Here is a 56311-nt window from a genome sequence, read left to right on the forward strand (position 1 = left end):
CTGCATGGCGAGAATGCAGACCGCTCCCACCAAAGGACCCAGGACGGTACCCATGCCGCCGACCAGCACCATCAGAACCACTTCGGTGGCCATGTGCCAATTCACGTCTGTGAGTGAAGCGAGTTGGAAGACGAGCACTTTGGTTCCGCCAGCCAACCCGGTCAGCGCGGCCGAGAGCACAAACGCCAGCAACTTGTATCGATTGACCTTGTAGCCCAGCGAGACGGCTCTCGGCTCGTTGTCGCGTATGGCTTCGAGCACCTGGCCGAAAGGTGAATGAATCGTCCGGTGATAGATGGCGAACGCCGCCAGGAACATCGCGAGCACCACTACATAGAGAACGTTGTCGTTGGCGGTGTCGAGCAGGCCAAGGACCACTGGCCGAGGAACCTTCTGCAGACCGTCTTCACCGCCAGTGAACGGCGCCTGAAGGCAGAAGAAGTAGACCATCTGCGCCAGGGCCAACGTGATCATCGCGAAGTAGATTCCTTGCCTTCGGATCGCGATGGCGCCGGCGATAAATCCCAGCACCGTGCTCGCCAAGACGGCACAGAGCAGCGCAACCTCGAACGGCCAACCCCATTCCTTGAGGGTATACGCCGTGACATAGGCAGACATGCCAAAAAACATGGAGTGCCCGAGTGACAACAGCCCAACATAGCCGACGAGCAAGTTGACCGCACACGCGAATATCGCGAAGCACATCACCTTCATCAGGAAGATGGGGTAGATCAGCGCGGGCGCAATCACTGCAGCCGCCAACAGGAAGACGATCGGGCGAAGTGTCAAAGAAGCGTCTTGTCTCATAGTGTTCTCACTTGATCTTTCCGAAGAGCCCCGCCGGCTTGACAAGCAGCACGATGACCATGACGAGGAAGATCACGGTGGCGGACGCCTGTGGATAGAAGAGTTTGGTCAGTCCCTCGACGGCACCCAGCGAGAATCCCGTCAGGATGGAGCCCATGATCGACCCCATGCCACCGATGACGACGACCGCGAAGACGAGGATGACCAGGTTGGAGCCCATCAGCGGGCTGACTTGATAAATCGGAGCCGCCATGACCCCAGCCAGTGCCGCGAGTCCCGCGCCAAAGGCATAGGTAAGCGTGAGCAAGACAGGAACGTTGATTCCGAATGCCCGCACAACCTCAGGGTTCTCGGTCGCGGCACGAAGGTAGCTTCCCAATCGGGTCTTCTCGATGAGAAGCCATGTAGCCAGGCAGACCGCTAACGACACGACCACCACCCAGGCGCGGTAGTACGGCAGGAACATAAATCCCAGGTCCATTCCTCCCGGCATCGTGTTCGGGTAAGGCAGTCCCGATGAACCAAAGCTCTTCCTGAACACGCCCTCAACGATCAGCATCAGTCCGAAGGTCAACAGCATCCCGTAGAGGTGGTCCAGGCGATACAGGTGCCGCAGCAGCAGCCGCTCAACGAGCACAGCTGCCAGTCCGACGGCAAGCGGCGCCACCAGCAGCGCAACCCAGTATCCGACGCCGGCCCACGTCAACAACATCCAGGCCACGAACGCTCCGACCATGAACTGAGCGCCGTGCAGGAAGTTGATCACATTGAGCAGGCCGAAGATGATTGCCAGGCCAAGGCTCAGCATGGCGTAGAACGCCCCGTTCATCAGACCCAGCAAGAGCTGACTCATGAACGCATTTGTGGGGATGCCGAAAATTGATTCGATGCTCATGTGGCGCCTCACACGCTCAGGTAGGCGCTCAACTGAGCGCTCTTGTTGTCGACCTCTGCGCTGGAGAACGTGTCGACTACTTCGCCATGCTCCACGACGTAGTGACGATCGGCCACGCTGGTCGCGAACCTCACGTTCTGCTCAACCAGTAGGATGGAGATGCCACGCGCCTTGAGCTTCTGGATCGTCAAGCCGATCTGCTCGATGATCACCGGGGCCAATCCCTCGCTCGGCTCGTCGAGCAGCAGCAGCTGCGCGCCGGTGCGCAGGATGCGGCCGAGGGCAAGCATCTGCTGCTCTCCGCCGGACAGCTTCGTTCCAGGACTCTTCATGCGCTGAGCCAAATTCGGGAACAGCGTCAGGATTTCTTGGACGCTCATGCCTCCAGGACGCACCACGGGTGGAAGCATGAGGTTTTCCTGCACAGTCAAGCCGGAGAAGATGGCCCGCTCCTCGGGGCACCACGCTATGCCGGCGCGGGCGACTGCCTCGGGAAGCCGCCCCGATAGTTCCCGACCCTCGAACACTACGGAACCGCTTTTCCTTGCGACCAAGCCCATGATGGCGCGAAGCGTCGTCGTCTTGCCTGCACCGTTTCGACCAAGGAGGGTGACGACCTCGCCTCGATGAACGGTGAAATTCATCCCATGCAGAATCCGGCTCTCGCCATACTGCGCGTGCAAGTCGCCGACACGAAGATGGGCCTCAGCCATGAGCGCCTCCCATATAGGCGGACACAACCTCGGGATTCTTTGAAACGGCCTCGTAGGTTCCTTCCGCGAGCACCTCCCCGCGACACAGAACGGTAATCGTGTTCGCGAGCCGCGCGACCACGCCCAGGTTGTGCTCGACCATCAAGACGGTCCGCCCCTTCGAGACCCTTTGAATGAGCGCCGCGACGGTCTCGATGTCCTCGCGTCCCATCCCCGCCATCGGCTCGTCGAGCAAAAGCACCTGAGGCTCCAGCGCCAGAGTCGTCGCAATCTCCAGTGCGCGCTTGCGGCCGTAGGACAGCGTTCCTGCCACTTGGTTGACCTGCCCCCTCCCGGCCGTACCAGCGTAGTGGCAGTGAAGTCCGTCAACTTGGAGAATGACGGACATGAGAAAGAGCAGATACACCGAGGAGCAGATCATCGGTTTCATCAAGCAAGCCGAGTCTGGCTTGCCGATCAAAGATCTGTGCCGCAAGGGCGGCTTCAGTGATGCGACCTTCTACAAATGGCGCGCCAAATACGGCGGGATGGACGTGCCCGATGCCAGGCGCCTGCGTGAGCTCGAGGCCGAGAACAACAAACTCAAGAAGCTGCTGGCCGAAGCGCACCTGGACATCCACGCGCTGAACACGGCCTTCGGGGTAAAGCGATAGCCCCGCAAGCCAAGCGCGCGGCCGTCGCCATCATGATCGGGCAATGCGATCTGAGCGAACGACGCGCCTGCAGGCTTGTGGGGCTCTCCCGCGACAGCTACCGCAACCCACCCGAGGTCGATGCCATGACGCAAGAGCTCAGCAACAAGATCGTCGAGATCGCGCATGCACGTCGGCGCTTCGGCTATCGGCGCATCCACGACATGCTGCGCCCGCACTTCCCGGGCGTGAACCACAAGCGCGTCTACCGCCTGTACAGCGCCGCCAACCTGGCGGTGCGCAAGCGCAAGAAGGTCAAACGCCCCGCCAACGAACGCGTGCCGCTGCAACTGGCCACGACGGTCAATGAGGTGTGGAGCATGGACTTCGTCAGCGACAGCCTGAGCACGGGACGGCGCATCAAGTGCTTGACCGTGGCCGATGACTTCAGCCACGAATGCGTGAGCATCTCGGTGGACTGGGGAATCTCGGGGCAATACGTTACGCGACTGCTGGATCAAGCGGCCGTGTTCAGAGGCTACCCGCTGGCTGTGCGCACCGACAACGGCCCGGAGTTCACCAGTCGCGCCTTCATGGGCTGGGCGCAGACCCATGGCATCCGTCACATCCTGATCGAGCCGGGACGGCCCATGCAGAACGGCTACATCGAGAGCTTCAACGGCAAGTTCAGGGACGAGTGCCTGAACGAACAGTGGTTCGAGACGCTGCAGCAGGCCCGATCGGCCATCACGCTCTGGCGCCAGGACTACAACGAGGTCAGGCCGCACAGCAGTTGCCAGCGAATGCCTCCGTCGAAGTTCGCCGAGCTGCATCGCCAGCGCGCTGGCGATGCAGCTCGATCCACCTCAACAACCACCGAGATTAATTAATCTTGCAACCCCGGACTTCCTCGTTATGAATGGCACGGCAGAAGGGGGCAGGTCATGGTCGCGCTGATAAAGCAAACCCACCGAATCGAGCAGCCGGTCCACGTCCGCATCCAGGGCTTTGAGGCTGGAGAGCGGCTTCCAGAAGTGATACGTCGTTCCCAGCCGGCGCTGCAGCGCCACACGAACGTTTTCGCCGAGCGACAGCTTCGGAAAGATGGCGGAGATCTGAAAAGATCTCACCAGACCCTGGCTGGCAACGTCTTCGGGCGCAGCCGAAGTGATGTCCTGCCCGTTGTAGAAGATGCGGCCGGAGGTGGGTCGGACGAATCGAGTGATCAGATTGAAGCACGTCGTCTTGCCCGCGCCATTGGGGCCGATCAGGGCGTGGATGGTCTCGCGCCGCACCCGAAGGTCAACATTGTTCACGGCGGTGAAGCCGCCGAACTCCTTGGTTAAGCCCTCGACGACGAGCGCGTAGCTGCCCCCAACGTCGGTCTCCGTCATGCCGCCTGAAATGCCTGGAACTGTCATCGCTTCAAATTTGCGTTAGGAACACAATGATGTGCATGTTATGCACATTTGTCTATAGGGAAAGTTATTGGTCATTTTTTGCCTATGATGCATGTTTCGTGCCTGCCGAGGAACGTCTCCAAGGCACGGGGAATGGCGGACGAGAACCACCTTGGTGCATGCCGCACCTTTCAGTGATGCACTCAGATAGCAACGAAACTCATGGAAGAAAACAAAGCCGACCTCGACGAGACCATCAGGACAGTGGCCAGGCGTTTGGGTGAGCGGTTGCGTGATGCACGACGCTCCAGAGCCATCACCCTTGAAGTCCTCAGCGCCAAGACCGACCTATCGGCGGGCTTTCTGTCTCGCCTGGAGCGCGGAGAGACAAGCGCTTCGATCTCCAACCTCATCGTGATCTCGGAGAGCCTGGGGATCGCATTGCGTGACTTCTTCGAAGATGCGCAAGAATGTCCCCGACCCGACTATGTGTTGACGCGGGCAAAGGACAGGAGTTGCGAAGCTCCGCTGAGTGCCGGCGGCTACACCTACCGCCTCACCAGCGGCGATCTGGAGGGCGAGCAGGTCAGCGCGTTCGAACTCGTCTACCCTGCCGGCGAGACGATGCATCCAGAGGTACTGACACACCGAGGCGAGGAAGTCCTCTATCTTCTTGAAGGCACCATGGAGTTCCGCATCGGTTCCGACGCGATGGTCTTGGAGCCCGGCGACTGCGTGCACTTTGCTTGTGATCAACCGCATACCGGCGAGAACATCGGGCACGGAGAGGCACGCCTGTTGATGATTGTCTCGCCCGTCGACTCCATCGACATACCGGCCCGAATGTCTGGCCGCGACCCCGGCTCGGCCAGAAGCCTTACCCAGTTCACAGGCGGGAAGTAGCGCCACCGGCGCCTGCCTGTGAGCTCCACGTCCTGGGTTCTTTGCCGCACCGTGCCGCGATGGTAGATTTGCACCACACACAAAATCAGCGCTGCGATGGACAAGAACAAATCAGAACTCGAGGAAAGGACCCGGGCCGTTGCAATCCGGCTCGGTGCGAGGATCAGGGAAGCCCGCCGCGCCAAGCAGATCACCCTCGAGCGTCTGAGCAAAGACACAGACCTCTCCCCGGGTTTCCTGTCGCGCCTGGAACGCGGCGAATCGAGTGCCTCGATCTCCAACCTGATCGTGATTGCGGGCCGCCTCGGCATCCCACTGGGCGATTTTTTCGAGGATCCTGGTGCAAAAGCCGCTCCGCGCTACATCCTGAACAGAGCCAAGGACCGCGGTGGCGAACCGCCACTCACTGCTCGGGGATACTCGTACCACCTCATGAGTGGAGAGCTCATCGATCAGCAGATGAGCGCTTTTGAACTGGTCTACCCGGTGGGCGAGTCGATGAACCCGGAGGTCCTGACGCACGCAGGCGAGGAAGTGCTGTACCTGTTGGACGGGCAGTTTGAATTCCGAATCGGCGACAAAACACTGGTGCTCGAGCCAGGCGACTGTGTCCACTTCTCTTGCGAACAGCCACACAGCGGCAAGAACGTGGGCCATTCACCCGCGCGGCTCCTCATGATAGTGACGCCGGTCAACTCCTTCGGGTGAATGAAGGTGCAAGCGCGCTCCCCTCGTGCTGCCGGTGGTTAGCTGCGTGGCCCCAGGAAAAGCCGGTAGGAAGGAGCGGACGTGAGCTCCTCATGCGGATAGCCCACTCTCTCCAGAACACGGTGGAAATCGTCCTCGTCTGGGCTGGGCGCCTGCAGGCCAACCAACACCCGGCCATAGTCGGCGCCTTGGTTGCGGTAGTGGAACATCGTGATGTTCCAGTTGGGCGGCAATGACGAGAGAAATTGCATCAACGCACCCGGACGCTCCGGAAAGACGAACTGCAGCACACGCTCGCCTGCAGCGAGCGGCGAGCGCCCGCCCACCATGTGCCGCATGTGCTCCTTGGCCAGTTCATCGTGCGTCAGATCTTGGGCGGAGAAGCGAGCGTGCGTCAGGACTTCCGCAACGCGTTGCGTTTCCCCTGCGGAGTGGATCGTCAGCCCGACCAGCACCGAGGCATTCTCGGCGTCGCATACACGGTACTTGAGTTCCGTGATGCTGCGGGCGGGGCCGGACAGGTTGTCGATGGTCTTGCACAGGCGCAACAAGCTTCCAGGTGATTCGGGAAGCGTGACCGCGAGCAGGCCCTCCCGCTCTTCACCGATCTCCGCCCGTTCCGCAACGAACCGGAGCCTGTCGAAGTTCATATTGGCGCCGCTGAGAATGGCTACATACGTCTCTCCGCGCGTCTTTCGCTGCTTGACGTACTGCTTCACGGCGGCCACTGCAAGCGCTCCAGACGGTTCCACGATGCTGCGAGTGTCGGTGAATACATCCTTGATCGCCGCGCACATGGAATCCGTATCCACCGTCACATAGCCGTCCACGAGGCTGCTGGCGATGCGGAACGTCTCCGCGCCCACCTGCTTCACGGCCGTTCCATCCGAGAACAAGCCCACGTCGCCCAGTGTGATGCGTTCGCGAGCTAGAGCCGACCGCGCCATGGCATCCGAGTCGATGGTCTGCACTCCGATCACCTGAACCTCCGGGCGGACCGCCTTGACGTACGCAGCGACGCCAGCGATCAACCCGCCGCCGCCGACAGGCACGAACACGGCTTGCAGCGGCCCTTGATGCTGCCTCAGGATCTCCATGCCTACCGTGCCTTGCCCGGCGATCACATCGGGGTCGTCGAACGGATGCACAAACGTCAACCCGTCTGCCTCCTGTAGTTCCAGGGCATGAGCGTAGGCCTCGGAGTAGCTCTCCCCGTGCAGCACCACGGTGCCCCCCAGTCCCTTGACCGCCTCGATCTTGACTCGTGGCGCGGTAACAGGCATGACGATGACTGCAGTCGCGCCCAAGCGCCGCGCCGCAAGTGCGACACCCTGAGCATGGTTACCCGCAGAAGCACAGATCACCCCGCGACGCAGCTCCTCGGGCGACAACTGTGCGATCTTGTTGTAAGCGCCGCGGAGCTTGAAGCTGAACACGGCCTGCTGGTCTTCGCGCTTCAAGAGAACCTGATTGCCGAGCCGACCCGACAACTCTCTGGCGGGCTGCAACGGGGTCTCCACGGCCACGTCGTACACACGGGCCCTGAGTATCCTCTTCAGGTATTCGTCGAGATCAAGCATAAGGTGACGGCGTTCTCACGGACGAAGTTGCGGCGGCGAAGCATGTCGCAGGAGGCGGGAACTCCGTCGGAGGACCTGCCACGGCTAGTCCGCGTAGAGGCGCCCGAGCGAGCTCTGGAACTTCTTGATGCCGGCAAGCTTCTGCATGTGCCATGCCAACGCATGATTGCTTGAAGTGGCGGGCTTGCCCGTGAGGCGCTCGATGATCGGAATGGCACTGAAGCTCGGTAACGTGGTGCATGAAATGAAGACACCATCGACGTCCGGCGTCAATCCACCGCCCGCATGGACGGCGGCTTCGACCACGCTGTTCGTGGAGATGGCGCCCACCTTCAGGTCATCGGGCTCTTCGAACGAGACCACGGAGTCCACGTCCAGCCCGCGGGCGCGCAGTCCGTCGACGATCTTCCGGTTCACCGTGCTCTCGTAGGGGGTGACGAGCTTGATCTTCTTCATGCCCAGCGACCTGCATGCCGCAATGCAAGCAGTAACCGGTTCGGTCACCTGCACGCCTGGATGTGCTTGGCGGATGATGCTTGCCACCCGCTCCTCTCCCAGGAGCATCGTGGCAGACGTGCAGCCGTATCCCACCACGTGCGGCTTGAACTCGGCAGGGATCAAGGCCGCCGTCGGCTGCAGCAGGTCCGACATGGCTTCCAAGGTCGCGGCGGAGATCTCGAAGTCGTTGAAGATGCGACTGTGGTACAGCGAGACGGGCTGCGAGGTTGGAAGGCTCGATCGCACCTCGCCCTCGATGGTGCGGTCCGTGCGTAGCACGATCAGCGCCAGGCGGCGTGCCTCCGTGTCATCTTGAGCAAGTTCGTAGCCAATTCGAGTCTGAAGCATGAGCGGTTCCCTTCGTGATCCGAGAAGCGTAAGCATCGAAGGTCTCCTGCTGCATGCCACTTCGCGCCGGTTCCTCAGACCAGTTAAGTAGCAGTCGACGCGCCTTGGCCCCAGACCACTTCGAGTCGGTCGATGGCCGCCTTCATCTGAGCCTCGTTGCTCGAAGCGAAGCCAAACTGGAACCCACACTGCGGTTCCACATGGACGAAGTACTGAGACAGGGGCGGACAGACGATATTCGCATTGCGAGCACGGCGTGAGAGGGCCACGTCGTCCATCGGGCGCTTCGCGACCGCCGCGAGGTTCAGTCCAGCCGGATCCGAGATGACCGACAGCATCAGTCCCATCTTCTGGGAGATCAGCTCGCACAGCAGCGAGTGGCGTGCTGCGTAGATCTCTCGCAACCGGCGGATGTGCGAGTAAAAAGCGCCCCGTTCGATGAACTGGAGCATGGCAGCCTGGATCACGCCCGGAGGACAGCCGTCCGACCAGGTTCTGATACTCAGGAAAACATCAACGAGTTCTTCCGGGACGACGAGGTAACCCAGCCTCAAGGACGGGAACATGATCTTGTTGAACGTTCCAGCGTAGATCACCCGGCTGTACTCGTCAGACCCCTGCAGGGAAGGCAAAGGCTTGCCGTCATACCGAAATTCGCTGCTGTAGTCGTCTTCGAAGATGAAGCAGGATGTCCGGTGCGCCCACTCCAGCAGTGCCCGGCGGCGCGCCAGGCTCATGGTTCTACCCATCGGATACTGGTGCGACGGGGTGGTGTAGAGCAGCTTGGCGCCGCCGTTGTCGTCCGGCACCATGACACCTTCTTCATCTAACGGGACCCCCCTCAGATTCAATCCTGCCGACAGCATGGCATTCCTGGCGCCAAGGAAGCCCGGATCCTCAATCAACACCCGGTCACCCGGCTGCATCAGCACGCGCAAGGTGAGATCGAACGCGTGCTGAGCACCAGAGACAATGATGATCTGGTCCGCCGTGCAACGTACCCCACGTGCACTCGCCAGGTAGCCGGCAAGTGCCTCCCGAAGCGGCCTGTAGCCGGCCGGGTCGCGAGTTTCCAGCATGGCCGCCGTCGCGTGCTTCCAGGACTTTGCACAGAAGTCGCTCCAGGAGTGATAGGGGAACTGATCAATTGCCGGCATCCCTGGTGCGAAAGGCGTAGCCACCGACAGGCTCTGCAAATCCATCAAACTGGTGCTGCGCGAGACATGCTTTGGCAAGGTGTCCAGCAAGGCAACCTGCTGCTGAATGGCCACGGCGCCCGGCACCTGGCTGCGTTTGAGCGAGCTTGGCGCGGGCGCGGCACTCCCGGTCAACAAGTCGGCTGATCGCTCGCGCACTCTCGAGCCAGAGCCGACGCGGGTCTCGACGAATCCCTCCGCGCTGAGCCTGGCGATGACACTGAGCGCAGTGGCCCTGCCGATGTCGAGCGTTCGGGCGAGCTCGCGCGTGGACGGCAGGAGGTCACCTGATCTCAGGCCGCCGGTGACGATCAGGTGTTCAATCCCGGTGGCAACCTGGTCCACCACGGTCACCGGGCTTTGCCGGTTGATCACCAGGAACTCAAGCAGGCGTGCCCTGGATACCCGCGCTCGCCGTCGCCGGGGCTTGGGCTGTGCACCGAAGTGGTTCGATTCATCCATTGGAAGTGGCCCGTCCATCGCGCTGTTCACCGTCAAGAATGCGCCAAGAAGCCTCGGCATGGAGCCGAGTATGGCCCGCTGAAGATGCATTCGGGCGGGCCACTTATATGACAGACGACGTTAAGTGGCTCGATGCGGACGGATTCCGTACGAGCCCAGCCGAAGCAAGGAGAAATGATGAGTGAAACCGCCTCCGTGAGGCCTGCCTTGACCGACCTGACGGCTTCCGAACTCGCAGATGGCCTGCGGCGCCGGTCGTTCTCTTGCCGCGAGCTGATGCAGGCCACGGTCGATCGCATTGGTGCGCTCAACCCCACCTTCAACACTATCGTCAACATGGCTCCGGTCGAGAAGCTATTGGCTGAAGCCGATGCTGCTGACGCCGACCTGGCCAGCGGCAAGGTGCGGGGCTGGCTGCATGGCATCCCCATGGCCGTTAAGGATTTCGCAGACGTCGTTGGCTTCCCCACCACGAAAGGTTGCGAGCTGCTGGCCGGCAATATGCCCACGAGCGACTCCATCCTGACTGCACGCATGAAGGCCGCAGGCTGCATCGTGATCGGCAAGACGACGACGCCTGAGTTCGGGCTGGGCTCGCATACGTTCAGCACTCTGTGGGGTGTGACCCGCAATGCATGGGATCCGGCAGTGAGCGCCGGCGGCAGCAGCGGAGGGGCGGCCGTTTCCCTGGCGCAGCGCATGCTCCCGGTCGCGGACGGGTCAGACGGAATGGGTTCACTGCGGAACCCGGCAGGCTGGAACCACGTCTTCGGCATGCGCCCATCGCAAGGAAGAGTACCCCAGGCTGGAATGTCGGACGTGTGGATCGACCTGCTCTCGAACGAGGGTCCCATGGGCCGTAGCATCCGCGACGTGGGGCGGCTCTTGGCCACACAAAGCGGTTTCGATCCGCGCTCGCCGCTTTCCATGCAGATGCCTTTGGGCTGGAAGGAACACGAGGCCGTCGATCCGGGGATTCTCAGCGGCATGCGCATAGGCTGGCTGGGCGACCTTGGCGGCCACCTCGCGATGGAAACCGGGGTGCTGGACGCCTGTCGCGAAGCGCTTCGTCACCTCGAAGCGGCGGGCGCCGTGGTCGAGGAGGTGCCATTGGGGTTCGATCCCAAGCAGCTGTGGGAATGCTGGCTGACTTGGCGCCGCGCAGGCGCGGGGCCACGTGTCGGGGCGCTCATGCAACTGCCAGGTGCCAAGGAGAAGATCAAGCCGGAGGCTCAGTGGGAGTACGAGTGCTCGCGCGGCATGAGCTTTACCGATTTCCGTCAGGCAAGCCAGGTTCGCACGAATTACTACCAGCACATGCGCACCATGCTGAATCAGTGGGACCTGCTCGTGCTGCCTTCCGCGCAGTGTTGGCCGTTCAACGCGCAGGAGCGCTGGCCCAAACAGATCGCGGGACGCGAGATGGACACCTACCACCGCTGGATGGAGGTCGCAATCTATGCCACCCTTGGCGGCTTGCCTGCCTTGGTGGTACCCGCCGGCTTCCATCCGAACGGCCGTTGGCCCATGGGCATCCAGCTGATCGGCCCGTACGGCGGCGACGCCAAGGTACTGCGTGCAGGAGCGGCATACGAGCAGATCCGCGCCGATTTTATTGCGCGGCGACCTGCCGAAGTGAAATTCCCGAATGAAGCTTAAGCGGTCGCGCAGCTTGGTGGCGCAAGAAAAAGTGGCCTGCAGCGAAGCCGTAAAGTGGCCTGATGCTGGAATTCAGGTCCGTCAAGAATGGCGTGGTACGGGAGCATCTTTCGCCGCCGTTCAGGGCATCTAAGGCCCGCAATACGAAGGAAAACACATGAGTGACAAGTACAAAGCGACAGACCGCACGACGCTAACCCGTCGCCCTCACCGGGGGATCTACGACAAGGATGCTATTCGGGCAATTCTTGACGAAGGGTTCATGTGCAATGTGGCCTACGTCCACGAAGGGGCGCCCCGCGTGTTGCCGACTGGCTATGGCCGGATGGGCGACTACATCTACATTCACGGCTCCAACCAGAGCACGATGCTCAGCGCGGCGCTGAGTGGGGAGGTGTGCGTCCTCGTCACTCATGTGGATGGCCTGGTTTTGGCACGTTCGCTCTACAACCACTCTGTTAACTACCGTTCCGTGGTGGTGTTGGGGCGTCCAGAAGAAGTGACCGATCCGCAGGAGAAACTCGCCTCCTTCGAGGCCTACGCGCGCCACGTCCTGAAAGGCCGTTTTGCCGATGTGAGGCCTCCGAACTCCAAGGAGTTGAACAGCACGACGGTGATGCGCATTCCCATTGTCGAGGCAGTTGCAAAGATGCGGGCGGGTCCGCCAACGGATTTCGAGTTCGATCTGGACCGCGATTGCTGGGCCGGCGAACTGCTGATCAAGCAGGTCTTCGCGGGTGCCACCCGCGACCCCCAAGGTCGGCAGGACGTCCCGGTGCCGCGGTACATCGAGGAGTACGAGAAGCTGCCCAGCGTTGAACGGCAAGAGGTCGACAACACTCCGGACGCATGACGTTCCGATAGCACACTCCGCCCGGCCGAGCGGCAGCGCGCCACTGCCGCCGTGGGCTCGACTTGATACAAGGAGTCCACATGAGCGGCAAAGGAATGGTGAGCTGCCCGCAGCCTGAAGCGGCGGAGTCGGGCGTTGAAATTCTGCGGGCAGGCGGGAGCGCGGTCGACGCGGCAGTCGCCTGCGCCCTTGTGCAAACGGTGGTGGATCCGCTGATGTGCAGCATCGGCGGCTTCGGCACGGCCGCCGTACACCGCCCAGAAGCCGGCATTCACGAGTATGTGGACTTCCACGCTCCCGCGCCGCTTGGCGCTCGAGCAGAGATGTGGGAGCACTTGCTGGAGGGTGAGACGCGCGACGGTTTTGGCTTCAGCATCAAGGGCCGCTTGAACGACATCGGCTACCAAGCCATCGCCGTTCCAGGAACGCTCTGCGGACTAGAGCGCCTGCACACACGGCATGGCCGCCTTCCGTGGCGAGAAGTGGTCGCACCTGCCATTGCATGGGCCCGGGACGGGTTCATGGTACGGCCGGCGATGTATGCGTTCTGGATCGACGAGCCGCTCGCTGGTCGAGTAAGCAACAGAGAGCGGCTCCTGTACTCGGCCTCCGGTCGGGAACTTTTCTGCCGGCCGGACGGCACTCCCAAGACCATCGGCACACCGCTGCGAAACCCGGACTACGCGAACACGCTGGAGACGATCGCGCGTGATGGAGCAGTGTCCTTCTACCGCGGTGAACTCGCCCATCGTATGGTGGAGGACCTGGCTGCCCACGGCGGCCTGCTGTCTTTGCAAGATCTCGCGACCTACGCACCACGCGAGAACGCTCCACTGGTAGGAAGCTACAGGGACCGACGCATCACCACCAACCAGCCTCCTGGTGGCGGCGCGATGCTGCTCCAGATGCTCAACATCTTGGAGCAGTTCGACCTGAGGGCGCTCGGGCACAACACGCCGGAATACATCCGCATCGTATGTGAGGCGATGAAGCGCGCCACCATCGACAAGGACCGGCATCTCGGTGACCCGGCATTTCTAGAGGTGCCGCTGGATCGCCTGCTCTCCAAGGCTTACGCGGCGCAGGCTGCTGCCGCTATCAATGCCGGCGAGAAGGCCGACGTGCCCCGTCTTAACTTGGGCGCCCCTGTTCCAAAGGACACGACGCACCTTTCCGTGGTGGATGGAGACCGCAATTGTGTTGCCATCACGCATTCGCTCGCGATGCCGTCCGGTGTGATGACGCCCGGCCTTGGCTTCATGTACAACGGCTGCATGGGCGTGTTCGACCCGCGACCAGGCAGAACGGGCAGCATCGCACCCGGAAAGGCAAGGTTCACTTCGGCCTGTCCCACCATCGTGTTCCGCGGAGACGAGCCCGAAATTGTGCTTGGCGCGCCGGGCGGAACGCAGATCGCGATGGGCGTGCTGCAGGCAATCCTGAACGTTGCGGATCATGGGATGAGCATGCAAGAGGCCGTATCTGCTGCGCGCTTCTCGTCCACGAGCAACATCATCGATATTTCGAATCGCATTCCACGCTCCGTGTCCCGGCCGCTTGAGAGTCTGGGCTACGAAGTGGTTCGGAATCCGTTCGGGTACACGATTGCTTCTGTGCACGGGATCCGCATCAACGGCGAACGCCTCGAGGGCGGCGCCGACCCTGGCCGCGACGGCGTGGCTTACGAGGCTTGATCGTCAGGCGTCCCGATTCCACATTTATTTATCGGAGAGATACCCCATGACCGATTGGAAGAGCTATCAAGAAGGCAGTGCGGCCCTCGATGCGGAGACCGCACAGAATTGGCTGGATCAAGTGGTGGCGGCCGTCAGCACCTTGGATACTGATCTCATTCTGGATATCTTCACGGATGACGTTGTCGCCGACCTCGGCGCCGTTGTCCTGACCGGGAAAGAGCAACTGCGCCCCTTCGTCCGTGAGCGGTACTCGAGATACACCCACTACGACCTTCGCAAGACTGTTCGCGCAGTCGCGGGCGACCTCGTCATCTGTGACGCGCGATTGCGCTGGAAGTCGCCTGAACACTCAACGCTGCAGCACACTCGAGCCATCGAGATCCTTCAAGTCCGCGGTGGCCGAATTGCACGCTGGGACAATGCGAGTTCGTCGTGGTCTGCCACTGAGGGTTGAGGGTGTTCGCCTGGCACCTGATGACCCAGTTATGTGACCTTGCGCACGCGTGCCCTCCTCTGACTTGCGGCTTGAGAAAGCCCGGACCTGCGTGTCTGCCTGGCGCATCGGCGCGGCACCTTTTGCCCCTCGATAAGTAGTTCATCCGGAAACCCGCAACCGGTCTTTCCATTTACGACAAAGTGGCACGCGGGACAGAAATCGATCCAATTAGATTGGGAACTTCACTACCCAGGAACCCACCATGTCTTTCCGCAATCTCGCATTCGGCGCCCTGCTGGCGGCCATCCTCCTGCCGGCTTCCGCACAGACCGATAAGTTCCCGTCCCGACCGATCAGGCTGGTCGTGCCTTGGAGCGCAGGCGGCAACACGGACGCTATTGCACGGCTGATGGCCTTGAAGCTTTCGGAGCGAATAAACCAACAGGTGGTGGTAGACAACAAGCCCGGAGCGAACGGAATCGTAGGCACGACGGCCGTTGCCCGTGCGCAGCCTGACGGCTATACCCTCATGTTGGCACTGCCGGAGACAAACGTGCTGAACCCGATGGTGTACAAGAACATCAGCTATACCTCGAAGGATCTGGACCCGGTGGCATTCATGGGCATCATGCCTTTTGCGCTCGTTGCCAATCCGAGCTCGAAGGCTGCCAGTGTTCCGGATCTCGTTCGCGTGGCAAAGCAACAGCCCGGCTCGGTATCCGCAGCAAGCTGGGGGGTTGGAAGCACCGCGCACGCCGCCATCGCATTGATGGAGCAGGCCGCACACGTGGAACTCCTGCACGTTCCCTTTCCGGGTACCGCTCCTGCGCTGACCCAAGTGTTCAGCGGACAGATCGATCTCATGTTCCTGTCGGCACTGAGTGCCACTGAGCTCGCAAAATCAGGCAAGGTGAAGGTACTCGGAGTCACCGTGGACAAGCGGATGGACTCTTTCCCTGACGTCCCAACCCTTGCAGAACAGGGCCTCCCTGGAGTCGACGTTTCACTCTGGTACGGCATCGCGGCGCCCGCCAAGACACCCTCTGCCATCAAGGATTACCTTTCGAAGGAAATCCTAGAAGTCCTCAAGGACCCCGCAGTGCTGCAAGACCTGCGAGGCCGGGGCATGGTGGTCCACCCCCGGAATGCCGGCGAGTTCTCTCGCTTCATTGCGGCCGAAGAAGGACGTTGGTCCGGCCTGATCAAGGCGAAGAACATTCGCATCGACAACTGAGCCAGCCAGCATGATGATTGATTACCTACTGGTCGGCGGCCAGGTTGTCGCGAGCGAGGGGCAAGCGGAGCCCTTCGTGGGCACGGTGGCCATCGCAGGCGAACGGATCGTGTGGGTGCAGCAAGGCATCGTCGACGCACCTGCGCGTCAGAGGATCGACTGCTCTGGCTTGATCGTTGCACCTGGGTTCATCGATATTCATACCCACTCGGATGCTGCGTTTCTCAAGGATTCCGGTGGCCAGAGTCAGATCACGCAAGGAGTCACGACCGAGATCGCCGGCAATTGCGGTCATAGCTGTGCACCTTGCGCCGACCCTATTTTGCTGAGGAAGCACCTTCTCGCGGTGCAGGATTCGACAGAGATCACCTGGAGGACGTTCGCCGAATACCTCGACGTGCTCCAGGCCACGCGTCCCGTATTGAACGTCGCTTCATACGTTGGCCACGGTACGGTTCGCCTTGCCGTTAAAGGAACGGCTAGTTCCGCAGCCGGTGCGGACGAACTCTCAGCGATGGGGAAGTATCTGCGCCAAGCTCTTGACGACGGCGCAATTGGTATCTCCACAGGGCTGGAGTACGCGCCAGGCATGCACGCGACCGCCGTGGAACTCTTGGAGGCAGGTGCGATTGCGGCGGAGTTCGACGTGGTGTACGCCAGTCACGTCCGCAACCGCGACTGGTTGGTCGAAATGGGGGTCGGTGAAGCGCTCGGCATCGCTCGCACGACCCGGTCCAAACTCCAGCTGTCTCACATAGCTCCGAAATACGGCGCGCCGCAGGGCGCGGCGGATCGTCTGCTGGAGATGGTGCGCTGGGCGCGCAAGGATGGCGCCGATGTGGGCTTCGATGTCATTCCCGATGAATGGGGGCCCACGAAAGTCATTGCGTCTCTCCCGACTTGGGCACTTGAGCTGCCAAGCGACGAACTGCGGTCCCTACTGCGACCCGGACCTTCCCGCGCCCGCTTGCAGGAGAACGCATTTCCCAACTGGAAGTTGCTTGCCGACCACCGGTGGGACTTGCTGGTTCTCTACCATTGCGGAGCGAACCCGTCTTACATGGGGAAAACCATTCAGCAGATTGCCGTCGAGCGGCAATCCACGCCTTGGGATTGCATCTGCGACCTCCTCCTGGAAGAAGGCGCCGAGATGTCTCGCTTGATGTGGTGCGGACGGGTATCGAGCCAAGCAGACATTGACACATTGATCCGGCAGCCTGACTGCATGGTGATTTCCGATGGCGTGTCCGTCAGCGAAGTGGGCGCTTTGAAAGACCTGCGGTTCTCGCCGATCGCTTTCTCGTGGGCAGCGTCGTTCCTTCAGAAGTACGTGAGAGATCAGCGCGTCCTGGGTATTGTCGAGGCGGTAGGGCGCCTGACCTGGACTCCCGCACGGCGTTTCCAGCTGGAGCATCGGGGAGAACTCCGGGCTGGATACTACGCGGACCTAGCAGTCTTCGATCTCGATCGAATCCACTGTCACTCCACGTTGGAAAACCCGAACGTCAAGTCGACGGGTGTGACTCACGTTTTTGTCAACGGAACTGCCGTGATGCGCGACGCTTCGCTAACCGAGGCACGACCAGGCAAGGTCTTGCGGCGCGGGACGTAAGCAGCGCCCACACCATGGTCATCGCAAGAGCGTTGCGCTTCTTTCTGCGAATGGGGCATTTCGCCCCGCTGGCACGAGGCTGTCGAAAGGGGGCAGCCGCAGGCGGCTCGGACTATCGCTTCTATCTGCTGCACTGAGCCAACGCAGCTCAGGCCGCCAGCCGCTCAGCAGGCCTATGCGCATGCCGCTGAGAAACCCCGGATCGACCACCTCGTTTTCCTTTCAGCCCAAAGGCATCTGCATGGCAAGCGGCGAGCGCGGATCGCAGACGCACCACGTGACCTCACCCAAAGGGTTCGGTCCAACACCTCCGCCACTCGCAGCTCGGCATGCAGCACGACCATCTTCCTTGCCCAGGGAATTGCTATGTTGGCGGCAAGGGCGCGTGCTTGCCAAGAAATGACAGCACCTGCGTATTGAACTCCTCTGGTTTTTCAAAGTACGCGGAATGGCCCGCATCTTCCACAATCACCATTTCGGCATTGGGAAGCAGGTCAAGCATTTCTTCTGCCACACTTACAGGAACGATCGGATCCTCTCGCCCCACGACAACAAGGGTGTTCGTCATGACCTTCCGAAGTTCTGACAGGCGGAGAAGCTTCTCAGGTGCAAGGAGGGTAGCGAGGGCAATGCCCCACTCATTCTCATCAATGTCTCGCGCGCTAGGGTTGAAGTGATTGATCTGCGCATACAAGACCGCTTTCTCGGGGCAATGGGCCAAGAACCACCGTCCCAATGACCTTTGCTCGATGGACACGGCCTTCTGAGTGAGGCGGCGTTCTGCGAGGATTCGGTTGATCTGCGGATGATCGACAGCCAAGGTCGAGTCGCAAGCGCAGAGAGCCCAAACGCGCTGAGGATGCTCCAGGCACAGGCGGAGCCCAACCATGCCGCCCAATGATTGGCCGACGATCGCAAATTGATCGATGTCCAGTGGAGCAAGCACTGCCAGAACATCGCTCGTGAGTTGGTCCATCCCAAACTCATCAAGTGGGGCGACGGATCGCCCAAAGCATCGAAGATCGATCGTGATGCAGGTGAAAGCCTTGCTGAAGCTCGGAAGCTGCTGCCACCAGGTCGCTCCATTGGAACCAGCCCCATGAAGAAAGACCACCGCAGGACCGGAACCGCAGAGTTCGAAGTAGATTTTTCTTCCGTTTGAGTTCGCGTACGCCATATCTTGAAAAATCAGTTGGCGCGAAGGCCCAAGCTCCGAACCAACGTGCTCCAGCGGTTTAGGTCTTTCACTACCAAGTCACCATACTGCCTCGGGGTGGTTCTAAGAGGCGAGAGACCTTCAGTGTCGAGTTGTTGCAGCAGCGCCTTGTCGTTCAGCGCTTCGATCAATGCGGCGTTCAGCTTGTCGACTACCGCGATAGGAGTGCCCTTGGGTGCGGAGAGGCCAACCCACGAGCTCACGGTAAGGTCGGGATAGCCAAGCTCGGCGAAAGTGGGGACATCCTTCCAAGCAGGGCTTCGCTGAGCGCTCGATACGGCGATCACCCGGAGCTTTCCGGATTGAACACTAGCCTGGGCGGCATTTGGAGGAATGATCATCACTGTCACTACGCCGGCGAGCACGTCTTGTAAAGCGGGCGCACCTCCTTTGTATGGAACATGCGTCAACTGCACTTTGGCCGCCCGCTGCAACAGTTCCATCAGCAGATGACCGGTACTGCCTGCGCCTGAGCTGGCGTAGTCGACCTTCCCAGGTGCCTTCTTCGCCTTGGCGAGTAGATCCGGCAAACTTGCGATGCCAGAGTCGGAGCGGACGATGAGCCACTGTGCCCCTTCGCCAATAGCTCCAACTGGCTCAAAGTCCTTCGCAATATCGAACGGAACCTTGTCGTACATCTCTTGCGCAATCGTGTTCAACATGCCAGTCATGGTCAACGTGTAGCCATCAGGCGCTGCAGAAGCTCCGAATTGCGTTCCGACGATGTTTCCGGCACTCGGCCGGTTGTCTATGACCAGCGGTTGACCTAGCGATGCGGCCATCTTCTGAGCCAACGGGCGCATGATCCTGTCGTAGGGGCCGCCCAGTAGAGCGGGCACAACAACTTTGATTGGGTGGATTGGCCAAGCGGTGGTTTGCGCGGTCGCTACGATGCTGCTCAAGCAAGCGATAGCCACGAGTAGCCTCAACATTTTCTCGTCTCCTTTTTATGACCTGTCGTTTTGCGATCTCGAATCTTCCATGTCCTGGCTCCCCGATCCAAATTAAATTCTGGTCCTAGCTATCAGTGCTACTAATACCATGTCATCGAACGTCCATAGCTTGCTCAATCGCTTGCTCACGCGCGGGAAGTTCCGCCAATTGCAAATCGTTCTGAGAGTGGCGGAGCTCGGCAGCATCCAGCGAACAGCAAATTCGATCGGAATCACCCAGTCCGGAGTAACTCAAGCCCTGGCTCATCTGGAGCAAATGCTCGAAGTGAAGCTGTTCGAACGGCATGCAAGGGGGATGCGACCTACCGCAGCGTGCATTGACCTGCTGCCGGTCGCGCGCCAGCTGATGCTTGGAATCGCGCGGGGCGCTGAAATCGTTGCCGCTCGTCAACAGCGCAGCACGGGGTTCGTTCGACTGCTCGCTTCTTCTTCTGCCATTGACCTGCCCCCTTCTGCCGTGCCATTCATAACGAGGAAGTCCGGGGTTGCAAGATTAATTAATCTCGGTGGTTGTTGAGGTGGATCGAGCTGCATCGCCAGCGCGCTGGCGATGCAGCTCGGCGAACTTCGACGGAGGCATTCGCTGGCAACTGCTGTGCGGCCTGACCTCGTTGTAGTCCTGGCGCCAGAGCGTGATGGCCGATCGGGCCTGCTGCAGCGTCTCGAACCACTGTTCGTTCAGGCACTCGTCCCTGAACTTGCCGTTGAAGCTCTCGATGTAGCCGTTCTGCATGGGCCGTCCCGGCTCGATCAGGATGTGACGGATGCCATGGGTCTGCGCCCAGCCCATGAAGGCGCGACTGGTGAACTCCGGGCCGTTGTCGGTGCGCACAGCCAGCGGGTAGCCTCTGAACACGGCCGCTTGATCCAGCAGTCGCGTAACGTATTGCCCCGAGATTCCCCAGTCCACCGAGATGCTCACGCATTCGTGGCTGAAGTCATCGGCCACGGTCAAGCACTTGATGCGCCGTCCCGTGCTCAGGCTGTCGCTGACGAAGTCCATGCTCCACACCTCATTGACCGTCGTGGCCAGTTGCAGCGGCACGCGTTCGTTGGCGGGGCGTTTGACCTTCTTGCGCTTGCGCACCGCCAGGTTGGCGGCGCTGTACAGGCGGTAGACGCGCTTGTGGTTCACGCCCGGGAAGTGCGGGCGCAGCATGTCGTGGATGCGCCGATAGCCGAAGCGCCGACGTGCATGCGCGATCTCGACGATCTTGTTGCTGAGCTCTTGCGTCATGGCATCGACCTCGGGTGGGTTGCGGTAGCTGTCGCGGGAGAGCCCCACAAGCCTGCAGGCGCGTCGTTCGCTCAGATCGCATTGCCCGATCATGATGGCGACGGCCGCGCGCTTGGCTTGCGGGGCTATCGCTTTACCCCGAAGGCCGTGTTCAGCGCGTGGATGTCCAGGTGCGCTTCGGCCAGCAGCTTCTTGAGTTTGTTGTTCTCGGCCTCGAGCTCACGCAGGCGCCTGGCATCGGGCACGTCCATCCCGCCGTATTTGGCGCGCCATTTGTAGAAGGTCGCATCACTGAAGCCGCCCTTGCGGCACAGATCTTTGATCGGCAAGCCAGACTCGGCTTGCTTGATGAAACCGATGATCTGCTCCTCGGTGTATCTGCTCTTTCTCATGTCCGTCATTCTCCAAGTTGACGGACTTCACTGCCACTACGCTGGTACGGCCGGGAGGGGGCAGGTCACCATCCATGGACTGCTCGTCCGCGTTTTGCCTCGATTCGCCGAAGCAGAGCCTTCTATCCACGTGCAACTCGATGAGGCAGAAGGGGAGGATCAGTTGCTCGCTGTCGCCAGAAGCGAAGTCGACTTGGCAGTATGTAGGCGGCCGGCCGTGTCACCGGAAGGCTGGGTCTTCTACCCGTTGCTTCCAGATCGCTTTGTGGTGGTGGCCCGCTATGCTCATCCGCTTGCGCTCGTTACTTCAGTCAAGGTAGCAGACTTGTCCGACTGGGAGTGGTTGCTCTTGCCGACCGGAGTGGCAGCAAGGGAGCGCTTCGAACATTTAGCTGCGGAGTTCAAGGCGGAACCGATCGGTTTTCCGGTCACCACGCGCGCACTGCCAATGCTGTTCTGGCTATTGCAAGAGAGAGATCTCTTGGCGCTGCTTCCACTTTCACTAGTCGCACCGCTGCTTGCTAGTGGACAGCTTTGCCAGGTAAATGCGATCGTCGACCTAGGCATCGAGCCACTCGGGATTCTGGCACCACTGCAACTTGGTGAAGCTGCGCAAAAACTTTTCGACTTCTTGCATGATTCGACGTCGACTAGGTGAGAACCGCTCGCGCAGGGGCAGATGCTCGGCGCCTTCTGCCTCACCGAGCCGCAGGCCGGCAGCGATGCGTCGAGCCTGCGCACCACGGCGCGCAAGGACGGCGATGCCTACGTGATCGACGGCGTGAAGCAGTTCATCACCAGCGGCAAGAACGGGCAGGTCGCCATCGTCATCGCGGTGACCGACAAGGGCGCGGGCAAGCGCGGCATGAGCGCATTCATCGTGCCCACCGATGCGCCCGGCTACAGCGTGGCGCGGCTGGAAGACAAGCTGGGCCAGCACAGCAGCGACACTGCGCAGATCAATTTCGACGGCTGCCGCATCCCGGCGGAGAACCTCATCGGCGCCGAAGGCGAGGGCTACAAGATCGCACTGGGCGCGCTCGAGGGCGGACGCATCGGCATTGCGGCGCAAAGCGTGGGCATGGCGCGCAGCGCCTTCGACGTGGCGCTGGCCTATGCCAAGGAGCGCCAGGCCTTCGGCGGTGCGATCTTCGACCAGCAGGCCGTCGGGTTCCGCCTGGCCGAATGCGCCACGCAGCTGGAGGCCGCGCGCCAACTCATCTGGCATGCCGCGAGCCTGCGCGACGCCGGCCGGCCCTGCCTGAAGGAAGCCGCCATGGCCAAGCTGTTCCGTCGAGACGTCCCTTGCGGCACCTCACGAACACAATTTGCGCAAGCGACATTCGAAGAACTCTTTTGTCAAAAAAAACGTTCGACGATTCCGTACGCTCAGGAATCTCAGTCCTTTTGAAATCAACGACTTAGCACTGATTTCTCATGAACACATTTCTGCACGTGGACGCGCGAGTCGGCAGACAAAAAGCCCGCGGGGGCAATGCTTGGCTGACAGGTTGAGCAATAAGTTGCTGACAAACTAACCACAACTGCCGGACGGGCGCGAAAACTTGTGCAACATGTGCAGAACGCGCGCCGTCGGCTCGCCACGTCCCGTACAGCCCGCGCGAAACTGCCAAGGCGAAGCCGATTCGTGCGATTCAATTTTGTCTCCTTTTGCTTTTTCATGGCTGCAATCTTTTATTAAGGGAGTTTGATTTGCCGAGGAGCCGAAGCTCCACTTCTTCATTTCGGCGCCGCGCTACTTCGCGCGCCGCCGATTAATGAACGCAATGATCTCGCCCATGATCCCCTTGCGGAACGCGAGCACGCAGATCACGAAGATCAGGCCCGTGACCATGGTGACCGACTCGCCCAGCGTGTTGAACCAGTCGACGGTCGTGATGCGCGCCAGGAAGTTGCCGAGTTCGCCGATCTTGTTCTCGAGCAGCACGACCACCGCCGAACCCACGAGGGGACCCGACAGCGTGCCCAGGCCGCCCACCAGCGTCATCAGGATGACCTGGCCCGAGGCGGTCCAGTGCACGTCGGACAGCGTGGCAAAGCCCAGCACCAACGTCTTGAGCGAACCGGCCAGGCCCGACAGCGCGGCCGAGATCACGAAGGCCAGCAGCTTGAAGCGGCTTACGTCGTAGCCCAGCGACAGCGCGCGCGGCTCGTTTTCCTTGATGCCCTTGAGCACCTGTCCGAACGGCGAGTGGATGGTGCGAACGATCAGCAGGAAGGCCGCGACCACGATCACCAGCGCCACGTAGTACATGGTGAGGTCGTTCGACAGGTCGACGACGCCGAAGAGCTTGCCGCGCGGCACGCCCTGCAGGCCGTCTTCGCCGCCCGTGAACTTGGCCTGCAGCGCGACGAAGAACATCATCTGCGCGAGCGCCAGCGTGATCATCGCGAAGTAGATGCCCTGGCGGCGGATGGCCAAGATGCCGAAGGTCCAGCCGAGGACGGCGCCGCTGAGCGTGCCTGCGATCAGGCCGAGTTCGGGCGTGAGGCCCCAGACTTTGATCGCATGGCCCGCCACATACGCCGAGCCGCCCAGGAAGGCCGCATGGCCGAACGACAGCAGGCCAGTGAAGCCCAGGAGCAGGTTGAAAGCCGCTGCGAAGAGCGCGAAGCACATGAGCTTCATCACGAACACCGGGTAGGCGTCGAAGAACGGCGCAGCGATGAGCGCGAGCAGCAGCAGCGCGTAGACGACGATTGGGATTTTTTTCATGTTCATGCCGCTCGTCTTATTTCTCTTTGCCGAACAGGCCGGCGGGGCGGATGAGCAGCACGATGACCATGATCACGAACACAACCGTCGAAGAAGCCTCGGGATAGAAAACCTTGGTGAGCCCCTCGATCACGCCCAGGCCCAGGCCCGTGAGGATGGCGCCCATGATGGAGCCCATGCCGCCGATCACGACCACCGCGAACACCACGATGATGAGGTTCTGCCCCATCAGCGGCGACACCTGCATCACCGGCGCCGCCAGCACGCCGGCGAAGGCGGCGAGCGCGCAGCCGAAGGCGTAGGTCAGCGTGATCATCAGCGGCACGTTGACGCCGAAGGCTTCCACAAGCCGCGGGTTCTCGGTGCCGGCGCGCAGGTAGGCGCCCAGGCGCGTCTTCTCGATCACGTACCAGGTCGCAAAGCAGATCACCAGCGAGGCCACGACCACCCAGGCGCGGTAGTTGGGCAGCACCATGAAGCCCAGGTCGGTGGCGCTGGACAGCAGCTCGGGCGCATCGTAGGGCAGCCCCGACACGCCGTAGACCGAGCGGAACACGCCTTCGATCAGCAACGTGAGGCCCAGCGTGAGCAGCAGGCCGTAGAGGTGGTCGAGCTTGTAGATCCAGCGCAGCAGCAGCCGCTCGATCACCACGCCGACGAGGCCGATGAGGATGGGCGCCGCGATCAGCATCACCCAGTAGTTGATACCGAAATGCTCCATGGCCATCCAGGTCAAGACGGCTCCGAGCATGAACAGCGCGCCGTGCGCGAAGTTGATGACGTTGAGCAAACCGAAGATCACCGCCAGCCCGAGGCTCAGGATGGCGTAGAACGAGCCGTTGACCAGCCCCAGAAGGAGCTGGCTCAACAAGGCGGGAAGGGAAATGTTCATAAGCGTTTCAACGAACCCGGGCGCCGCAGGGGCGCCCGCGGGAGGTCACTTCCAGAGGGCGCACTTGCTCTCGGCCTTCGTGGTGAAGACATCTTCGCCCTTCAACTTCTGCACCACCTTGTAGTAGTCCCAAGGCTGCTTCGATTCGGCCGGCGACTTGACCTGCACCAGGTACATGTCGTGCACGAAGCGGCCATCGGCGCGGATGTTGCCCTTGGCATAGAAGTCGTCGATGGGCGTGGACTTGAGCGTCTCCATCACCTTGTCGGCATCAACCGTTTTCGCGGCCTGCACGGCTTTCAGGTAGGTCATGGTGGCCGAGTAGTCGGCGGCCTGGATATCGGTAGGCATGCGCTTGGTCTTATCGAAGAAGCGCTTGCTGAAGGCGCGCGTCTTGTCGTCGAGGTTCCAGTCCCAGCTGGTGGTGAGCAGGAGGCCCTCGGTGTTTTTCAGGCCCAGGCTGTGCACGTCGGTCACGAACACCAGCAGGCCCACCATCTTCATGTTCTTGGTGATGCCGAACTCTTTCGCGGCTTTGATGCTGTTGATGGTGTCGCCGCCGGCATTGGCCAGCGCCAGCACCTGTGCCTTGGAGTTCTGCGCCTGCAGCAGGAACGACGAGAAGTCGGAGGTGTTGAGCGGGTGCTTCACGCTGCCCAGCACGGTGCCGCCCTTTTCCTTCACGACCTTGGTCGCGTCGGCTTCGAGTGCCTGGCCGAAGGCGTAGTCGGCGGTCAGGAAGTACCAGCTCTTGTCGCCGCGGCCAATGACGGCGGAGCCGGTACCCTTGGCGAGCGCGACGGTATCGTAGGCGTAATGCACGGTGTAGGGCGAGCACTGTTCATTGGTGAGCGCCGAGCTGCCCGCGCCATTCACGACGAAGACGCGCTTCTTCTCCTGCGCCACCTTGGCCATGGCCAGGGCGGTGCCGGAGCTGGTGCCGCCGAACAGCATCGTCAGGCCCTGCGTGTCGATCCACTCGCGCGCCTTGGAGGCGGCGATGTCGGCCTTGTTCTGGTGGTCGGCCGACAAGAGCTCGATTGGCATGCCGTTGACCTTGCCGCCGAAGTCGTCAATGGCCATTTGGATCGCGAAGGCGCCGCTCTTGCCCTCCACGTCGGCGTAGAGGCTCGACATGTCGGTAATGAAGCCGATCTTTACTTTTTCTTGTGCATGCGCGGCGCCCGCGCCCATGGCGAGGACAACGACGGCGGTGGCGATGAAGCCGAGTTTCTTGTTCATGGTGCTGTGTCTCCTGAAAAATCTCTGGTGTTCGAATGGGGAATCAGACGCCGAGCAGCTCGGTGAGCACCGGCATCTTGGCTTCGAGCTCGGCGGCGCCGAATTTCTCGACAATGCGGCCGTGCTCCATCACGTAGAAGCGGTCGGCCAGCGGCGCGGCGAAGCGGAAGTTCTGCTCCACCATCACGATGGTGTAGCCCTTGGCGCGGAGCGTGGTGATCATGCGGGCCAGCGCCTGCACGATGACCGGCGCGAGGCCTTCGGATATCTCGTCGAGCAGCAAGAGCTTGGCGCCGGTGCGAAGAATGCGCGCCACCGCCAGCATCTGCTGTTCGCCGCCCGACAGGCGCGTCCCTTGGCTGTGGCGTCGCTCCGCGAGGTTGGGGAACATGGCGTAAATCTCTTCGACCGACATGCCCTGCCCTGCTCCCTTGAGCGGCGGCGGCAGCAGCAAGTTTTCCTCGGCCGAGAGGCTGGCGAAGATGCCGCGCTCTTCGGGGCAATAGCCGATGCCCAGGTGCGCGATGCGGTGCGTCGCCATGCCGATGGTCTGCACGCCGTTGACTTCGATGCTGCCCTTGCGTGAGCCGGTCAGGCCCATGATGGCGCGCAGCGTGCTGGTGCGCCCCGCGCCGTTGCGGCCAAGCAGCGTGACCACCTCGCCGGGCTGCACCACCATGTGGACGCCGTGCAGCACGTGCGATTCGCCGTACCAGGCGTGCAGGCCTTTGATTTCGAGCGCGGCGGTCATGTCAATGCGCTCCTTGCAACTGGCCGTTGGTCGTGCCCATGTAGGCCTCCATCACCTGCGGATTCTTCGAGACTTCGGCGTACGGTCCTTCGGCCAGCACGGCGCCGCGCTGGAGCACGGTGATGGTGTCGGCAATGGTGGAGACCACGCTCATGTTGTGCTCGACCATGAGGATGGTGCGGCCCGCCGACACGCGCTTGATGAGTTCCGCCACGCGGTGCACGTCTTCGTGGCCCATGCCCTGCGTGGGCTCGTCGAGCAGCATCAGCTCGGGGTCCATGGCCAGCGTGGTGGCGATCTCGAGTGCGCGCTTGCGGCCGTACGGCAGATTCACCGTTTGCTCGTCGGCGAGTTCCTCGAGGCCGACTTCAGCCAGCAGCTCGCGGGCCCCAGCATCCAAGGGTTTCAGCGACTTCTCGCTCTTCCAGAAGTGGTACGAGGTTCCGAGCTTGCGCTGCAGCCCCAATCGCACGTTCTCGAGCAGCGTGAGGTGCGGGAACACGGCGGAGATCTGGAACGAGCGGATCACGCCGCGCCGTGCGATCTGCGCGGGGCGTTCGCCCGTGATGTCCTGCCCGTTGAACAGGATCGTTCCGGCGGTCGGCTCAAGGAACTTGGTGAGCAGGTTGAAGCAGGTCGTCTTGCCCGCACCATTGGGGCCGATGAGTGCATGGATCGAGCCGCGCACCACCGAGAGGTCGACTTTGCTGACCGCTGTGAACCCCTTAAATTCCTTGGTGAGCTGGCGTGTTTCGAGGATGACGTCGCTCATTCCTGCGATCCGATTGAATGCAAGAACAGAGGAAACCGGCGCCTTGCGTCGGCGTCCGAATGGGCGCGCAGGTGTGTGATGACGGCAGCGAGCTGCAGCAGAAAAAGCGAACGTGCGCCCGGAATTTGCATTTCTTGTCTCCTAAATGTCTGTACAGCCTCGGTCGCACGGGCTGGGCTTGTTCTCCAGCGGCAAGTCGGCTCGATCCAGTATCGCGGGAGCGTTTTTGCTCCGCAATGGCGTTTGGCGCAACGTCATCGTGCATTGATGCACAACGAGCCTTGCGACGGTGCGGCTCGGATTGCGCAGCATTGCAAGGAGCTCCCAAGGGTTTTGATTTCCATGGAATCCTGATCCCGGTGGGTCACCTCCGGATGGGAAATCCACACTCTTTCGGAGAAAAGGAATCACGATGCGCATACGGTTAGATTCGGCCGCCGGCAACATCGAATGGATGGCTGTTCTAAGTGCTCTGGCTCCATTCGTTCCGCGACGTGTTGAAGCAGTCGCCCCCATGCAGAGCGGCGCTCATCACCCCCTGCAGCGAGGTACACCGGCGATGCAAGGCATCGCCGGTGGTGAAGCGGTCTGCCGACGCTGCCGCGTCGGACGGCAGGGTTACTGCGTCGAGCAGCTGAAGCTCGAGGCGGCGTTGACGTCTCCACTGCCGTTGTAGCGTGGATAGGCGGGGTAATCGCAGAGCGGACGCGTGCGGCCCGGCACGCCAAGAGTGTCGGTCACGATCTGGTTCGCCAGCGTGCCTTTCTCGACCCAGTTCTCGAGAGTTGTCAACGAGTCCCAGGAGGCGTTGAAGGCGGTGCCGATCACGTGTCCGTACCCCGGAATCTCGTAGTAGCGCAGGAACGTGTCGGCGCGGGCGGCGCCCATCGTCGAGCGAACGCGGTCGACATACTGCGCCGTCGCGCGCGTGCTGACGAGCGCATCACTCGTGCCGTGCGCGATCAGGACCTTGCCGCCCTTGGACTGAAACGCCGTGAGATCGGCATTGTTGACGTCCTGGAGACCGCTCAGGGCACTGATGCGCGCCTGGTACGCACCGGGATTTTGCGGGTCGAGCGTGAGCGAGTTGAAGCTCGGATCGCGCGTCACGAAAAAGCGCACCCACTGATCCCAGAACACGCTTCCGTACGGCGCCGCATTCGGCATCGGGCTGGCCGGTTGGGCGCTGCCCAACGAGAGGAACGAGACGACAGCCTCAAGCGGTCCTCCATTCGGGTCGCCGAAGTCGGTTCCCCACGTGTTGAAGCCGGGATACTGTGTTTCGCCGCTGGCCAACGTGTAGTTGAAGGTAATGGGTGTATTGATCACATTGAACGCCGTGATCTGCGCGTCAGAAAGACAAGTGTCGCCGGTGTCTGCGCCGCTCGCGCAGCGCACTGGCTGGCCGTTCAGGGTCGCCGTCGTCGGATTGAAGATCGCGTTGCAGGCTTTGATGTTGCTAATCAACCCGTCGGCTACACCATCCAGCGTGTCGCAAGCCTGAATCGACGCGTCGTACAGCACCCTTCGCTTCGCCCCGTTCGGATACGCGCCCGGCTGCGCCAGCGCCCGCGTGATACGGCCGAACTGGAGATCGAGGCTGGCGGCCGCTCCGGCCGGGTAAAGGGCGATCACACCGTCCCAATCCTGCGGCCACTTTTGCGCCACTGCGAGCGCTTCGCGGCCACCCGAAGAACCCCCGGCAAAGTAGGCTTTGGTTGGTCCATTGACGGCGTAGCGGGCGTTGATGATCGCGATAGCCACATCTCGGGTCTTCTTCAGCGCGTCCCCGGAGAAGTTTGCGATGGCCTCGTCGTTGACGCCGAAGGAGGCATCCTGGGTCGCGAGCGCATTGGCCTGATGTCCGGAATCGCTCGCAAACGTTGCGTAGCCGCGACCCAGCGGAGTCGCCTGTGCAGCGGGGCCGGCCGGCACGTTGCCGGCCAAGTCAGGAATGAATCCGTCAAAGCCGCCTCCTCCGAACATCATCACCTTGTTGTTCCAAGTGCCCGGAAGCGCGAGCTGCATCAAGATCTTCGGCGCTGCCGGATCAACTGGCGAAATCGCCGCGCTGACTTTGCAGTAATCAGGCGTCGCGCTCACCCCACTGCCGGAGGCCGCGACCGGGGTCGCAGCGGTGACAGTCGCGCCGGTTGTCGGCAGACCGATACTGGCCGCTGCGATCGTCATTCCGGTCAAGTCTGCGCAGCTGAGCGGCTGCGGCTGCGGCTGCGGCTGCGGCTGGGGCTGGGGCTGCGGCTGGGGCTGGGGCTGGGGCTGGGGCTGGGGCTGGGGCTGCGGCTGGGGCTGGGGCTGGGGCTGCGGCGGCAGTGGCGGCGGCCTGTTGCCACCGTTACCACCGCCGCAGGCAACCACCAGGGCGGAGGCGGAAAGCGCCGCAAAAAGGGCGTGGCGTCCGAGAGAATGTTGAGGCTGTCGCATGTTGTCTCCTGCTGTTTAATGTCTCTACTAGGCCAGTCGGACCGTCGGCCCGACCATGAATTGGGCTTTCGGCCACAATCTGAAAACGTGATGCGCCGAGCCTGTTTTGCGGGATTGCGACTCCCAAGAGGTTGCACCGCCACTTGGTCGACGGCGCAGCGAGTTGATTGCCAAGCCCCTTCACACTTCTCGGCTGCGATGCGGGCCTACTCCGTCACGCAGTTGAAGTTCTGCGCCGAGTTCACGTCTCCCAACCCGTTGTATCGTGGCCAGCTGGGATAGGGGCATAGAGGTCGGGTACGCTTCGGCACTGCACCTTTGTCGGCCACAACTTGCTTGATGGGGGCGGTACCTTTCTCGACCCAATCCTCGAATGCAGTCACTGAGTCCCAGCCGGCGTTGAACACGCTGCTGACCGCATGGCCATACCCAGGGATTTCGTAATAACGGATGAAGCTGTCCACTTTGGCCACGCCCATGGATTTGCTCACGCGTTCATAGAACTGCTCGGTGGCGCGCGTGCTCACTAGAGCATCCTGGGAGCCGTGTGCCATTAGGATCTTGCCGCCTTTGGCCATGAATGGGGTTAAGTCGGTGACGTTGACGTCTTGGACACGCGTCAGGTCCAGGATGCGCGCTCGCCACGGACCGGGATCCTGCGGATCCAACGTGAGCGAATTGAAGTTGGGGTCACGAGTGACGAAGTACTTTACCCACTGGTCCCAGAACGTGCTGCCGAACGGCGGCATGGCCGTGGCGGTCACTGCGGGCATCGGGTTCGCCGGCTGCTCGGTGCCGAGCGAAAGAGTCAACACTGTCGGCTGCAGTGGGCCAGTGCCAGGGTTTCCGAAGTCCGTGCCCCAGGTGTTGAAGCCGGGATAAGTGCGCTCACCGCTAGCGACTGCATAGTCCAGCAGCAACGGCGTGTTCAAAGTATTGAAGGCAGCGATCTGCGCATCGGAAAGGCAAGAGTCACCCGCGTTCACACCGCCCTCGCAGCGGATCGGTTTGCCGTTGAGCGTCGCGGTGACAGGGTTGAAGCTGGCATTGCAGGCGTTCACGTTGCTGATCAGGCCGTCGGTGACACCGTCCAACGCGTCGCACGCAGCGACGGCTGCGTTGTACAGCACTTGGTGCTTGGTGAGGTTCGGGTAGGCCCCTGGCTTGGCCAGCTCACGTGTCATCCGGCCGAACTGCAGGTTCATGGTGGCTGCGTTCCAGGCCGGGTACAACACGATTGCGCCGTCGAAGTCCTGTGGCCAACGCGTCACCGCGAACAGCGCCTCCCTGCCGCCGGTGGAGCCCCCGGCGAAGTAGGTCTTCGTCGCGGTCGCCGCATAACGAGCCTTAATAATGGTCATCGCCACGTCGCGCGTTTTCTTGAGGGCGTCGCTGGAAAAATTGTTCAACGCCTCGGTGTTCAAGCCGAAAGTGCCATCCCTGTTGCCGTTGGCATTGGCTTGGTGACCGGAGTCACTGCCGAACGTGGCATAGCCTCGCCCAAGCGGAGTCTGCTTGTCGGCCGGGCCAGCGGGCACGTTCAATGTGCTCGGGGCCATGATGCCGTTGTACCCACCGCCCGCGAACATCATGGCCTTGTTGTTCCAGGCAGCAGGCAGGTTCACTTGGAACTTGATTTTGGGTGCGCGCGATTCGACCGGGCTGATATCACCCAGAACCTTGCAGTACTGCCCGACGGCGGCTGTGCCCGTACCTGCAGCAGGAACGAGTTCCGCGCTGGTCACGATGGCGCCATTCGTCGGCATGCCAATGGCCGACTGAGGGATGATCATGCCGTTCAGTTCCTGGCAGCCTTTCGGGGAGGCGAACGCCGTCATTGGAGGACGATCAAACGTCGTGCCGCATGCTGACAAGGCAGCGACGACAACCACCGCTGCGAGAGCGCTCATCACTGCTGAATCGATTGATCTCAACTTGCGTCTCCTCGGAGGACTGGGCTTGAATCCGAACTGCTAGAGAACCCAATCCAGCGAGGCCCACGGCAGCTTGGCTCTTTTCAGTATCGAGGGGGCGCTTCTGCTCTGCAACAGCGATTGGCGCAACCCCATCGTGCATGGATGCACGATGCTGCCGTGCGACTGCGGCGGCCCCAGGTGCAACAGGCAGGCTGAGCCCACCCTACCCCCGTACGGGGAAGCACGAGATTCAGCCCGTGCTCGCTTCGAAGAGCTGCGGTTCCTTCAACACGAGCTGCCGGATGTAATCCCAAGTCAGTCGCACTCGCCGGATCTTGAAAAGATCTTCGGGAGCGGCGAGCCAGAGGGTTCGCGTGACTTGTGGCTTGCCCGGAAACACGCTCACGAGGTCAGAGCGCTCCCCAACGACATAAGGAGTGAGGAGAACCAAGCCCATTCCAGCTGCTGCAGCCTCACGCTGCGCAAGAATGCTGGTCGAGGAGAAGGCACGCTTCGGATGAGCCATCACTTCCTGGAGGAAGCGGAAGCGCTCGCTCATTAAGCCGTCGTGCACGTAATCCACAAATTCGTGCGTGGCGACGTCTTCCATGTCGCGGATGGGCGGCCGGCTTGCGAGGTACTCGGGCGAGCCGTACAAGTAGTAGTTCATATCGAGCAATCGAGCCACCTTGTAGCGGCCCACTTGGGGCGGCTCCACGGTCACGAGGATTTCAACTTCCCGCGTCACCAGGCTGGGGAACTGCGGTTGTGCCATCAGTTCGACGTGCAAGTTGGGGTGAAGCGCTCTAAAAGGTCCCAACCGGGGGGCGAGGACGCAAATGCCGAAGGCCTCTAACGTGCCCACTCGGACGGTGCCCGCGACTTCGTTCGCGTTGAATCGGGTCTCGTCCATCGCGTCGAGGAGTGCACTCTCCATGGCCTCTGCGTGGGGGACGAGTGCGCGACCGGCGTCTGTCAGCACATAGCCATTGCGACGCCGGTCGAACAGCACGGTCCCTAGCTGATGCTCAAGGCGATCAATACGACGCGATACGGTCGAATGCTCAACCTGAAGCCGCTCCGCGGCGAGAGTGACCTTCTCGGTCCTTGCGACCTCGAGAAAGTACCGGACGTCAGTCCACTCGGGAAATTTTGGCATGTCTCTTCGTGCGTTTTTGCACCATAGTTTTGCATGGTTTGCCGTAGCTGCGAAGAGGAGGAAGTCAGATACTGCTGCGGACAGTGCTGATTCGTGGACGCATCCTGCTCCGAACGGCAATGCAGGAGACGTGAACCATGAATGCTGCCGATTGGCCCGTACGCGATGAACTGCGGAATCACCTAGCGGCACTGGCCGATCTGCACAAGGCGGGGACACACTGATGTCAAAGTTTCCAATGGCGCAAGGTCTGAAGGTGGCGGCCGTTACCGGCGCTGGGTCCGGCATCGGCGAAGCGGCGGCGATGAAGTTGGCAAAAGATGGCTTTCACGTCGCCGTCATCGACATCCTGAGCGACAAGGTCAGCGCCGTGGCGCGGGCGATCGAAGCGATCGGGGGGCAGGCTCTTGCGTTGGTGGCGGACGTTCGGCAGGCCGATTCGGTTGATCGTGCTTTCGAGGCGATCGAGAACTGGCGAAAGTGCCCGGACGTTCTAGTGAACAGCGCCGGGATCATCGTACGCGGTCAATTAACCACGCCCTTGTTGAGTGAACGATGAGCTGTGAGGCTACGTGCCCATGTAGAGCAACATGGACATGTAGAGATGACAGAGCAGTACGCGGAGTTGAGAAGCCGGCTGGTTGTGGGACGCAAGAGTGACGGTCGCGGCGTCTACGACGAAGCTGCCAAGAAGGAATTGATCGTTGCCTGCCTCAAGCCGGGAGTGTCGGTGGCACGCATGGCGATGGAGCACGGTGTCAACACGAACCTTCTGAGGACGTGGATCACGGCTTACCAGCGGCGAAGTGCCCAGGTGCCGACTGGTGACATCGCGCGAACGCACGATGCGGCATTCGTTGCCGTGCGCGTAGAGGGTGAACAGGATCCGCCGCAGCGCGAGCGTGCGGTGGCTGCGCCCGCGGTAGCCCACACACCTGCTACGGCCGTGGCGGTGATCCCGAATGAGAGCTCCTTGGCGGCATCGACCCCGATGGTCGGTTTGCAGGTGCGGCTGCCCAACGGTGTGCAGCTCGATCTCGGCGAGACGAGCTTGCAGGAATTGCCGACGCTGGTGCAGATGTTGAGCCGATTGCCATGTTCCGCTTCGACGAAGGGCTGAAGGTCTACCTGCACCGCGAGCCGGTGGACTTCCGGTTGAGCATCAACGGCTTGGCCGTGCTGGTGGAGCAGGCGCTGGGCCTGGACCCGTTCGCCTCGTGCGCGTACGTGTTCAGCAACCGCCGGCGCGACCGGGTGAAGATCCTGGGTTGGGAGCGCAACGGCTTCTGGCTGTTGCTCAAGCGCCTGGAGAAGGACAGGTTCATCTGGCCCTCGGCCGATGCGGTTCCCACGCTGACGGCCGAACAGCTGCACTGGTTGCTGGAGGGCATCGATATCGCGGTGGTGCAACGCCACTCTCGTCTGCGCTATTCCAGCGTGGCCTGAAGGAACAATGATGGGGCATGCCGATCCAAGCGGGCGTGTCGTCGCCCGCCACCATCACCGCTGAAGAACTCGTCGCGCTCATCGCCGAGCGCGATGCGCTGGCCGGCGCGCTTCGAGTAGCGACCACCGAGCGGGACTTGGCGCTCGAGCGGTTGAGGTCCTTGCAGCGCCAGCTCTTCGCCGCCAAGAGCGAAGCCCGCGGCACCGATCAGAAGGACCTGTTCCTCAACGAGGCCGAGGCGCTCGCGCCCACAGATCAGACGCCGCAGGCCGAGGTCGAAGACATCGACGAAGAGGAGTCGACACCGGTCGCGGGCCATCAACGTAAGAAACGCGGACGCAAGCCGCTGGACCCTGCGCTGCCGCGCGAGATCGTGCGCCACGAACTGCCCGAGGCCGAGCGTGTGTGCGCGCATGACGGGCACGCGCTGGTGGAGATCGGCGCCGAGGTTAGCGAGCAGATGGATGTCATCCCCGAACAGGTGCGCGTGCTGCAGCACCACCGCATCAAGTACGCCTGTCCCTGCTGCGATCAGAGCCTGAAGGTTGCACCGACGCCGGCGCGCATCATCGCGCGCGGGCTGCTCACCGAGCAGGCCCAGGCCTGGGTCATCACCGGCAAGTACCAGTTCGGCATGCCGCTGTACCGAACGGCCGTATTGCTGCGCCGCTTCGGTGGCGACATCGCGAGCAATACGCTGGCTTCCGGCATCGTGCGCATCGGCCAGGCTGTACAGCCGGTCATCAACCTGCTGCGCGACCACTTGCTGGACTCGGACCTGATCTACGGCGACGAGACCACGGTCCAGGTGCTCAAGGAGCCTGGGCGCAAGGCACAGACGAAGAGCTTCATGTGGGCGCAGATGAATGGCACTGGTCCACCGGTACGGCTGTTCGCCTATGCACCGGGGCGCGGCGCCGTGCACGCCGAGAAGCTGTATGCCGGCATCCGTCCCGGAACGACGCTCATCACCGACGGCTACGAGGTCTACAACGGCATCGCGAAGGCCGGCGGTCTCACGCACCTTGGATGCTGGGTGCACGCGCGCAGGCCGTTCATCAAGGCTGACGAGTCCATCCCGAAGGCAGCCCGCTCGTCCGATCAGATCGCGGCCCGGTTCGTACGGCTGATTGGCAAGCTGTACCGTGCGGAGTCCTTGGCCAGGCACTGGACGCCCGCGCGCCGCCTGCGACTGCGTTCGCGCTACAGCGCCGCCATCGTGCGCGAGATCGAGCGCTTGCTGCTCACGCACCTGCACAGCGTTGCGCCGTCGAGTCTGCTGGGTGAAGCGCTGCACTACCTGCACGGTCAGTGGCCCAAGCTCGTGCGGTTCCTGGACAACGGCTCCTGGCCGTTGGACTCCAACCCGGTGGAGAACGCCATCCGGCCCTTCGTCGTCGGGCGGCGCAGCTGGTTGTTCGCCGACACCGTCGGCGGTGCCAACGCGAGCGCCAATCTCTACTCGCTGATCGAGACCGCCAAGGCCAACAACGTCGAGCCCTACCGCTACCTCGTCGCGCTGTTCAAGAAGCTGCCGCTGGCGCAAACGGTCGACGACTACGAGGCGCTGCTGCCCTGGAACCTTGAACTCGGCGGCGCGTAGGCCGTCCTGCGCGCATCGGCTCTGACACCACGCGCAAGGGCGTGGTTTATTGACTGCTTACGGATCATCAACGTCGTGTCGCTGCTTGACTGCCAGGCAAGTGACTTCAAAACCGTCATGGAAGTGAACGTGGCTGGTACCTTCCTGTGCGCGCAGCGTGCGGCCAAAGGAATGATTGCTCAGCGATACGGACGCATCGTTAATCTGACCTCCATCAGCGCCGAACGCGCCGGCGTCGGCAGGGTTGCCTATGGCACGTCCAAGGCGGCCGTCGCCGGGCTTACTCGGCAACTCGCAATGGAGCTTGGTGCCTACGGCATCACCGCAAATTCAGTCGCCCCGGGCCCAGTCAGCACACCGTTGACCGAGAAGATCTACACGCCCGACACGAAGCGCGCGTTCGAGAACATGATTCCGGCGAAGCGCCTTGGGACGGTCGGCGACGTGGCGAGTGCTATCGCCTTCCTCGCCAGCGAGCCGGCTGCTTACATCAACGGCGTGATGCTGGCCGTAGATGGAGGCTACCTCGCCGCCGGCGTAGGCGTGACCGCAGGACTGCAAATCTGAGCGGCACCAGAAACAATTGCCTCGGGGAAACACATGGCCGACCCCGTCCGCATCATTCGCGCCGCCCGCGCCCGATGAGTGCCTTCCTAGACAAGATGGCTTGACTTCTTGAGGAGGCCCGCCTCCACTACCGTGGGTTGCGCACCTGGGGTGCGCCGAGCCACAAGGCAGTCCGCTGTAGCGGCCGCATGCATGGCAGCCAGCGTCGAAATCCTGATCTGCGACCGCAGTCAACGCGAGATCGCCGCGCGCTTACAGATCAGCGCCGGCCGGCACCTGCACATCGTCAAGCCGGCGCTTGCGGTTTCGTGCTGGCGCGCCACTTCGCCGCATTGTGCCGTCTGCGGTACCGCACTCTTCGTCGGCAACGCTGAGTACACCCGCATCCACCTTCTTCATGCGAGCTCGTTTGTGTGAGCTTTGGCAGCGGCAAGCCACTCGTCTCGCAACTGAGTCTTTTGGACTTTGCCGACGGCCGAGAGCGGTAGCGGCTTGCTGCGGATGTCATAGCTGCGCGGCACTTTGTAGCCGGCTATCAGCGCGCGGCAATGCGTGTCCAGATCGGAAGGACTCAGTGCCGAGCCGGGCCTCGGAACGACCACAGCGTGAACTCGGTCCCCCCAGCGCTCATCGGGCAGGCCGATCACAGCACAAGAGTCGACCTTCGGGTGCGAGGCCAGGGCGTTCTCAACCTCGGCGCAATATATGTTCTCGCCTCCGCTGATGATCATGTCCTTTATGCGATCGATAACGTACAGAAAACCGTCTTCGTCCAGATAGCCTGCGTCACCGGAACAGAGCCACCCATCCACAATAGTCTTCGCGGTTTTCTCGGGCTCCCTCCAATAGCCGCGCATGATGGCGGGGCCGCGCATCTGGATCTCACCGGTTTCCCCAGGACCGCAGGGGCGAGAGTGAGCATCAACGACACGAATCTCAAAGCCCGGCATCACCTGCCCCGCAGAACCCAGCTTCCCCGCTTTGGGGCCACTCAAGACGTGGCGGTCAGGTGCCAGAGTACTACTCGCACCACACGCCTCAGTCATACCGTAAAACTGGTTGAGGCGGGCATTTGGGAACCCCTGCACCATTCGAGCAAGCAATGCCTGAGATATTGGTGCGGCGCCATACGCGATAGAGCGAATCTGCGAAAGAAGCCGATCGTCACGCTCCGGCGCATCGAGAACCATCGCAGCCATCGTCGGAACGAGTTGAATGTGTGTCACACCTTCTTCCCGGAGCCGCCAGTAGAACACCCCGGGCGTGAACTGATCTATGAAGCTGTGTGTGCCGCAGCCAAATGTCACGGCCAACCCGTTTGCGAGATCGGCCAAATGGAACAGCGGCGTCGAATGAAGGTAGACGGTTTGCGCATCGTGGCCGAGTTCGCGCTGTATACCCATTGCGCTGAAAGTGAAGTTCAAGTGCGTGAGCTCGACCCCTTTGGGCAACCCTGTCGTCCCTCCCGTGTAGCAGATTCCGGCTAGCGCATGGAGGTCCCCGCAAGCGTCGTCGATCGGCGGATGTTCGATCATTTCCGCATACCGTTCGCCATCGAAGCAGATGGATGCCCTTAGCGTCGGCACCTCCTTTCCGATTTGGGTTCCAACCTCCTTGAAGGACTCATCGCCGAAAAGCAGCAACGACTGCGAGTGTTCCGTGATGTATCGAAGCTCCGGGTAGGCCAAGCGGGTATTGAGGGGCACGATAACGCCACCCGCCCACCAGATAGCCATCAAAAGTTCGTAGTAGCGAGGCGAATTTTTGGAAAGCGTTGCGATCCGATCGCCGGGCTTGAGTCCCAGAGACTTCAGCGCGCCCGCAATTGCGGACACGCGCCGCAGGTGTTCCGGCCAAGTGCGCCGCTCCTCACCACTCGAAATTGCCAAACCCTTAGGGTTGATGCTGGCCGCTCTGCGCAGCGCCGCCGTTGACGTCATGAATGTGCTCCTTGGCCGCAAGAGTGGAACGAATCACTTTCGGATCCGCCCGGCATGATCTGCAACGCATTAGACGCTAGCGACCATTAAAAGTAAATGCACATTCAGTTCTGGAAAACCCTATGGGCCGTTATCAAACACGGCCCGCCCTCGACATAAATCTAAGCTGACGTTACATTCATGTCCCAATGCAGACCGAAGCTCCCCCCCTCCGACGCAAGCGCGCGACCCACAAAGGGGACGCCACACGAGAGGCGATCAAACAGGCCGCCAAACGAACAATCGCCATCGACGGCTTCGCTGCCGCAACGATTGCGGACATCATGGCGCAGGCGGATCGCTCGCCTGGCGCGTTCTATCTGTACTTCAAGACCAAGGAACAACTGCTGCACGAGCTGCTGGAAGACTTCCGTCAGCGACTCAAGAACGAAGTCAACCGACCCGTCAGCAATACCGAAGGCCCCCTCGAAAATCTCTCAACGCGATTGACGGCTTTCTGGAAGATCTATCGGGAAGACTGGCCGATCGCCACTGCGGCCTTCCAAATGGCAATGGTCGATCAGCAGTTCTCCCGCGCCTGGCGCAGCGTCCGCCAGCAAGGCATACGCGGGCTCTCAGTCATGATTCAACTCGCGCAGAAGGAGGGCTACAGCCCGGGCATGGACACTGAACTGGCCGCCTCCGCCCTTTGCTCTATGCTCGAATACACCTGCTACAACTGGACGGCGAAAGGCGGCGACTTCCCGGACCGCTTCATCGACGATGCCACCGCCATCAAAGTATTGACCGAGCTCTTCGTGCATGCCGTCGGCTGGCAGTCGCTCACCAACGCCAACTACGCCGCAGCCAAGCAAACCTTGAGTGCAAAGTGACGCATCCATGAGATGCAGCGTCGCAATCCGTTTCCGCGCGGGCCGGTAAACCGCTCTTGCTTCACTGCCGCAGACCATTTCAATAGCTAGCAACTTCAATCAGGTTGTTGTCTGGATCACGAAAATAGACAGAAGTCATTTCACCGCGGGCCCCCGTCCGCGCTATCGGACCGACTTCAACCTCGACATTGCACTCTTTGAGGTGGCGATAAACTTCTTCGATCGGCCGTTCTGCAATGAAGCAAACGTCGGCAGAGCCTGGCGTAGGGTGCGCCGCCTTCGGATCAAAGGTGCGCCCGGTTTCATGCACATTGATCTTCTGTTGACCGAAGTGCAAACCGGTGGGGCGCCCTTGCACATCGATGCGCCGGAACCCGAGCACCCGTGCGTAGAACTCGCACGTGACGTCAAGGGAGCGAACCGTTAGAACAATATGGTCAATGCCTATGATCACGATCTGGCCTTCGCAATGCTGTTGTCCGTGTGTTCTTCCAGGAAACGTTGGAACGATACGCAACGCTGTCGAATGGAACGCTTACGCAAGACGTATTTAATCTCAGCGCGACACATACTTATTGAGTTCGAGCTTCGCAACCGTGTTGCGGTGGACCTCGTCCGGGCCATCTGCAATTCGCACCGCCCGTGCCGTGATGTAGCTTTGCGCTAGCGGAAAATCCGGGCTAAGGCCGGCGCTGCCGTGCAGCTGAATTGCCCAGTCGATGACGTCGCATGCCATCTGCGGTGCGACGACTTTAATCATCGCAATCTCAGCCAACGCCGCCTTATTGCCGACCACATCCATCATCCATGCAGCTTTGAGCGTCAAGAGCCGCGCCATGTCGATCTTGCAGCGCGCCTCGGCGATGCGCTCGCGTGTCACGCCTTGATCCGACAGGGGACGTCCGAAGGCGATCCGTGTCGTTGCGCGCTGGCACATCAATTCGAGCGCGCGTTCCGCGAGGCCGATCAGCCGCATGCAGTGGTGGATGCGCCCAGGGCCAAGGCGCCCCTGCGCAATTTCGAAGCCCCGCCCCTCGCCGAGCAACATATTCGACGCCGGAACGCGGACATTCTCGAAGATCATTTCCACGTGGCCGTGGGGCGCGTCGTCGTAGCCGAATACTTGCAGCGGACGTACCACCCTGACACCCGGGGTATCAGCCGGAACGAAGATCATCGACTGCTGGGTATGACGCGGCGCGTCCGGGTCCGACTTGCCCATGAAGATATAGACCGCGCATCGTGGGTCGGCTGGGCCCGAGGTAAACCACTTGCGTCCGTTCAGAACGTAATGGTCCCCCTCGCGCTTGATACGCGACTCGATATTCGTGGCATCGGACGACGCAACGCCGGCTTCGGTCATGGCAAATGCGCTTCGAATCTCACCCGCAAGAAGCGGCTCGAGCCAGCGCTTCTTTTGCTCTGGCGTGCCGTAGCGCACGATGATTTCCATGTTCCCGGTGTCTGGCGCCGAGCAATTGAAGACTTCACTTGCCCAAACGACGCGGCCCATGATTTCGGCCAGCGGCGCGTACTCCTGGTTCGTGAGTCCGGCGCCGTATTCGCTCTCGGGCAGGAACAAGTTCCACAACCCGCCGTCGCGGGCTTTGGCCTTCAGTCTCTCAATCACCTGCAGCGGGGTCCAGCGCTTGCCTGCGGCGGTGTTCGCCTGCAACTCTTCGAGCACCGTGGTCTCGGCCGGGTAGATGTACTCGTCCATGAAGGCGTTCAGCCGTGTCTGTAGCTCGATCGTTCGTGGGGAGTAGTTGAAGTCCATGCGTTTTGTCTCCTGAATTCGGGAACGGGGGGCCGTGGGCGCGGCGTTCGTTATCCTGCCTGGGCGAACCGCCAGCCGAGTACGGCAATGCGCTTCACGCCCGCCCCCGCCTGTCCAGCTTGCGCGCTCGACGCCGTGCCATCCAGCGAACGCTTTGCGATGCCTTGCACGATCGCAGCGATGCGAAACAGGTTGTAGGCGAGGTAGAAGTTCCAGTCCGCCATCACCTCATCTACGTTGTTGCGCCCGGTGCGTTCGCAATACCGGCGCACGTATTCGAGTTCAGACGGGATGCCGAGGGAGGCGATGTCATGACCCTCCAGGCTGGGCCCCGTACCGTTCGCGATATGCCACGAGATGCAGTGGTAGCTGAAGTCGGCAAGCGGGTGGCCCAGTGTCGAGAGCTCCCAATCCAACACGGCCAGCACCCTCGGCTCGGTCGGATGAAAGATCAGGTTGTCAAGCCGAAAATCGCCGTGTACGACGGCTGTTTGCGATTCGTCCCGCGCCGCCGCCGGGATATGCGCCGGCAGCCACTGCATCAAGCTGTCCATGGCGGGAATCGGCTCGGTGATTGATGCGGCGTACTGCTTGCCCCAGCGGCCAATCTGGCGCTCGAAGTAGTTGCCGGGCTTGCCGAAGCTGCTCAGGCCGACGGACTCTATGTCGACACAGTGCAGCGCCGCCATGACCCGGTTCATCTCATCGTAGATCGCCCCGCGCTCAGCGTTGTCCATGCCTGGCAGCGACTGGTCCCACAATACGCGACCCTCGACGAACTCCATGACATAGAAGGCGCGACCGATGACGGATTCGTCTTCGCACAGCAGATAGACTTGTGCGACCGGCACGCTGGTTGCGCCGAGCGCGCTCATCACGCGAAACTCGCGATCGATTGCGTGCGCCGAGGGAAGCAAATTCGCCGCCGGCCCTGGCTTGGCGCGCATCACGTAGGCCTTGCCGGGCGTGATCAGCTTATAGGTTGGGTTCGACTGCCCGCCCTTGAACTGCTCGACCGCCATTGGCCCGGCGAAACCTGCCAAGCGCGCGGCGAGAAAGTGCTCCAGCCTCAGAGCGTCAAATGCATGCCGCTCGGCGACGGGTTGGGTGCCAGTGAAGGAATTCATACCGGAAAGTCACTTTCGTTTGGTGCGCCGTCGTACTTCGGTGAGGCTTTGGGTTGTGGCGTGCTCTACCCGCCGTCGCCAGACCCTCTGCAGTCGCCCCTTCTATTCAGGCACTTCGAGGAACGTCGCGAATTTCGCCGCTGGTGTGCGTTCGCTGACCAGCGCGTTGATCGGCGCACCGGTGTCTTCAAATCCCATGGACATGCCGCAAAGGAGCATTTCCTCGGATGGCGCGCCGATGTGTTCCATGACGACCCGATGAAACTTCAGGAACGCCCCCTGCGGGCAGGTGTGCAGTCCGCGCGCGCGCGCCGCCACCATCACGTTCTGCAGAAACATGCCGTAGTCAAGCCAGCTGGCAGGGGCCATGATGCGGTCGATCGTGAACATCAGCGCCACCGGTGCGTCGAAGAACTCGTAATTTCGGCCGCGCTGCTCGTGCATCTTCGCCGCGTCGCCTTTTGCAATGCCAATCAGGTTGTACATTTCCCAACCGACCTTGCGACGCCGATCGATATAGGGCGGGACCCATTCCGTCGGGTGATTCTGAAACTCCTCGCTTTGCTGCGCGAGCGCGGCCGGATCGTTGTAGACATCGAGGATCTTGCGCGACAGGGACGCCTTCGCCTCGCCGCCCAGGACATAGACTTTCCACGGCTGGATGTTGGTGCCCGACGGAGCGCGCGAAGCGACGTCGAGAATTTCCTCTACCGTCCGGCGCGGCACCTGCGTCGGCAGGAAGGCGCGCACCGCGCGCCGCGACGTGATCGCGGCGTCAACCGTTGCGATGGATTCAGGAGTGGGCAGCATGCGAATCTCCAGGCCTTAATCGGCAGGAATGACCGGCACGAGCACATGCGAATCGAATTTGCCTCCGGTGTGGATGACATGCGTCCCCCGGTTGACAGTTCGCACTGCGGTGTGTTTCCAAGCTTCGTGCGCATGGAGATCGCTGCCGAGGACCGTCACCCGCAGCGTTTCCCCTGGCTCGAACAAGACACTTGCAGGCCAGAGCTCGACTTCGACCGGCACGATTTCGCCGGGGCTCAGCTTGATCTCTCTCTGATGCTTGAGAACAGGTTGGTGGGGCGTTGATCGCTCTTCGTCAAGTTCGCGATGGGAAACGCGCAACCACCCATACGCCACCGGACCATGATCGAAGCCACTCTGCGAGGGGAATGGCACCCGGTCGCCGGTCCGATCGAACTTGTCGAACACCACGAACAAGTCCATGTCGTCGCTGCCGACAGCCTCTACCCAAAGCTTCAGCTTGCTGTAGCCGGTGAGTTCGGTTCTCTCCTTGAAGTCGAACTCGAAGAATGCGTTTTGAGTCTTGTCATTCAGGTCGTCAACGCTGTAGCGGCTTTGCTCAGCTTCCGTCGACGGCGAGGTGCTCATGGAACTGTTGCTCGAACCCAGGAACAACTTCGTGTAATTGGTGCGAGCGAGAGGCCATTCATTCTCTGCTCGGTAGTTGCCGACGTTGTACTTCTGGCGCACCTCAAGGTTGACCGCAGGCCAGTACTTCACTTCATTGTCGATGCCCTTCAGGAATCTGTCGAAGAACTGCCTCTGCATGTCCACGTGGTCGTAGTAGTCGACCCACTTCTTGCGACCATGGACCCTGAGCCACTTTTCCTTCGAAGAGATCTTCTTGAAGCCTTCGAATGTGCCTCGTGTATGCAGGCCATGGTCCGACCAGCTCGCGACGACGAACGCAGGGACGGTGATCTTCGACAGATCGGCGTTCTTGCTGGCCCAATAGTCGTCGAACAGCGGATGCTCCTTGGCCATTGCCAGCAGATCCTCAGCGCGTTTGCGGGGGCGGCACATCGTGCCCGGAAACATCGCGGTGAAATTGCTGCGGATGCCCCCGTGGAAGACCAGTTCGCGATAGAAGTCGCTCACGCCTTCCCAGGGATTGATCGCCGCCAGATGCGGGGGATTCATCGCGGCAATCTTCCATTGGGTCCAGCCCAGATAGGAGACGCCGTTCATGCCGACCTTGCCGTTGCTCCAGGCCTGGGTTCCCGCCCATTCGACGACGTCGTAGCCATCGAGTGCCTCTTGCGGGCTCATGAAAGTCAGGTCGCCCTCGGAACCCCAGGCGCCGCGCGGATCGACGTAGACGATGATGAAGCCATGGGGACACCAATCCGCCGGATCCGGCCCCTCGAAGCGGGCGTATTCCGAATGCAATGCCTTCGATCCGCCACAGCCCGGGAGCATCGCGTAATAGTCGTCCGCGCCTTCGTGCTTGCCGTAAGGCGCCCACGCCAGGACCACGGGGTACTTTCCCTCTGCTTTGGGACGGAAGATGTTGACGTAGATCTTCACGCCGTCGCGCATGGTGACCGGCACGTCGTACTCGCAGACCATGCCCAGCTTCTCGTCGACCCGATACCCGGGCCGGAGACCGACGTATCCGCCCCCGGAGGGGTGCTTGCCGCGAGTAAAGCGCAGTTCGAAATCAGTCTTGTCCATCTTCAACTCCACCTTCAACGTTATTTTCCGAATAGGTTGGGCAGCTCAGCGCCCAGCCATTCCCATCGCTCTGGAGATCACCTCTTTCATGATCTCGTTGGTGCCACCGTAGATGCGATGCACGCGCGCATCGGCGTAGGCACGGGTGATCGGGCAGTCCCACATGTAGCCGTAGCCGCCGTGCAGCTGCACGCATTGGTCCAGCACTTTGCACTGCAGGTCTGTGGCCCAGTACTTGGCCATGCTGGCGGTCGCGGCGTCGAGCTTGTCTTCTCGCACCAGGTCCATGCACTTGTCCACGAACACACGGGCGATCTGCACCTCCGTTTGCAGTTCAGCGAGGACAAACCGGGTGTTCTGGTAATCGGCAACAGTGCGGCCGAACACCTTGCGATCCTTGACGTATTGCACCGTCTGGTCGATCGCGGTCTGCGCGGTGGCCACGGCACTGATCGCGATCTGGGTGCGCTCCCAGGGCAGTTGCTCCATCAGGCAGATGAAGCCCTTGTTCTCCAAGGCCTCGCCGCCCAGCAGGTTGCCGGCGGGGACGCTAACATCGTCGAAGAACAGCTCGCCGGTGTCTTGCGCTTTCAAGCCCAGCTTCTTGAGCGGCTTGCCGTACGTCAAACCCTTCATGCCGCGTTCGACCAGCAGGAGGCTCGTGCCCTTTGCGCCGGCAGTGGGGTTGGTCTTGGCGACGACGATGACCAGGTCCGTGTGCCAGCCATTGGTGATGTACGTCTTGCTGCCGTTCAGCAGGTAATTGTCATCGGCCTGCTTGATCGCGGTGCTCTTGATGCCCTGCAGGTCGCTGCCGGCGTCCGGCTCGCTCATGGCGATGGCGCCGATGATCTCGCCGCTCGCCAGCCTGGGCAGGAATCTCTTCTTCTGATCTTCGGTGCCGTAGCGCAAGATGTACGGGCCGACGATCTCGCTGTGCAGGTTGAAGCCGATCCCGCTGAAGCCGCCTCGCGCCAGCTCTTCCATCTGGATCACCGAGTAGAGCTTGTCCGCGCCGGAGCCGCCATATTCCTCGGGCAGTGACATGCACAGAAAGCCGTTGTCGCCCGCCTTCTTCCATACCGCGCGATCGACGTAGCCCTGCTCCTCCCAGGCGGCATGGTAGGGCGCAATTTCCTTGTCCAGGAAGCGGCGGAAGCTGTCACGGAAAGCCTCATGCTCGGGGCTGAAGAGAGTGCGTTCAATCATGGGTACCTTCTCGCTTGATCTTGATGGCGAACGGGAGCGCCTTATGCCGGCAGGCTGAATGTGGCCACTGCGGAAGCGACGTCCTTGCCCGAATCGGCCAACACCATCGAAACCTTGCAGAACGAAAGTGTGCGGCCCGAACGGACGATTTCTGCCTTGGCCAGCAGGTCTTCCTTGCCGCCGCCACTCAGGAAGGTCATGTGCAGATCCACCGTGGCCACGGGCCGGCGGCCGCGGCCGTCGGTCCAGATGGCAAAGCACATGGCGGTGTCGGCCAACGCCGACAGCGCCTGGCCGGCGTAGATACCACCTTCGCGGCAGGCCATCGGCGTGGGCCGCATCCGCAGCGTCGCGCTTCCCTTCCCCAGGTGCTCCACGGTGAGGCCGAGCTCACGCACGCAACCGGGCATGGTGGCGTCGGCCAGCACCTGGGCGCCTTGCTCGAGGGTGAATTCGGCTGTCATGCCCGCCCCTTCGCCTCAATGCACATGGAAGGTCTCGCCCGTCTCAGCGCGGCGACGCAACGAATCTGGGCTGAGGAAGCGGCGGCCGTGCCGCTCGGCCAGCACGTCGCACTGGTGCACGAATTCCTTGAGACCCGTGTCGTCCACATGCGCAAGCACGCCGCCGCGCCAGGCCGGATAGCTCCAGCCGAGCACCGAGGCCAGATCGATCTCCATCGCGTCTTCGGCGATGCCCTCGTCGATCGCATGGATCGTCTCCAGCGACTGCACGTGCATCAAGCGCTGCACCACTTCGTCCGCCTCAGGCTGCCGCCGCAGCGGCGGAAACACCTCGCTGAGCCCCGCCCACAAGACCTTGCCGCTTTCGGGATAGTCATACACACCGCCCTGGCCCTTGCGGCCCACGCGTGCAGCCTTGACCAGCTTCTTCGCCGCGGACAACGCCTTGTCGGACTCGCAAGCGGTGCCGCGTCCCTCGCGCTGCAGGCTGGAAAGAATGTCGGTCAACAGGTCGTAGGATGTGAGGTCGGCCATGGCCAGCGGGCCAATGGGCATCCCCGCGATGAAGGCAGCGTTGTCGATGAGCGCCGGCGAGACACCTTCGTCGAGCATGGTGAGGGCTTCGCGCGTGTAGGCAGCCACCACCCGCGAGGTGTAGAAGCCCGGCCCGTCGTTCACCACCACGGCCGTCTTACCCAGCAGCTTGACGAAATCCAGCGCGTGCGCATGTGTGCGTGGCGATGTCTCGCCGCCCAGAATGACCTCGACCAGTTGCATGCGGTCGACGGGCGCAAAGAAGTGCAGCCCGATGAAGTTGGCCGGCTGAGCCAAGCCCTTTGCAAGTGCGTTGATCGACAGCGACGACGTATTGGATGCGATCAGCACCTGCGGACCCGCCGCCTCGGCAATCTTGCGGAAGACCTGGGATTTCACCTCGACGGATTCGACGACCGCCTCGACGACCAGGTCGCAGCCTGCGAGCGCCGCCATGTTGTTACCCGCTTCGAGGCGAGCCAGAGCGGCATCGCGCGCTTGAGGCGTCATCAGCTTCCGCTCGACGGCGCCATCAAAGGTCTTGGCGATTCGAGCCTTGCCGCGCTGCGCGGCTTCGTCCGTCGTGTCAATGAGTACCGTCTGCAGTCCGGCGCGCGCGCAGACCAGTGCGACGCCCGCGCCCATCAGGCCGGCACCGATCACGCCAACACGGCGCGGCTCGAAAGTGGCCTCCCCCGCGGGCCGACGCGCCAGCTTGCGCGCGGCGTTCGCAGCCATGAAGCTGGTGCGGATTCGGTTCTTCGCCGACGGCGAGGCTGCCACCATGCCAAAGTAGCGGGCCTCAATCTCCAGGCCAGCATCGATGCCGCGCTCCAGCCCTTGCGCCAGCACATGCAGCAATGCGCCGGGAGCCAGATCACCCGCCGGCGACTTGCCACGCAGCTTCGGCCAGCCATAGAAGAAAAACCAACGCCCTTCACGCGATTGCGGTTCGAAGTCGAGGTAGCGGAATCCCTTGGCATCCCAGGGCTGTACGACGTTCGAGTGCGACAACGCCCAGACCCGTGCGGCCTCAAGGAGTTCATCGGCGGGCACGATCGCGTCGATGATGCCCAGCGACTTCGCCTCGAGAACATTCACGGCTTTCCCATCGAGCATCAATTTCGACGCAGGGGCAATTCCGATCAGCCGAGGTAGGCGCTGGGTGCCGCCCGCGCCGGGAATGAGGCCCAGGGTCGACTCGGGCAATCCGATACGCAGGCGCTGGTCATCGGCCGCCACGCGATAGTGGCAGGCGAGTGCGAGTTCGAGTCCACCGCCCAGTGCGGAGCCGTTCAGCGCAGCCACGACGGGCTTGCCCGCGCGCTCCATGCGCCGCAGACATGCCCCAATGTCGCGCACGTTGGCGATGACTGCTTCCGGGCTGGCCGCAGAGTAGATCTCATCGATGTCCCCGCCGGCCAAGAAGTCTCGTTTGGCTGAGCTGATGACGATGCCCGTGACGGCTGGGTCCGATACCGCGGCGTCGACGGCCTTCACAAAAGCGGCCCGCGACTCGGCATTCTTGATGTTCACCGGCCCGTTCGGGTTGTTCCAGATGATTTGAGCGATGCCGTCGCTGCCTACAGAATAGTCAATCACTTTTTGCTTCCTGTACTGGTTGTTCAGACGCGCTCGACGATGGTCGCGACCGCCATGCCCAGGCCGGTACACATGGTCACTAGCGCGCGCTTTGCGTTTCGGCGCTCCAATTCGTCGACCACGGTCCCCACCAACATGCCGCCTGTCGCACCCACCGGGTGGCCGAGCGCAATGGCCCCCCCTACCACGTTGACCTTTTCGTGGGGCACCTTCATGTGGCGCATGAAATGAAGTACGACCGATGCAAAGGCTTCATTGACTTCGAACAGGTCGATGTCGTCTACCGTCAGCCCCGCACGCTCGAGGCACTTGCGAGTGGCGGGCACCGGGGCCGTGAGCATGATGCAGGGGTCAGTGGCCGCGCTGGCGGTAGCCACGATGCGCGCGCGCGGTGTCAGGCCGAGGCTACGTCCAGCACGTTCGCTACCGAGAAGCACGGCCGATGCGCCATCAGCAATGCCTGACGAATTGCCTGCGTGATGTATGTGGTCGATGCGGTCGACCTGCGGATAGCGATAGCGGACCGTCGCATCGAAGCCCATCTTTTGCCCGCTCTCGGCAAATGAGGCCTTCAGCTTTCCCAGACTTTCGGCTGTGACGTCGCTTCGCACGAGTTCATCTTCGGCGAGTAGCAGATGGCCGACCCGATCATGGACCGGCACCAGGGAACGCTGGAAAGCGCCAGCGCGCTGCGCGTCAAACGCGCGGCGGTGCGACGCAGCCGCAAACGTGTCCACATCCGTGCGGGAGAAGCCTTCGAGCGTGGCAATCAGATCGGCGGCGACGCCCTGGGGTGTCTGCAAGACACGGTCGTTGAAGAACACATCGCTGACGGAGGGGCCGCCCGTGCCCACCAGCATCGGAACGAGAGAATTCATCTCGACGCCGCCCGCCACGATGCAGTCGGCCTGTCCTGACATGACCTTGGCGGCGCCGGTGTTCACCGCATCCAGGGCGGAGCCACAGAATCTCGCGACCATGAAGCCTGGAACCGTGTCGCCCCAGCCGGCTTCCAGCACGGCAGAGCGCGCCAGGTTAGCCCCCTGGTCGTCCACTGCTTCGACGCAGCCGAAGATGACCTCGTCTACCAGGTCAGGCGAGAAGGTGCCGCGCTGCGGCAGCGCCCTGAGGACGGCAGCGCCTAGTTCGAGCGGCGCGACCGTATGCAGCGCTCCGTTGACCTTGCCGCGTCCGCGCGGTGTCCGCACGGCGTCGTAGATGAAAGCTTCCAAGATTTTTCCTTTTTCAACCGACTGCAAACTGGCTTCGCACCAGGCCAGCGCCTTGGCCGTTGCTCCGTTCGTTACCCATTAGACCCGCAAACCGAATAAAAGTAAATAGCCATTCATATTTAAATGTACCTGTAAGAAGGCACGTCCTGCATGATTCGCCACACTGGTAAAGACGGTCGCCTTATTTCTGAATCTTGTGTCATGTTTGACCTACCGCTCCGCAGGGCGCCCGTTTTGGTTGTCAGTGGGGTGACTTCCCGTGCGAGACCCAAAGTCCGTGCGACGATTTCTTTCGTCACGTCGGAGCTGCCGCCGGCAATGCGCTCCGCGCGCGCATCCGCATAAGCCCGTGAGATTGCGTACTCGTGCATGTCACCCCACCCGAAAACAGGGTTCTGGGCAGCGTGATCGCGTCGTCCATGCCGCGCACTAATCTGATCCGAGGAGCTCGTCGATTTCCCCCGGGGCGAAGCCGACCTCTTCAAGAACTGCGCGTCCGTCCACCCCGGTCTGGGGCGGCGCGGAACGCACCCCGCCGGGTGTTCGCGAGAGCCGCGGTGCTATTGCTGGCTGCACGACACCGTTCACTTCAGCAAAGGTGCCGCGTGCCTGGTTGTGTGGGTGCTGGGGCGCCTCGCTCAGGGACAGGACAGGCGTGACGCAGGCGTCGGAGCCTTCGAACACTCCCTCCCATTCAGCACGCGTCTTCTGTCGGAATGCCGCTTGGATCAGGATGCGATGCGCTGGCCAATTGGCTGGATTCATGCGCTCAGCGAATTCATCCTCAGGCAGACCGAGCCGCTGGATGAACTCCACGAAGAACGCGGGTTCGATGGGACCGACCGCCATGTGCCCACCATCGCGGGTTTCGTACACGCCGTAGAAAGACGCGCCTCCGTCCAGCAGATTGACGCCGCGCTTGTCCTGCCACAGACCGGCGTTGTGGAGGCCATGGATTGGCGTCATCAAGCTCGATACCGCATCGGTCATGGCCGCGTCGATCACCTGTCCCTTGCCGGATGTCTTCGCTTCGAGCAACCCACACACCAGTCCGAACGCCAGATACATGGCACCCCCGCCGTAGTCGGCGATCAGGTTGAGTGGTGGCACCGGGGCTCCGCCGCTTGGACCGATTGCGTGCAGCGCTCCGGTTAGACCCAGGTAATTGATGTCGTGTCCCGCTCGCGCCGCCAGCGGACCGGTCTGTCCCCAGCCGGTGACTCGTCCATACACGAGCCGAGGATTGGCAGACAGGCACGCCTCGGGACCGAGACCCAGCCGCTCCATGACACCAGGGCGGAACCCTTCGATCAATCCGTCGGCCGACGCTGCGATACGCAAGGCGGCGATCCTGGCCTGCGGCTGCCGGAGGTCGAGCACCACGGAGCGGCGGTTTCTGTGGACGATATCGAGCGCCTCGTCCGATTGCCGGCCGCCGGTGCGTTCGACCGGCCTTTCGATGCGTATCACTTCCGCGCCCATGTCTCCAAGCAGCATGCCGCACAAAGGGCCTGGCCCTTTGCCTGCAAACTCGACAATGCGATAGCCGTGGAGTGGTCCAGCGCAGGTCATGCGAAGTCCGATTCCCTTAGGCCAGGATCGTCAGGAATTCGGACGCGGGAGCCCGATCGCTACGCCAAGAGTTGATGGGATGGTTGCTGTCGGCATAGCCGAGCGCCATGCCAGCAAACACCATGAGATTCTTGGGAAGATCGACGAACTCCTGGATGGTCTTGTGCCACAACGCCCAGGCCTCCTGCGGGCACGTACTCAAGCCATGCTCTTGAGCAAGAAGCATTACGGATTGCATGTACATGCCAAGATCGGCCCACTGACCCGGCTCCATCTCGCGATCGATCGCGAATATGAGCCCGACGGGGGCGCCGAAGAACCCGAAGTTCTTTGCGAATTGCCCGAGACGCGCCGCCTTGTCTTCGCGTGGGATGCCCAGGGCGCGATAGAGATCTTCCCCGTTCTTGAATCGGCGCGTCCTGTAAGGCTCTCCGAGACTGTCAGGATAGATCTTGTATTCGGTACCCTCCCCCATCGGCTGAGCTCGTGACTTCTCCGCAATGGTGGCTTTGAACCGACTCAGATGATCGCCCGTGAATGCCAATACATGCCAGGGTTGAAGGTTCCCTCCCGATGGGGACCTGGCCGCGGTCACGAGAATCTCCTGGAGCAGGTCCGAGGGAACAGGCTTATCCAAATACGCGCGCACGGCGGTACGCGATTCCAGGGCTTTCGAAACGTTCACAGGATCTCCTTGATACACAAAAATAATGCGCCCAGCGACTCTGGGCTGCTACTCGGCGAACTCGCACGACCCGTTGTCCAGCACGACCACGCGTCTGGGCAGGGAGGTGGTGCGGAAAGCCGCTTTCCCAGGCCCCGTATGCCAGACCTCTACCTTCAGGTGGTCACCTGGGAAGACCGGGGCTGTAAAGCGCGCGTCCATCGCCAGCAATCGGTCGCCGTCGTAGTCGCACAACATTGAAATGAGGCCATGGGCGGTCACACCGAAACTGCAGCCCCCCTGCAGCACCGGCCGCTCGAAGCCGGCCTGCCGCGCCAGAGTTGGGCTCGCATGCAGGCCTGTGCTGTCGCCTGCCGCCAGCCGGTAAAGCAAGGCGGATTGGGGCAACGTGGCGAGCTCGACGGACTGGTTGCAAGGTGTCGGTGGCACGGGTGCAGGGGCTGTCGACGACCCGGCGGCTCCCATGCCCGGCAAGAAGCCGCCGTTGCCACGCAGCAGGTACACACCCGTCTCCGTGACGATGAGGTCACCGCTGGCACGGTCGCGCAGCGTGCGGCTGAAGCGAAGTACCGCGCCCTTGTCCACCCCACGATCAGTCGCGCTTTCGATAGTGAACCTGCTGGTCATTTCGGCAGCCGCGGCCAAGGGCTTGTGCCAGCGCAAGCCAGTCTGGCCGTGCAACATGCGGTGGAAGTCAATTCCGATTCGCTGGTCATGCAAGTAGTCGGCGTCATCGGTCAAGCCGATCGCCAGCGCAAGCGTGGGGAATGCCTTCAGTTCTGGCTCGTACACGTAGCGCAATTGGCGCTCGTCGATAGGATCGCCGCCTAAACCCACAGACAGCGCATGAAGCATGGTCCGCTCCTCGCCGTACGCCACGTGAACGTCGCGGAAGGGCCAGGCTAGGAGTGCGTCGACATCGAGGGGTCTCACGCCGGCTCCCAGGGAAGGGCGCCCTGATGGGCCTGCAGCTCTGCCAACCACGCTCTCATGTCGTTGCCCCGTATAACAATAAAGGCCAGTTGTAGAAACTGGTAGATCAACCAGTATGCCAGTTAGTTCAATCGGTATTATGAGGGTTTTTACTTAGGATTGCTGGCCATCTGGAAAGCAATGAATCGGCGCCGAACAGCCAGACTGGTCAGGCTCGCTATGATTGCTGGTCGTCCCTCTTTGGCGCCCTGAGGCCTGAGCTTCAGTCCGCCGTCAGGTCGGTCCACACCACTCATCCCTAGGAGCCTTCATGCCTGAACGTAAGCTCGCCGCGTCGCGCACCCGCAAACCGCCAGCGAGCGCCCATTCGACCGCGCCGCGCAAGTCGCCCGATCCGGGCAAGGAGCCGTCGGGCACAGCTAGACAGCGCATCCTGCTGATTGCCAGCACGAAGTTTGCGCAGCACGGATTTGAAGCGGTTTCCACGGGAGAGATTGCCCGTGCCGCCGATATGTCGCAGGCAATCATCCACTACCATTTCGGTACGAAGGAAGAACTCTGGCGAGAGAGCATCACCTTCATGATGGCGGACTTGGACCAGCGCTTTCCCCTTCACATGAGCGAGTTGCGGGACCTCGACCCGCTGATGCGGCTCAAGGTGATGATCCGGCGATTTATCGCGCTCAGCGCCTACCAGCCGAATCTCGCGCGAATCCTCGTACATGAAACCTTGGCTGAGAGCCCCAGACTGAAGTGGCTGGTAGACACCTTCGTGCGGGCCCGCCTGCTGGCCTTGGACGAAACCCTGCGCCAGGCGAACGCGACAGGAACGACCAAGCTTATTCCCACCTACATCGCCACCAACGCCATAGTCAACGCCTGCTCGTTCATCTTTTCCTTGGCGCCGCTTATCCGCATGGTCCACAACGTCGAAGTGCAGACCGATCAGGCCGTGGCAGAGATATCGGACAACCTGCTCGAGATGCTCTTGCACGGCCTCTCTCAGAGGTGATGAGCCACCGCCTCTTCTGAGCCGGAGTCTGATCGTCGATCTCGCCTCCCCGCCGCGAGCCGGGGATTGCTTGGCTCGGTCCATTTGCTGGCGTACACACCGCGCGGGCGATCACGCTCGGGAAACCCCTAAGCCGTTCCGTCCTCGGTTTGCCTCAAACTGTTCATATAAGTAGTCGTTCTATTAGATAAAACAGGACCGGCTTCAACAGTTCTTCCAGGAGCCCTGATGAGACTGACCCGCCGTGAACAAGCCTGCGTTCGGAACCTGGCTCAAAGATGTGGGCGCCACACCATCCGGCGGGACGCCCGAGGCCTTCGGAGTGACTGTCCGACAGGACTCCGACTACTGTCGCGAGCTGATCAAGGCCGCCGAGCTGCAACTGGACTGAACATACGGCGCACCTTGGCAACACAACCAGAGCGAGCGCTGCGGGCATGAACGATGAGAATTTGATGTCCGCGCAGCGCCGACTGCGCCTGAGCCTGCTGGACACTCCTGGTGCCATCCACTGGCGGCCGGCACGCGACCTCGCTGCGCATCTGCTGCTGCACCTCGACGCGCCCAACGACTGCTTGAGTATCGCTGCGGACTGGTTGCGCGAGGCATTCGACGCCGACCGGGTGGACTGTGGTTTCGGCCACCCCGACGATGCGTGGTTCCGACCGCAGGCTGAGGCCTTGCGGCGTGACCGCGACGTTCCTTCGGTAGTCGGCATCGAAATGAACGTCGCCGACTGGGGCCTGCAGGCCCTGTGGTATGCCCGTGGCGTGACGGTGCTGCGCGACTTCGAGTTGGAACGGCTGCTCAGCCAGCGCAACCGCGCCGAATTGCTACGCATGGGTACGCGGGTGAAGATGGCGGCACCGATCATGGACCACACGGGCCCGTTGGCTCTGATGTGCGTAGACTGGCTGGACCTTTGCGAACCGGCCCGCGACGAGCGCCGCGCTCGCTTCGAGGAAGTGGCGACGGTCGTGCTCGGGCCAGTGATGAGCACATCGCTGCGCATCGAAGGCACTACACGGCGGGGAACGCGCCCGACGCAGGACGAGGAGGTTCCTATGCTGCTCGAAACACTAACCCCGGCCGAGCGCACTGTGGCGCGGCTCGCGGTCAATGGGCTGAGCTACAAGGAAATCGCGCGTCAGCTCGATCGCTCGTTCTCTACCGTCGATCACCAGTTGCGCAGCGCGCGTAGCAAGCTGGGCGTGAGTTCGACGGCGCGGCTGGTGAACCTCGTGTCGGGACAGCGCCGGCATTAACTGGCGATCCGGGGCCGCAGGCGATCCGTGCGGCCCTATGGCGAACCTGATTTGGCTAAGCCCTGGCTTAGACCATGCCTCGTCGCGAATGTTCGCGATGCCGGATGCGCGGAAGGCTCGCACACTGCCGTTCCATGAACCTTCAAACCTACCCCAACATCGTCGATAACCGCCCGGTCACCTCCGAGCGCAGCTTCGAATCCAAGAACCCCGCGACCGGCGAGGCCATCGGCCTCGTTCCGCACTCAACCAAGGAGCAGGTCGCGCAGGCGGTGAGCGCGGCGCGCAAAGCGCAGCCCGCCTGGGCCGCGCGGCCGGAGGCCGAACGCGGTGCGCTGGTGATGAAGGTGGCCGATGTGCTGCGCGACAACGCCGAGCTATTGGCCGGCTGGGTGACGCGCGAGCAAGGCAAGCCACTGGGCGGCGTGGGCCCGACCGATGTGCCCGGCGCGCGCCTCGAGGCCCTGGGCTGCGAAGCCTGGACCCGGGTGCCGGCCAGCCTGGAAATGCCGGTGGAGGTGGTGTTCGAGGACGAGACGCGGCGCGATGAGATGCACCGTAAACCCTTCGGCGTGATCGCGGCCATCGCGCCGTGGAACTGGCCACTGCTGATCGCCATGTTTCAGATCGCGGCGCCGCTGCGC

General features: G+C 61.9%; 53 protein-coding genes and 3 pseudogenes (2 of these 56 only partly in view). 23 read left to right on the forward strand and 33 right to left on the reverse strand.

Translation table 11 applies throughout. The features are described 5' to 3' along the window. The 4 genes and pseudogenes from ACAM55_RS30010 to ACAM55_RS30025 all read right to left on the reverse strand — a co-directional run. Nucleotides 1–807 carry the 5' portion of a branched-chain amino acid ABC transporter permease gene (locus tag ACAM55_RS30010; RefSeq protein WP_369656887.1) on the reverse strand. 210 nt of this gene lie to the left of the window's left edge, so only the first 807 of its 1017 coding nucleotides appear in the window; the start codon lies at nucleotides 805–807; its stop codon lies beyond the left edge, outside the window. 7 nt (nucleotides 808–814) lie between these two features. Then, nucleotides 815–1702 (reverse strand): branched-chain amino acid ABC transporter permease, encoded by an 888-nt coding sequence (locus tag ACAM55_RS30015; protein WP_369656888.1) that lies wholly within the window; start codon nucleotides 1700–1702, stop codon nucleotides 815–817. Between the two features lie 8 nt (nucleotides 1703–1710). Continuing rightward, nucleotides 1711–2415 (reverse strand): ABC transporter ATP-binding protein, encoded by a 705-nt coding sequence (locus tag ACAM55_RS30020; RefSeq protein WP_369656889.1) that lies wholly within the window; start codon nucleotides 2413–2415, stop codon nucleotides 1711–1713. Further along, nucleotides 2408–2716 (reverse strand): annotated as a pseudogene (locus tag ACAM55_RS30025) (ABC transporter ATP-binding protein); the annotation flags it as partial. The gene ACAM55_RS30020 and the pseudogene ACAM55_RS30025, both read right to left, overlap by 8 nt. A gap of 85 nt (nucleotides 2717–2801) precedes the next feature. On the opposite strand from ACAM55_RS30025, the gene ACAM55_RS30030 reads away from it, so the two are divergent. Then, a protein-coding gene (locus tag ACAM55_RS30030; RefSeq protein ID WP_369652222.1) for an IS3 family transposase occupies nucleotides 2802–3937 on the forward strand; the annotation gives its coding sequence in 2 pieces (ribosomal slippage) (nucleotides 2802–3063 and nucleotides 3063–3937; 1137 coding nt in all). A 72-nt stretch (nucleotides 3938–4009) separates the two neighbouring features. On the opposite strand, the pseudogene ACAM55_RS30035 reads toward ACAM55_RS30030, so the two are convergent. Further along, nucleotides 4010–4441 (reverse strand): annotated as a pseudogene (locus ACAM55_RS30035) (ATP-binding cassette domain-containing protein); the annotation flags it as partial. 228 nt (nucleotides 4442–4669) lie between these two features. Here ACAM55_RS30035 and ACAM55_RS30040 point away from each other — a divergent pair. Further along, complete coding sequence (locus ACAM55_RS30040; protein ID WP_369656890.1) at nucleotides 4670–5350, forward strand: helix-turn-helix domain-containing protein; 681 nt, start codon at nucleotides 4670–4672, stop codon at nucleotides 5348–5350. A gap of 96 nt (nucleotides 5351–5446) precedes the next feature. Then, nucleotides 5447–6058, forward strand: coding sequence for a helix-turn-helix domain-containing protein (locus ACAM55_RS30045; RefSeq protein WP_369656891.1), 612 nt, complete (start codon nucleotides 5447–5449; stop codon nucleotides 6056–6058). A gap of 38 nt (nucleotides 6059–6096) precedes the next feature. Here the strand turns inward: ACAM55_RS30045 and ilvA are convergent, their stop codons facing one another. From ilvA to ACAM55_RS30060, 3 genes are all read right to left on the reverse strand, one after another. Then, entirely contained in the window at nucleotides 6097–7638 is a 1542-nt protein-coding gene (ilvA, locus tag ACAM55_RS30050) for a threonine ammonia-lyase, biosynthetic (RefSeq protein WP_369656892.1), read from the reverse strand. Between the two features lie 84 nt (nucleotides 7639–7722). Beyond that, nucleotides 7723–8484, reverse strand: coding sequence for an Asp/Glu racemase (locus tag ACAM55_RS30055; protein WP_369656893.1), 762 nt, complete (start codon nucleotides 8482–8484; stop codon nucleotides 7723–7725). A gap of 83 nt (nucleotides 8485–8567) precedes the next feature. Then, nucleotides 8568–10142, reverse strand: coding sequence for a PLP-dependent aminotransferase family protein (locus tag ACAM55_RS30060; protein WP_369656894.1), 1575 nt, complete (start codon nucleotides 10140–10142; stop codon nucleotides 8568–8570). 177 nt (nucleotides 10143–10319) lie between these two features. Here ACAM55_RS30060 and ACAM55_RS30065 point away from each other — a divergent pair, with 177 nt between their 5' ends. From ACAM55_RS30065 to ACAM55_RS30090, 6 genes are all read left to right on the forward strand, one after another. Then, on the forward strand, nucleotides 10320–11801 hold the full coding sequence (locus tag ACAM55_RS30065) for an amidase (protein ID WP_369656895.1): 1482 nt from the start codon (nucleotides 10320–10322) through the stop codon (nucleotides 11799–11801). Nucleotides 11802–11958: 157 nt separating this feature from the next. Then, nucleotides 11959–12654, forward strand: a complete 696-nt coding sequence (locus tag ACAM55_RS30070; protein ID WP_369656896.1) for a pyridoxamine 5'-phosphate oxidase family protein — start codon at nucleotides 11959–11961, stop codon at nucleotides 12652–12654. 80 nt (nucleotides 12655–12734) lie between these two features. Continuing rightward, a complete protein-coding gene (gene ggt / locus ACAM55_RS30075; RefSeq protein WP_369656897.1) occupies nucleotides 12735–14348 on the forward strand; it encodes a gamma-glutamyltransferase in 1614 nt (537 codons plus the stop codon). 46 nt (nucleotides 14349–14394) lie between these two features. Beyond that, nucleotides 14395–14805, forward strand: a complete 411-nt coding sequence (locus tag ACAM55_RS30080) for a nuclear transport factor 2 family protein (protein WP_369656898.1) — start codon at nucleotides 14395–14397, stop codon at nucleotides 14803–14805. Nucleotides 14806–15049: 244 nt separating this feature from the next. Continuing rightward, nucleotides 15050–16021 (forward strand): tripartite tricarboxylate transporter substrate binding protein, encoded by a 972-nt coding sequence (locus ACAM55_RS30085; protein WP_369656899.1) that lies wholly within the window; start codon nucleotides 15050–15052, stop codon nucleotides 16019–16021. 10 nt (nucleotides 16022–16031) lie between these two features. Further along, nucleotides 16032–17633 (forward strand): amidohydrolase family protein, encoded by a 1602-nt coding sequence (locus tag ACAM55_RS30090; RefSeq protein ID WP_369656900.1) that lies wholly within the window; start codon nucleotides 16032–16034, stop codon nucleotides 17631–17633. 364 nt (nucleotides 17634–17997) lie between these two features. Here the strand turns inward: ACAM55_RS30090 and ACAM55_RS30095 are convergent, their stop codons facing one another. Together ACAM55_RS30095 and ACAM55_RS30100 are read right to left on the reverse strand one after the other, a co-directional pair. Continuing rightward, nucleotides 17998–18810: an alpha/beta fold hydrolase gene (locus tag ACAM55_RS30095; RefSeq protein ID WP_369656901.1), complete on the reverse strand. Its 813-nt coding sequence runs from the start codon at nucleotides 18808–18810 to the stop codon at nucleotides 17998–18000. 11 nt (nucleotides 18811–18821) lie between these two features. Beyond that, nucleotides 18822–19751 (reverse strand): Bug family tripartite tricarboxylate transporter substrate binding protein, encoded by a 930-nt coding sequence (locus ACAM55_RS30100; RefSeq protein WP_369656902.1) that lies wholly within the window; start codon nucleotides 19749–19751, stop codon nucleotides 18822–18824. Nucleotides 19752–19890: 139 nt separating this feature from the next. On the opposite strand from ACAM55_RS30100, the gene ACAM55_RS30105 reads away from it, so the two are divergent. Next, nucleotides 19891–20319: a LysR family transcriptional regulator gene (locus tag ACAM55_RS30105; RefSeq protein ID WP_369656903.1), complete on the forward strand. Its 429-nt coding sequence runs from the start codon at nucleotides 19891–19893 to the stop codon at nucleotides 20317–20319. Here ACAM55_RS30105 and ACAM55_RS30110 read toward each other — a convergent pair. Next, a protein-coding gene (locus ACAM55_RS30110; RefSeq protein WP_369652222.1) for an IS3 family transposase occupies nucleotides 20296–21431 on the reverse strand; the annotation gives its coding sequence in 2 pieces (ribosomal slippage) (nucleotides 20296–21170 and nucleotides 21170–21431; 1137 coding nt in all). The genes ACAM55_RS30105 and ACAM55_RS30110 overlap by 24 nt on opposite strands. Between ACAM55_RS30110 and ACAM55_RS30115 the strand changes: the two genes are divergently transcribed. Both ACAM55_RS30115 and ACAM55_RS30120 read left to right on the forward strand, forming a co-directional pair. Then, nucleotides 21430–22089, forward strand: coding sequence for a LysR substrate-binding domain-containing protein (locus ACAM55_RS30115; protein ID WP_369656904.1), 660 nt, complete (start codon nucleotides 21430–21432; stop codon nucleotides 22087–22089). The two genes, ACAM55_RS30110 and ACAM55_RS30115, sit on opposite strands and share 2 nt — an antisense overlap. Continuing rightward, nucleotides 22090–22722: pseudogene (locus ACAM55_RS30120) on the forward strand (acyl-CoA dehydrogenase family protein); the annotation flags it as partial. A gap of 465 nt (nucleotides 22723–23187) precedes the next feature. On the opposite strand, the gene ACAM55_RS30125 reads toward ACAM55_RS30120, so the two are convergent. The 8 genes from ACAM55_RS30125 to ACAM55_RS30160 form a co-directional block, all read right to left on the reverse strand. Further along, nucleotides 23188–24174: a branched-chain amino acid ABC transporter permease gene (locus ACAM55_RS30125; RefSeq protein WP_369656905.1), complete on the reverse strand. Its 987-nt coding sequence runs from the start codon at nucleotides 24172–24174 to the stop codon at nucleotides 23188–23190. 10 nt (nucleotides 24175–24184) lie between these two features. Continuing rightward, nucleotides 24185–25060, reverse strand: a complete 876-nt coding sequence (locus ACAM55_RS30130; RefSeq protein ID WP_369656906.1) for a branched-chain amino acid ABC transporter permease — start codon at nucleotides 25058–25060, stop codon at nucleotides 24185–24187. 45 nt (nucleotides 25061–25105) lie between these two features. After that, nucleotides 25106–26302 (reverse strand): ABC transporter substrate-binding protein, encoded by a 1197-nt coding sequence (locus ACAM55_RS30135; protein ID WP_369656907.1) that lies wholly within the window; start codon nucleotides 26300–26302, stop codon nucleotides 25106–25108. Nucleotides 26303–26345: 43 nt separating this feature from the next. Further along, nucleotides 26346–27053, reverse strand: coding sequence for an ABC transporter ATP-binding protein (locus ACAM55_RS30140; protein ID WP_369656908.1), 708 nt, complete (start codon nucleotides 27051–27053; stop codon nucleotides 26346–26348). A 1-nt stretch (nucleotide 27054) separates the two neighbouring features. After that, on the reverse strand, nucleotides 27055–27825 hold the full coding sequence (locus ACAM55_RS30145) for an ABC transporter ATP-binding protein (protein WP_369656909.1): 771 nt from the start codon (nucleotides 27823–27825) through the stop codon (nucleotides 27055–27057). A 618-nt stretch (nucleotides 27826–28443) separates the two neighbouring features. After that, nucleotides 28444–30015 (reverse strand): tannase/feruloyl esterase family alpha/beta hydrolase, encoded by a 1572-nt coding sequence (locus ACAM55_RS30150; protein ID WP_369656910.1) that lies wholly within the window; start codon nucleotides 30013–30015, stop codon nucleotides 28444–28446. 458 nt (nucleotides 30016–30473) lie between these two features. Then, nucleotides 30474–32177 (reverse strand): tannase/feruloyl esterase family alpha/beta hydrolase, encoded by a 1704-nt coding sequence (locus ACAM55_RS30155; RefSeq protein WP_369656911.1) that lies wholly within the window; start codon nucleotides 32175–32177, stop codon nucleotides 30474–30476. A 256-nt stretch (nucleotides 32178–32433) separates the two neighbouring features. Next, on the reverse strand, nucleotides 32434–33342 hold the full coding sequence (locus tag ACAM55_RS30160) for a LysR family transcriptional regulator (RefSeq protein ID WP_369656912.1): 909 nt from the start codon (nucleotides 33340–33342) through the stop codon (nucleotides 32434–32436). 223 nt (nucleotides 33343–33565) lie between these two features. Here ACAM55_RS30160 and ACAM55_RS30165 point away from each other — a divergent pair, with 223 nt between their 5' ends. The 6 genes from ACAM55_RS30165 to ACAM55_RS30190 all read left to right on the forward strand — a co-directional run bounded on the left by ACAM55_RS30165 (nucleotide 33566) and on the right by ACAM55_RS30190 (nucleotide 37376). Next, entirely contained in the window at nucleotides 33566–33901 is a 336-nt protein-coding gene (locus ACAM55_RS30165; protein WP_369656913.1) for an SDR family NAD(P)-dependent oxidoreductase, read from the forward strand. A gap of 45 nt (nucleotides 33902–33946) precedes the next feature. Beyond that, on the forward strand, nucleotides 33947–34462 hold the full coding sequence (locus ACAM55_RS30170; RefSeq protein ID WP_369652061.1) for a transposase: 516 nt from the start codon (nucleotides 33947–33949) through the stop codon (nucleotides 34460–34462). Continuing rightward, complete coding sequence (tnpB, locus tag ACAM55_RS30175; RefSeq protein WP_369652062.1) at nucleotides 34438–34788, forward strand: IS66 family insertion sequence element accessory protein TnpB; 351 nt, start codon at nucleotides 34438–34440, stop codon at nucleotides 34786–34788. Before ACAM55_RS30170 ends, tnpB begins: the two co-directional genes overlap by 25 nt. Nucleotides 34789–34805: 17 nt before the next feature. Then, on the forward strand, nucleotides 34806–36392 hold the full coding sequence (locus tag ACAM55_RS30180; protein ID WP_369652063.1) for an IS66 family transposase: 1587 nt from the start codon (nucleotides 34806–34808) through the stop codon (nucleotides 36390–36392). Between the two features lie 75 nt (nucleotides 36393–36467). Further along, complete coding sequence (locus ACAM55_RS30185) at nucleotides 36468–36959, forward strand: SDR family NAD(P)-dependent oxidoreductase (protein ID WP_369656914.1); 492 nt, start codon at nucleotides 36468–36470, stop codon at nucleotides 36957–36959. Nucleotides 36960–37151: 192 nt separating this feature from the next. Then, nucleotides 37152–37376 carry a hypothetical protein gene (locus ACAM55_RS30190; protein WP_369656915.1) on the forward strand — a complete coding sequence of 75 codons (225 nt, stop codon included), beginning with the start codon at nucleotides 37152–37154 and terminating at the stop codon, nucleotides 37374–37376. Here the strand turns inward: ACAM55_RS30190 and ACAM55_RS30195 are convergent. After that, a complete protein-coding gene (locus tag ACAM55_RS30195; RefSeq protein WP_369656916.1) occupies nucleotides 37355–38899 on the reverse strand; it encodes a class I adenylate-forming enzyme family protein in 1545 nt (514 codons plus the stop codon). The two genes, ACAM55_RS30190 and ACAM55_RS30195, sit on opposite strands and share 22 nt — an antisense overlap. A 188-nt stretch (nucleotides 38900–39087) precedes the next feature. Here ACAM55_RS30195 and ACAM55_RS30200 point away from each other — a divergent pair, with 188 nt between their 5' ends. After that, nucleotides 39088–39771, forward strand: a complete 684-nt coding sequence (locus ACAM55_RS30200) for a TetR/AcrR family transcriptional regulator (RefSeq protein WP_369656917.1) — start codon at nucleotides 39088–39090, stop codon at nucleotides 39769–39771. Between the two features lie 79 nt (nucleotides 39772–39850). Here the strand turns inward: ACAM55_RS30200 and ACAM55_RS30205 are convergent, their stop codons facing one another. From ACAM55_RS30205 to ACAM55_RS30265, 13 genes are all read right to left on the reverse strand, one after another. Then, on the reverse strand, nucleotides 39851–40225 hold the full coding sequence (locus ACAM55_RS30205) for a VOC family protein (protein WP_369656918.1): 375 nt from the start codon (nucleotides 40223–40225) through the stop codon (nucleotides 39851–39853). A gap of 102 nt (nucleotides 40226–40327) precedes the next feature. Beyond that, a complete protein-coding gene (locus tag ACAM55_RS30210) occupies nucleotides 40328–41548 on the reverse strand; it encodes an acyl-CoA dehydrogenase family protein (RefSeq protein ID WP_369656919.1) in 1221 nt (406 codons plus the stop codon). A 50-nt stretch (nucleotides 41549–41598) separates the two neighbouring features. Continuing rightward, nucleotides 41599–42675, reverse strand: coding sequence for a phosphotransferase (locus ACAM55_RS30215; protein WP_369656920.1), 1077 nt, complete (start codon nucleotides 42673–42675; stop codon nucleotides 41599–41601). Between the two features lie 102 nt (nucleotides 42676–42777). Beyond that, entirely contained in the window at nucleotides 42778–43485 is a 708-nt protein-coding gene (locus tag ACAM55_RS30220) for a nitroreductase (RefSeq protein ID WP_369656921.1), read from the reverse strand. Nucleotides 43486–43500: 15 nt separating this feature from the next. Next, nucleotides 43501–45159: a CocE/NonD family hydrolase gene (locus ACAM55_RS30225; RefSeq protein WP_369656922.1), complete on the reverse strand. Its 1659-nt coding sequence runs from the start codon at nucleotides 45157–45159 to the stop codon at nucleotides 43501–43503. A gap of 45 nt (nucleotides 45160–45204) precedes the next feature. Then, nucleotides 45205–46368, reverse strand: coding sequence for an acyl-CoA dehydrogenase family protein (locus ACAM55_RS30230; protein ID WP_369656923.1), 1164 nt, complete (start codon nucleotides 46366–46368; stop codon nucleotides 45205–45207). Nucleotides 46369–46409: 41 nt separating this feature from the next. After that, complete coding sequence (locus tag ACAM55_RS30235) at nucleotides 46410–46832, reverse strand: PaaI family thioesterase (protein WP_369656924.1); 423 nt, start codon at nucleotides 46830–46832, stop codon at nucleotides 46410–46412. A 15-nt stretch (nucleotides 46833–46847) separates the two neighbouring features. Next, entirely contained in the window at nucleotides 46848–48968 is a 2121-nt protein-coding gene (locus ACAM55_RS30240) for a 3-hydroxyacyl-CoA dehydrogenase NAD-binding domain-containing protein (RefSeq protein ID WP_369656925.1), read from the reverse strand. Nucleotides 48969–48991: 23 nt separating this feature from the next. After that, nucleotides 48992–50203 carry an acetyl-CoA C-acetyltransferase gene (locus tag ACAM55_RS30245; RefSeq protein WP_369657504.1) on the reverse strand — a complete coding sequence of 404 codons (1212 nt, stop codon included), beginning with the start codon at nucleotides 50201–50203 and terminating at the stop codon, nucleotides 48992–48994. A 116-nt stretch (nucleotides 50204–50319) separates the two neighbouring features. Further along, on the reverse strand, nucleotides 50320–50571 hold the full coding sequence (locus tag ACAM55_RS30250) for an acyl-CoA dehydrogenase family protein (RefSeq protein ID WP_369656926.1): 252 nt from the start codon (nucleotides 50569–50571) through the stop codon (nucleotides 50320–50322). A 58-nt stretch (nucleotides 50572–50629) separates the two neighbouring features. Further along, nucleotides 50630–51772 carry a CaiB/BaiF CoA transferase family protein gene (locus ACAM55_RS30255; RefSeq protein WP_369656927.1) on the reverse strand — a complete coding sequence of 381 codons (1143 nt, stop codon included), beginning with the start codon at nucleotides 51770–51772 and terminating at the stop codon, nucleotides 50630–50632. A 16-nt stretch (nucleotides 51773–51788) separates the two neighbouring features. Continuing rightward, nucleotides 51789–52457, reverse strand: a complete 669-nt coding sequence (locus tag ACAM55_RS30260; protein WP_369656928.1) for a nitroreductase — start codon at nucleotides 52455–52457, stop codon at nucleotides 51789–51791. A 48-nt stretch (nucleotides 52458–52505) separates the two neighbouring features. Further along, nucleotides 52506–53312 carry a MaoC/PaaZ C-terminal domain-containing protein gene (locus tag ACAM55_RS30265; protein ID WP_369656929.1) on the reverse strand — a complete coding sequence of 269 codons (807 nt, stop codon included), beginning with the start codon at nucleotides 53310–53312 and terminating at the stop codon, nucleotides 52506–52508. A gap of 388 nt (nucleotides 53313–53700) precedes the next feature. Here ACAM55_RS30265 and ACAM55_RS30270 point away from each other — a divergent pair, with 388 nt between their 5' ends. The 4 genes from ACAM55_RS30270 to ACAM55_RS30285 form a co-directional block, all read left to right on the forward strand. Then, on the forward strand, nucleotides 53701–54402 hold the full coding sequence (locus ACAM55_RS30270) for a TetR/AcrR family transcriptional regulator (protein WP_369656930.1): 702 nt from the start codon (nucleotides 53701–53703) through the stop codon (nucleotides 54400–54402). Between the two features lie 244 nt (nucleotides 54403–54646). Next, nucleotides 54647–54793 (forward strand): hypothetical protein, encoded by a 147-nt coding sequence (locus ACAM55_RS30275; RefSeq protein ID WP_369656931.1) that lies wholly within the window; start codon nucleotides 54647–54649, stop codon nucleotides 54791–54793. Nucleotides 54794–54839: 46 nt separating this feature from the next. Next, a complete protein-coding gene (locus ACAM55_RS30280) occupies nucleotides 54840–55667 on the forward strand; it encodes a LuxR C-terminal-related transcriptional regulator (protein ID WP_369656932.1) in 828 nt (275 codons plus the stop codon). A 134-nt stretch (nucleotides 55668–55801) separates the two neighbouring features. Continuing rightward, a protein-coding gene (locus ACAM55_RS30285) for an aldehyde dehydrogenase family protein (protein ID WP_369656933.1) crosses the window boundary here: on the forward strand, nucleotides 55802–56311 show its 5' end (the start). 930 nt of this gene lie beyond the right edge of the window; only the first 510 of its 1440 coding nucleotides appear in the window; it begins with the start codon at nucleotides 55802–55804; the stop codon falls past the right edge of the window.

This window comes from Variovorax sp. V213 (assembly GCF_041154455.1).
Classification (GTDB): domain Bacteria; phylum Pseudomonadota; class Gammaproteobacteria; order Burkholderiales; family Burkholderiaceae_C; genus Variovorax.

Excerpts from the sequence above, each read along its gene's own strand:
- ACAM55_RS30015 (WP_369656888.1), bottom strand. The coding sequence starts at position 1,702 with ATGAGCATCGAATCAATTTTCGGCATCCCCACAAATGCGTTCATGAGT.
- ACAM55_RS30200 (WP_369656917.1), top strand. The coding sequence starts at position 39,088 with ATGCAGACCGAAGCTCCCCCCCTCCGACGCAAGCGCGCGACCCACAAA.
- ACAM55_RS30135 (WP_369656907.1), bottom strand. The coding sequence starts at position 26,302 with ATGAACAAGAAACTCGGCTTCATCGCCACCGCCGTCGTTGTCCTCGCC.
- ACAM55_RS30140 (WP_369656908.1), bottom strand. The coding sequence starts at position 27,053 with ATGACCGCCGCGCTCGAAATCAAAGGCCTGCACGCCTGGTACGGCGAA.
- ACAM55_RS30255 (WP_369656927.1), bottom strand. The coding sequence starts at position 51,772 with ATGACCTGCGCTGGACCACTCCACGGCTATCGCATTGTCGAGTTTGCA.
- ACAM55_RS30040 (WP_369656890.1), top strand. The coding sequence starts at position 4,670 with ATGGAAGAAAACAAAGCCGACCTCGACGAGACCATCAGGACAGTGGCC.
- ACAM55_RS30215 (WP_369656920.1), bottom strand. The coding sequence starts at position 42,675 with ATGAATTCCTTCACTGGCACCCAACCCGTCGCCGAGCGGCATGCATTT.
- ACAM55_RS30180 (WP_369652063.1), top strand. The coding sequence starts at position 34,806 with ATGCCGATCCAAGCGGGCGTGTCGTCGCCCGCCACCATCACCGCTGAA.
- ACAM55_RS30150 (WP_369656910.1), bottom strand. The coding sequence starts at position 30,015 with ATGACGATCGCAGCGGCCAGTATCGGTCTGCCGACAACCGGCGCGACT.
- ACAM55_RS30060 (WP_369656894.1), bottom strand. The coding sequence starts at position 10,142 with ATGGATGAATCGAACCACTTCGGTGCACAGCCCAAGCCCCGGCGACGG.
- ACAM55_RS30115 (WP_369656904.1), top strand. The coding sequence starts at position 21,430 with ATGTCCGTCATTCTCCAAGTTGACGGACTTCACTGCCACTACGCTGGT.
- ACAM55_RS30070 (WP_369656896.1), top strand. The coding sequence starts at position 11,959 with ATGAGTGACAAGTACAAAGCGACAGACCGCACGACGCTAACCCGTCGC.
- ACAM55_RS30270 (WP_369656930.1), top strand. The coding sequence starts at position 53,701 with ATGCCTGAACGTAAGCTCGCCGCGTCGCGCACCCGCAAACCGCCAGCG.
- ACAM55_RS30190 (WP_369656915.1), top strand. The coding sequence starts at position 37,152 with ATGGCAGCCAGCGTCGAAATCCTGATCTGCGACCGCAGTCAACGCGAG.
- ACAM55_RS30225 (WP_369656922.1), bottom strand. The coding sequence starts at position 45,159 with ATGGACAAGACTGATTTCGAACTGCGCTTTACTCGCGGCAAGCACCCC.
- ACAM55_RS30210 (WP_369656919.1), bottom strand. The coding sequence starts at position 41,548 with ATGGACTTCAACTACTCCCCACGAACGATCGAGCTACAGACACGGCTG.
- ACAM55_RS30130 (WP_369656906.1), bottom strand. The coding sequence starts at position 25,060 with ATGAACATTTCCCTTCCCGCCTTGTTGAGCCAGCTCCTTCTGGGGCTG.
- ACAM55_RS30145 (WP_369656909.1), bottom strand. The coding sequence starts at position 27,825 with ATGAGCGACGTCATCCTCGAAACACGCCAGCTCACCAAGGAATTTAAG.
- ACAM55_RS30095 (WP_369656901.1), bottom strand. The coding sequence starts at position 18,810 with ATGGCGTACGCGAACTCAAACGGAAGAAAAATCTACTTCGAACTCTGC.
- tnpB (WP_369652062.1), top strand. The coding sequence starts at position 34,438 with ATGTTCCGCTTCGACGAAGGGCTGAAGGTCTACCTGCACCGCGAGCCG.
- ACAM55_RS30280 (WP_369656932.1), top strand. The coding sequence starts at position 54,840 with ATGAACGATGAGAATTTGATGTCCGCGCAGCGCCGACTGCGCCTGAGC.
- ACAM55_RS30065 (WP_369656895.1), top strand. The coding sequence starts at position 10,320 with ATGAGTGAAACCGCCTCCGTGAGGCCTGCCTTGACCGACCTGACGGCT.
- ACAM55_RS30230 (WP_369656923.1), bottom strand. The coding sequence starts at position 46,368 with ATGATTGAACGCACTCTCTTCAGCCCCGAGCATGAGGCTTTCCGTGAC.
- ACAM55_RS30195 (WP_369656916.1), bottom strand. The coding sequence starts at position 38,899 with ATGACGTCAACGGCGGCGCTGCGCAGAGCGGCCAGCATCAACCCTAAG.
- ACAM55_RS30170 (WP_369652061.1), top strand. The coding sequence starts at position 33,947 with ATGACAGAGCAGTACGCGGAGTTGAGAAGCCGGCTGGTTGTGGGACGC.
- ACAM55_RS30085 (WP_369656899.1), top strand. The coding sequence starts at position 15,050 with ATGTCTTTCCGCAATCTCGCATTCGGCGCCCTGCTGGCGGCCATCCTC.
- ACAM55_RS30155 (WP_369656911.1), bottom strand. The coding sequence starts at position 32,177 with ATGAGCGCTCTCGCAGCGGTGGTTGTCGTCGCTGCCTTGTCAGCATGC.
- ACAM55_RS30080 (WP_369656898.1), top strand. The coding sequence starts at position 14,395 with ATGACCGATTGGAAGAGCTATCAAGAAGGCAGTGCGGCCCTCGATGCG.
- ACAM55_RS30125 (WP_369656905.1), bottom strand. The coding sequence starts at position 24,174 with ATGAACATGAAAAAAATCCCAATCGTCGTCTACGCGCTGCTGCTGCTC.
- ACAM55_RS30045 (WP_369656891.1), top strand. The coding sequence starts at position 5,447 with ATGGACAAGAACAAATCAGAACTCGAGGAAAGGACCCGGGCCGTTGCA.
- ilvA (WP_369656892.1), bottom strand. The coding sequence starts at position 7,638 with ATGCTTGATCTCGACGAATACCTGAAGAGGATACTCAGGGCCCGTGTG.
- ACAM55_RS30250 (WP_369656926.1), bottom strand. The coding sequence starts at position 50,571 with ATGCACGAGTACGCAATCTCACGGGCTTATGCGGATGCGCGCGCGGAG.
- ACAM55_RS30220 (WP_369656921.1), bottom strand. The coding sequence starts at position 43,485 with ATGCTGCCCACTCCTGAATCCATCGCAACGGTTGACGCCGCGATCACG.
- ACAM55_RS30165 (WP_369656913.1), top strand. The coding sequence starts at position 33,566 with ATGTCAAAGTTTCCAATGGCGCAAGGTCTGAAGGTGGCGGCCGTTACC.
- ggt (WP_369656897.1), top strand. The coding sequence starts at position 12,735 with ATGAGCGGCAAAGGAATGGTGAGCTGCCCGCAGCCTGAAGCGGCGGAG.
- ACAM55_RS30105 (WP_369656903.1), top strand. The coding sequence starts at position 19,891 with ATGTCATCGAACGTCCATAGCTTGCTCAATCGCTTGCTCACGCGCGGG.
- ACAM55_RS30090 (WP_369656900.1), top strand. The coding sequence starts at position 16,032 with ATGATGATTGATTACCTACTGGTCGGCGGCCAGGTTGTCGCGAGCGAG.
- ACAM55_RS30265 (WP_369656929.1), bottom strand. The coding sequence starts at position 53,312 with ATGCTTCATGCGCTGTCTGTGGGTTTAGGCGGCGATCCTATCGACGAG.
- ACAM55_RS30055 (WP_369656893.1), bottom strand. The coding sequence starts at position 8,484 with ATGCTTCAGACTCGAATTGGCTACGAACTTGCTCAAGATGACACGGAG.
- ACAM55_RS30235 (WP_369656924.1), bottom strand. The coding sequence starts at position 46,832 with ATGACAGCCGAATTCACCCTCGAGCAAGGCGCCCAGGTGCTGGCCGAC.
- ACAM55_RS30020 (WP_369656889.1), bottom strand. The coding sequence starts at position 2,415 with ATGGCTGAGGCCCATCTTCGTGTCGGCGACTTGCACGCGCAGTATGGC.
- ACAM55_RS30160 (WP_369656912.1), bottom strand. The coding sequence starts at position 33,342 with ATGCCAAAATTTCCCGAGTGGACTGACGTCCGGTACTTTCTCGAGGTC.